Here is a 56537-nt window from a genome sequence, read left to right as displayed (position 1 = left end):
GGTTGGTCACGTAGGCCGGGGTGAGGGCCTGGATGCCGTACTCACCGAACGACACCTTGGTGCCACCGGTGGCCTGGCCGGAACGGCCCGGGTGGTGCTGCTTGCGGTGCTTGACTCGACGCGGAATCAACATGGTTATGCCTCAACTCCTGCTGCGACGGGCGCCTCGCTCTGCTGGCGGGGGGCGCGACGCGGACGGTCGCTGCGCTCGGGGCGCGACGACTTGCTGTTCGCCTGCTCCCGAGCGAGCTCCTTGTTGGTGATGTCGCCCTTGTAGATCCAGACCTTCACGCCGATGCGGCCGAAGGTGGTCTTCGCCTCGTAGAAGCCGTAGTCGATGTTCGCGCGGAGGGTGTGCAGCGGCACGCGTCCCTCGCGGTAGAACTCCGAGCGGCTCATCTCGGCGCCGCCGAGGCGGCCGGAGACCTGGATGCGGACGCCCTTGGCACCGGCGCGCTGCGCGCCCTGCAGACCCTTGCGCATCGCGCGGCGGAAGGCCACGCGGGCGGAGAGCTGCTCGGCGATGCCCTGCGCGACCAGCTGAGCCTCGGCCTCGGGGTTCTTCACCTCGAGGATGTTCAGCTGGATCTGCTTGGCGGTGAGCTTCTCGAGGTCGGCGCGGATGCGCTCGGCCTCGGCGCCGCGGCGACCGATCACGATGCCCGGGCGGGCGGTGTGGATGTCGACGCGGACGCGGTCGCGGGTGCGCTCGATCTCGATGCGGGCGACGCCCGCGCGGTCGAGCTGCGTGGCGAGGAGCCGGCGGATCTTGACGTCCTCAGCGAGGAAGTCGCTGTACCGCTGGCCCTTCTTGGTGCTGTCGGAGAACCAGCGCGACACGTGGTCGGTGGTGATTCCCAGACGGAAACCGTAGGGGTTTACTTTCTGACCCATTACTTGGTCCCCTCCTCAGGAGTGGCCAGCACGACGGTGATGTGGCTGGTGCGCTTGTTGATGCGGAAGGCACGACCCTGAGCACGGGGCTGGAATCGCTTGAGGGTGGTTCCCTCATCGACGAAGGCGCGGGACACGAACAGGTCCTGGTCGTCGAGGTACTCGTTCGAGGCATCGGCCTTGACGCGAGCGTTGGCCATCGCCGAGGCGACGAGCTTGTAGACGGGCTCGGACGCACCCTGCGGGGCGAACTTGAGGATGGCCAGGGCCTCCTCCGCCTGCTTCCCGCGGATCAGGTTCACGACACGGCGAGCCTTCTGGGGGGTGACGCGGATGTGTCGCACGCGTGCGATCGACTCCACCATTTCTCTCCTCCTTCTCGTCGCCGCGTCAGCGGCGACGGCCCTTCTTGTCGTCCTTCTCGTGACCGCGGAAGGTCCGAGTGGGGGCGAACTCGCCGAGCTTGTGGCCGACCATGGTCTCGGTCACGAACACGGGGATGTGCTTGCGACCGTCGTGGACCGCGATGGTGTGACCCAGCATCGCCGGGATGATCATCGAGCGGCGCGACCAGGTCTTGATGACGTTCTTGTTGCCGGCTTCGTTGGCCGTGAACACCTTGCGGAGCAGGTGGTCGTCAACGAAGGGGCCCTTCTTGAGACTGCGAGGCATCTTCTACAACTCCTACTTGCGCTTCTTACCGGCGGTGCGGCGGCGAACGATGAGCTTGTCGCTCTCCTTGTTGGGGCGACGGGTGCGTCCCTCGGACTGGCCCCAGGGGCTGACCGGGTGGCGACCACCGGAGGTCTTGCCCTCTCCACCACCGTGGGGGTGGTCGACCGGGTTCATCGCGACACCGCGGACGGTCGGGCGGACGCCCTTCCAGCGCATGCGGCCGGCCTTGCCCCAGTTGATGTTCGACTGCTCGGCGTTGCCGACCTCGCCGATCGTGGCGCGGCAGCGCGCGTCGACGTTGCGGATCTCGCCCGACGGCAGGCGGAGCTGCGCGTAGGGGCCGTCCTTGGCGACGAGGCGGACCGAGGTGCCGGCCGAGCGGGCGAGCTTGGCGCCGCCGCCCGGCTTGATCTCGATGGCGTGGATGACCGTACCGGTCGGGATGTTGCGCAGCGGCAGGTTGTTGCCGGGCTTGATGTCGGCACCCGAGCCCGACTCCACGACGTCGCCCTGCGAGAGCTTGTTCGGAGCCAGGATGTAGCGCTTGGTGCCGTCCACGAAGTGGAGCAGCGCGATGCGCGCCGTGCGGTTGGGGTCGTACTCGATGTGAGCGACCTTGGCGTTGATGCCGTCCTTGTCGTTGCGACGGAAGTCGATCAGACGGTACTGGCGCTTGTGGCCACCACCGATGTGACGCGTCGTGATGCGACCGGAGTTGTTGCGGCCACCGGTCTTGGACAGCGGGCGAAGGAGCGACTTCTCGGGCGTCGATCGGGTGATCTCGGCGAAGTCGGCAACGCTGGAGCCGCGGCGACCGGGGGTCGTGGGCTTGTACTTACGAATAGCCATTGTCTGTTTCCTCTACGCTTCTTCGGCTCAGCCGACGCTCGTGAAGATGTCGATGGAGCCGGACTTCAGCGTGACGATCGCGCGCTTGGTGTCCTTGCGCTTGCCGGCCCCGAACTTCGTGCGGCGGGTCTTGCCCTGACGGTTCAGCGTGTTGATCGACGCGACCTGGACACCGAAGATCTTCTCGATGGCGAGCTTGATCTCGGTCTTGTTGGAGCGCGGGTCGACGACGAAGGTGTACTTGCCCTCGTCGATCAGGCCGTAGGACTTCTCCGAGACCACCGGCGAGATGATGACGTCGCGGGGGTCCTTGTTGAACGCGGCGGACTGGCTCATGCGTTCACCTCTTCCTTCTTGGCGCCGGACTTCGAGGCGACGAACGCGTCGAGTGCGGCCTTCGTGAAGACGATGTCGTCGGAGACGAGCACGTCGTACGCGTTGAGCTGGTCGGACGGCAGGATGTGCACGAACGGCACGTTGCGGAGCGAGAGCTCGGCGATGAAGTCGTCGCGCTCGAGGACCACGAGGACGTTGCGCGACACCGAGAGGGCGTCGAGCAGGACGAGGACGTCCTTCGTCTTCGGGGTCTCGCCGAGGGCGAGGGACTCGACCACGTGCACGCGCGAGCCGCGGGCGCGGTCCGAGAGAGCACCGAGCAGAGCCGCGGCGATCATCTTCTTGGGGGTGCGCTGCGCATAGCTGCGGGGGGTCGGTCCGTGGACCACGCCACCACCGGTCATGTGCGGGGCGCGGATCGAGCCCTGACGAGCGCGACCGGTTCCCTTCTGCTTGAACGGCTTGCGGCCGGCTCCCGAGACCTCGCCACGGTTCTTCGTGGAGTGGGTGCCCTGGCGCGCCGCGGCGAGCTGCGCCACGACGACCTGGTGGATCAGGGGGATGTTGGTCTGGACGTCGAAGAGCTCGGCGGGGAGCTCGAACGCGCCCGACTTGTTGCCCTGGACGTCGATGATGTCGACAGAGGTAGCCATGGAACTACGCTCCCTTCACGGCGTTGCGAACGAACACGAGGCGACCGCGCGCACCGGGGACGGCGCCCTTGACGAGCAGCAGACCCTTCTCGGCGTCGACGGAGTGCACCTTGAGGTTGAGCACGGTGACGCGCTCGCCACCCATGCGACCGGCCATGCGCATGCCCTTGAAGACACGGCTGGGGGTCGAGGAGGCGCCGATGGAGCCGGGCTTGCGGTGGTTGCGGTGCGAACCGTGCGAAGCCGAGACGCCCTTGAAGTTGTGACGCTTCATGACACCGGCGAAGCCCTTGCCCTTGGAGGTGCCGACGACGTCGACCTTGGTGCCGGCTTCGAAGACGGCGTCCACGGTCAGCTCCTGGCCGGCCGAGTAGTCGGCGGCGTCGGAGGTGCGGACCTCGGTGAGGTGGCGGCGGGGGGTGACACCCGCGGCGTCGAAGTGACCGGCGGCGGGCTTGTTCACCTTGCGCGGGTCGATCGCACCGGCGGCGAGCTGGACGGCGGTGTAGCCGTCCTTCTCCTCCGTGCGGACCTGGGTCACGACGTTGGGGCTGATCTCGATGACCGTGACGGGGACGAGCTTGTTGTTCTCGTCCCAGACCTGGGTCATGCCGAGCTTCGTGCCGAGGAGGCCCTTGCTGGTCTTCAGCGTGGGGGAAACAGTGACAGACATGGTGGCACTCCTCCTTAGAGCTTGATCTCGATGTTGACGTCGGCCGGGAGGTCGAGGCGCATCAGCGAGTCGACGGCCTTGGGCGTCGGGTCGATGATGTCGATGAGGCGCTTGTGGGTGCGCATCTCGAAGTGCTCGCGGCTGTCCTTGTACTTGTGGGGAGAACGGATCACGCAGACCACGTTCTTCTCGGTCGGAAGCGGCACGGGGCCGACGACCGTTGCGCCGGCACGGGTCACCGTGTCGACGATCTTGCGCGCCGACGTGTCGATGACCTCGTGGTCGTAGGACTTCAGTCGGATGCGGATCTTCTGTCCCGCCATGTGTGATCTCTCACTCTCTTGTTATTGCGTCGTACGCCACTCCCCCGGCCGGAGCCGGGCTCGTGTCGCATAGGACGCGCTCGCGAAGGAACATCCGGAGAACCGGAGGAAGTGCACCAGTGTTCTTCTGTCAAAAGCACCGCGCTCGAGGCGCTCTGAGAGCCGTGCAGAACGCACGACGCACGGAGAGCCCGTTGAGTTGTCGGTTGTTGTCGTTCTGCTACCCGCCGCCTCGACGTCGCACTCGCGGGGCCGCCCTCTCGGGTCGAGCCGCTGGGGCGCCGTCTCGGCACTGCCTGGCAGTGTTCCACCCCCTCGCAGCACGCTGCGCGGGCGGAAATTTTGAACTAGAAGAGTCTCTCACGGATCCAGCACCCGTGCAACCCGGGCGTGTCGCGGCGCGGAGGTCCGTGGCCGCAGGCGTCCGCCCGCGGAATCCCGGGCCTCAGAGGGCCCGGGCCGCGCGGGCCGGTCACTCGAAGAGCAGAGCGCGCAGCGTCGTCTCGGCCGACCCGGGGCGGGACGGATCGATCGTCTCGCCCGCCCGGAAGTGATCGAGCACCCGGGGGTCGACGTAGCTCGCGCGAGCCACGGTCGGCGTGTTCCCGAGCACCTCCGACGCGTCCTTCATCGCCTGCGAGATCGCCCTCGTGCGCAGCCGCTGGGTGGGCTGCGGTCCCGCCTTCGCGAGGCTCAGCGCCGCGGCGACCGTGCCGTGCAGGGTGCGGAAGTCCTTCGCCGTGAAGTCGTCGCCGGCGCGCTCGCGCACGTAGTCGTTGATGTCGGCCGCGGAGACCGGGCGCCAGACGCGGCCGTCCTTCCAGGCCAGGAGCCGCGCGTTCGGGCCGCGGCGCTTCAGCGCCCGGACCACGCGGGCCAGGTCGTGGTCGAGGATCTCGCTCGTCCAGGCCTGGTGGCTCTTGCCGGGGAAGGCGAGTGCGACCCGGTCGCCGTGCGTCGTCGCGTGCGAGCAGAGCAGCGTCGTGAGGCCGATGCTGCCGTGCTCCTTCGCGTACTGCTCGCTGCCGACCCGCAGCGAGCCGGTGTCGAGCATCCGGAAGCCGGTCGCCAGCGCGCGCTCGCGGGTGGGCCCGTCGTCGCGCAGTGCGATCGTCACGCGGCGGCGGGCACCGGGAAGGGCCTCCGCGAGCCGGAGCGCCCGGTCGAACTTGATCCGGTCCTTCTGCTCGCGCCAGGTCGGGTGGTAGATGTACTGCCGACGGCCGGCGCCGTCGACGCCCGTGGCCTGGATGTGCCCGTTGGGGTACGGCGCGATCCAGACCTCCTGCCAGGCCGGCGGGATGCCGAGGTGGTCGAAGCGGGCCCGCAGCTCGGGGTCCGTGACCGTGGCGCCCTTGGGGTCGCGGTAGCTGAAGCCGGTACCGGAGCGGACCCGGCTGTAGCCGCGACCGCTCGAGTCGGTCCGGCGGAGTCGTTGAGTGAGCGGATCGGCCATCGACCCGACGATAGGGCGGGGGCTCCGGCACCGTCAGCGGGTTGACGGGCGCCCCCGGCCCTGCGCTACTCGTTGCCGAGGCGCTTGTCGGCCTGGCGCTTGAGGTCCTCGATGCGGTCGTCGTACTTGCCCTTGGTGAGGCGGCTCGCGATGTCGCCGGTTTTCTCGAGCACCTGGTCCGAGACGCCTTCCGCCTTCTCGCTGCGGAGCGTCTCCTGGACCTTCTTGCTGTTGAGCAGCTCGCCGGCCTGTCGTCCGAGCTTGCCGAAGTCCACCATGGTTCCTCCTTGATCCGTGCGGGCAGGGGGCCGCGCGAGCCTCAGTGTGGCGACACCGCCTGGACGAACGGTGCGGGACGCGCCGGGGGGATCAGAGAGCGAGGACGCGGGCCGCGGCATCGGCGAGGGCCCGGCCGTAGGAGGGTCCGTGGCCGGCCGCGTGCACCGCGAGCGGATGGAGCTGGTGCAGCGGCACGCGGTCCTCGGACCCCGGGCGCAGCGGGTGGACCTCCTCGTAGCCGGCGAGGACGTCGTCGAGCCGGGGCAGCCCGAAGAGCGCCAGCATCGCGAGGTCGGTCTCGCGGTGGCCGCCGTGCGCGGCCGGGTCGATCAGCACCGCGCCCTCGTCCGACCACAGCACGTTGCCGTTCCAGAGGTCGCCGTGCAGGCGCGCGGGGACGTCGTCGTCGTCGAAGGCTCCGGCCCGGACGAGGTCGAGAGCGCTCTCGACGGTGCGGGCATCCGCGGAGGACAGGTTCCCCGCCTCGAGGGCCGGGCGGAGGAAGGGCCGGACCCGCTGCTCCGCGTAGAAGCGGCCCCAGGAGTCCTCCGGAGTGCAGGGCATCGCGCGGCGCCCGATGAAGGCGGGGCCGGACCAGCCGGCCGGCGGCGCACCGAAGGCGGCGGCTCCCGCGTCGTGCGTGCGCGCGAGGGCGCCGCCGAAGCGCCGGGCGGCCTCCCGCGTCGGGCGGGCGGAGCGGACCTCTTCGAGCTCGATGCGGCCGGGCTCGACCAGCAGCACCTCGGCGCAGCGGGCTCCCCCGGCCTCCTCGGCCTCGGCCAGCCAGCGCAGTCCCGCCGCCTCCCACTCGAAGAACTGCGCAGGAGCGGACGGGTTCGTCTTCACGAAGGGCATGCCTCCCACGCTAGTCAGCCTCCGCCGAGCGGATCGAGACCGGGGCCGACCTGCATCGGGAACGACGAGAGGGGCCGCCCGCCGAAGCGGACGACCCCTCTCGAGAGATCAGCAGGAGAACCTACTTGACGATCTTGGTGACCGTTCCGGCACCCACGGTGCGGCCACCCTCACGGATGGCGAAGCCGAGGCCCTCCTCCATGGCGATCGGCTGGATCAGCGCGACCGTCATGTCGGTGGTGTCGCCGGGCATGACCATCTCGGTGCCCTCGGGCAGCGTGATGACGCCGGTGACGTCGGTGGTGCGGAAGTAGAACTGGGGGCGGTAGTTCCCGTAGAACGGGTTGTGACGCCCACCCTCGTCCTTGGACAGGATGTACGCGGTGCCCTCGAAGTCCGTGTGCGGCGTGACCGAACCCGGCTTGACGACGACCTGGCCGCGCTCGACGTCCTCGCGCTTGGTGCCGCGGAGGAGCAGACCGCAGTTCTCGCCGGCCCAGGCCTCGTCGAGCTGCTTGTGGAACATCTCGATGCCGGTGACCGTGGTCTTCTGCGTCGGGCGGATGCCGACGATCTCGACCTCGGAGTTCAGCGAGAGGGTGCCGCGCTCGGCGCGACCGGTGACGACGGTTCCACGACCGGTGATCGTGAAGACGTCCTCGATCGGCATGAGGAACGGCTTGTCCTTGTCGCGGATCGGGTCCGGGACGGAGGCGTCGACGGCGTCCATGAGGTCGAGGATGGACTGGGTCCACGCCTCGTCGCCCTCGAGGGCCTTGAGGCCGGAGACGCGGACCACGGGGGCGTCGTCGCCGGGGAAGCCCTGCGAGGACAGCAGCTCGCGGACCTCGAGCTCGACGAGCTCGAGGATCTCCTCGTCGTCCACCATGTCGGCCTTGTTCAGGGCGACGAGGAGGTACGGCACGCCGACCTGCTTGGCGAGGAGGACGTGCTCACGGGTCTGAGCCATCGGGCCGTCGGTGGCGGCGACCACGAGGATCGCGCCGTCCATCTGAGCCGCGCCGGTGATCATGTTCTTGATGTAGTCGGCGTGACCGGGGGCGTCGACGTGCGCGTAGTGGCGCTTCGGCGTCTCGTACTCGACGTGCGAGATGTTGATCGTGATGCCGCGCTGGCGCTCCTCGGGAGCGGAGTCGATCGACGCGAAGTCACGCTGGACGTTGGTCGCGGACGGGTACTTGTCCGCCAGAACCTTCGAGATCGCCGCGGTGAGGGTGGTCTTTCCGTGGTCGACGTGACCGATGGTTCCGATGTTGACGTGCGGCTTGGTCCGCTCGAACTTGGCCTTAGCCACTGTGGGTCCTCCTCAGGACTTAGGTGCAAGCATCCGCATCCGACGCCGCACGGGGCGGCACGAGGACTGGAGGACTTGCGGGGGTTTTGTGTAGGTATGTTACCGGCAGTGGTCGCGCGGGCCATCCGATGAGGATCCGAGGCGCGCAGAACGCGGCAGCAAACCCGCACGACACTACCAGGCCCGCCGCGGTTCCGCAGAACCGCGGCGGGGGGGGTGGGACGAGTGCTACTCGCCCTTGTTCTTCTGGACGATCTCCTCGGCCACGGCCTTGGGGACCTCGGCGTAGGTCTCGAACGTCATCGAGTAGACCGCGCGGCCCGAGGTCTTCGAGCGCAGGTCGCCGATGTAGCCGAACATCTCGGACAGCGGGACGTTGGCCTTGATGACCTTGACGCCCGCGGCGTCCTCCATCGACTGGATCATCCCGCGACGCGAGTTGAGGTCGCCGATGACGTCGCCCATGTACTCCTCGGGCGTGCGGACCTCGACGGCCATCAGCGGCTCGAGGAGGACCGGCTGCGCCTTGCGCGAGGCCTCCTTGAACGCGATGGAGCCGGCGATCTTGAACGCCATCTCCGAGGAGTCGACGTCGTGCGCCGCGCCGTCGGTCAGTGTCGCCTTGATGCCCACCATGGGGTAGCCGGCGAGGACGCCGACCAGCATGGCGTCGCGGATGCCCGCGTCGACCGAGGGGATGTACTCGCGGGGGACGCGACCACCGGTGACGCCGTTGACGAACTCGTAGGTCTTGTCGGCCTCGACCTCCATCGGCTCGATGGAGATCTGGACCTTCGCGAACTGGCCCGAGCCACCCGTCTGCTTCTTGTGGGTGTAGTCGTACTTCTCGACCGTGCGGCGGATCGTCTCGCGGTAGGCCACCTGCGGCTTGCCGACGTTGGCCTCGACGTTGAACTCGCGCTTCATGCGGTCCACCAGGATGTCGAGGTGCAGCTCGCCCATTCCCTTGATGACCGTCTGACCGGTCTCCTGGTTCTGCTCGGTGCGGAAGGTGGGGTCCTCCTCCGCGAGCTTCTGGATCGCGGTGCCGAGCTTCTCCTGGTCGGCCTTCGTCTTGGGCTCGATGGCGACCTCGATGACGGGCTCCGGGAAGGTCATCGACTCGAGCACGACCTGCGCGGTCGGGTCGCTCAGGGTGTCACCGGTGGTGGTGTCCTTGAGGCCGATGACGGCGTAGATGTGGCCGGCGGTGACCGAGTCGACCGGGTTCTCCTTGTTGGAGTGCATCTGGAAGATCTTGCCGATGCGCTCCTTCTTGCCCTTGGTCGAGTTGATGACCTGGGCGCCGGAGTCGAGCTTGCCCGAGTAGACGCGGACGTAGGTGAGGCGACCGAAGAACGGGTGCACCGCGACCTTGAACGCGAGCGCCGAGAAGGGCTCGGTCGAGTCCGCGTGGCGCATGATGACCTTCTCCTCGTCGCGGACGTCGTGCGCCTCGATGGCGGGGACGTCGAGCGGGGAGGGGAGGTAGTCGACGACCGCGTCGAGCATCGGCTGGACGCCGCGGTTCTTGAACGCGGAGCCGCAGAGCACGGGGTAGATGTCCGAGTTGACGGTCAGCTTGCGGATGGCGCCCTTGATCTCGGCGACCGTGAGCTCCTCACCGCCGAAGTACTTCTCGAGCAGCTCGTCGGAGGTCTCCGCGACGGTCTCGAGCAGCTTCTCGCGGTACTCGGCGGCCTTGTCGGCCAGGTCCGCGGGGATCTCCTCGATCTCGTACTTCGCGCCCAGCGCGACGTCACCCTTCGAGTCGCCGCGCCACGTGAGCGCGCGCATCTCGACGAGGTCGACGACGCCCTCGAAGCTGGACTCCGCGCCGATGGGCAGCTGGATGACCAGCGGCTTGGCGCCGAGGCGGTTGATGATCGTGTCGACGGTGAAGTAGAAGTCGGCGCCGAGCTTGTCCATCTTGTTGACGAAGCAGATGCGCGGGACGTCGTACTTGTCGGCCTGACGCCAGACGGTCTCGGACTGGGGCTCGACGCCCTCCTTGCCGTCGAAGACGGCGACGGCGCCGTCGAGGACGCGCAGCGAGCGCTCGACCTCGACCGTGAAGTCGACGTGACCGGGGGTGTCGATGATGTTGATCTGGTTCTTGTTCCAGAAGCACGTCGTCGCGGCGGACGTGATCGTGATGCCGCGCTCCTGCTCCTGCGCCATCCAGTCCATCGTGGCGGCGCCGTCGTGGACCTCACCGATCTTGTGCGTGATACCCGTGTAGAACAGGATGCGCTCGGTGGTGGTGGTCTTGCCGGCATCGATGTGGGCCATGATGCCGATGTTGCGGACCTTGTTCAGGTCGGTGAGCACATCTTGTGCCACGGAGTTCCTCCGATAGGTGATGGAGCCAGCGCAACGGGTTCATGGCCGATCGGCTGGGATCGTGATGGTGGCGGTCGCCCGTCCACGCCGGATCCGAGGATCCGCCGCCGGGTCCGGGACCGCGGCGCACGCACTCAGGCGCGCGCCGCGGGACCGGGGGTCGCGCTCGCCGGGGGCGGGCGCGGGGTGCGCTACCAGCGGTAGTGCGCGAAGGCCTTGTTCGACTCGGCCATCTTGTGGGTGTCCTCGCGACGCTTGACAGCGGCGCCCAGACCGTTCGACGCGTCGAGGATCTCGTTCATGAGACGCTCGGTCATCGTCTTCTCGCGACGGGCCTTCGCGTAGCTGGTGAGCCAGCGGAGGGCGAGGGTGTTGGCGCGGTGCGGCTTGACCTCGACGGGGACCTGGTAGGTCGAGCCGCCGACGCGGCGGCTGCGGACCTCGAGGGTCGGACGGACGTTGTCGAGCGCCTTCTTGAGCGTGACGACGGCGTCCTGGCCGTTCTTGGTCGAGACCCCCTCGAGCGCGCCGTAGACGATGCGCTCGGCGAGGCCCTTCTTGCCGTCCAGGAGGATCTTGTTCACGAGCTGGCTGACGACCGGGGCGCCGTAGACGGGGTCTGCGACGACGGGGCGCTTAGGAGCGGGTCCCTTACGAGGCATTACTTCTTCTCCATCTTCGCGCCGTACCGGCTGCGAGCCTGCTTGCGGTTCTTGACGGCCTGGGTGTCCAGGGCGCCGCGAACGATCTTGTAGCGGACACCGGGGAGGTCCTTCACACGACCGCCGCGGACGAGCACCATCGAGTGCTCCTGGAGGTTGTGGCCCTCACCGGGGATGTAGGCCGTGACCTCGGTGCCGTTGGAGAGCTTCACGCGGGCCACCTTGCGGAGGGCCGAGTTCGGCTTCTTGGGCGTGGTCGTGTAGACGCGCGTGCAGACGCCGCGCTGCTGGGGGTTGGCCTTCAGGGCGGGCGCCTTGGTCTTGGTGACCTTCGGCGTGCGTCCCTTTCGGACCAACTGCTGAATCGTTGGCACTGATTTGCTCCTTGAATGCTGCACGGTGACAGCGGATCGATGGTCGACATTCGGCCTGCCCGTCTCCGGGACGGCCGAGTTCATCTGGACCCGACTCCCTCTCGGCGCCGACGAGCGGAGACCTGGAGGAGGAGGGGTATGCCGTGGGGGCCGCCCGATCGGACGAACCCGCGGGTCCTCGCGGACCCGGTGGAGCGAAGCGCGGCACTGCGCCGGCCCGGAGGCACGACACGAGCGCACGACAAAGCGCACACCCAAAGAATATTACGGGGAGTGACGGGGGCGGTCAACCGGACGGCGTTCGCCCTGGGAGAGAACGCGGCCCGGGAGCCTCACTCGCGCTCGTCGCCCTCCCAGCCCCAGTGCGGGGTCCCGCCGCCGGCGTCGCGGCGGGCGAGCATCGCGAGGAAGAGGATCTGCACCGCTCCGGCCAGCACGCCCGCGGCGATCGCGAACGGCGTCGCGGCGTGGTCGACGACGAAGCGGAGGATGGCGCCCGGCTCCCCCAGACCCAGGCCGTAGATCGCGCCGCCGACCAGGAGGAAGAGCGCGTAGACGACGACCGCCGTCAGCAGCGAGGGGCCGACGAGGCGGCTGACGCCGGGCCGGGCGGCGAGTGTGATCATCGAGACGAGGACGGCGAGGACGCAGACCGCCACCACGACCGGGCCGAGGATCGGGCCGGCGTCGCGCTCGGGGACGACGTCCTGGTCCAGCAGCAGGCTGAGCACGCCGAACGCGCAGACCACCAGGGCGAGGTAGAGGAAGGACGCGAACGCCGCGAGGGCTATGCCGTAGCCCAGGCCCGCGCCGCGGCCCTGCTCCCCCGGGCCGGCGGCCGTCACGACTGCGCGGCGGCGTCGCGCTCGGCGTTGCGGCGCTTCACCCCGCGCGCCCGGCCGGCGATGAGGCTCCCGCCCCAGACGCTGACCTCCCGGGCGAGCACTGCGGCCGCGGCGACGGCGAGGAGGGTCGCGGGGTCGCGGAGGAAGTCGACGACGGCGGTGCGGTCCTGCGGCACGGCGAAGCCACCGACCGCGGACCAGGCGCCGACGAGGGCGGCGGCGCCGGCGAGCAGCGCGACGAAGAAGCCGCCGAGGACGTAGGCCCACCAGCCGGCGCGGTTGACCGCGAGCACGATCAGGGCGAGTCCGGCGAAGAAGGCGGCGACCGGGAGGAGGAAGACGGCCGTGGGGCCCTGCGCGAGCGCGATCGCCACGGGGTCGCCCTCGACGGCGTCGATCAGCACGCGGATCGCGGTGAGGGCGACGAGGTACAGGGCGGCGAACACCGCGGTGGTGAGCAGGGCGATCGCCAGGCCGGCGAGGCGGTTGCCCTTCCGGCGGGCGGGCTCCGGCTCCGGCTCGACGGAGCCGAGCGGGGACGGCGACGCGGGCTGCGCCTCCTGCACGGCGGTGGCGCCGGTCGCGGGACGTCGGCCGCCCGGCTCCGGCTCGGGCCAGACGTACTCCCGGGTCGGCTCGGTGCCGTCGCCCGTCGTCGGCATCCGCGTGGTCTCGGCTTCGCTGTTCCCCGTCACTCCGACAGCTTAGGCACGGGTCCGCGCGGGACGAGCGACCGCCGCGCCCACCCCGGGACGGGGGACGCCGCCGCGGGCCGGTGCGCTACTCGAGCGGGTGCAGCAGGCGGTGCAGGAACTGACGGGTGCGCGGCTCCTGCGGCTCGCGGAGGATCTGCGCGGGGGTGCCGCGCTCGACGACCACGCCGTCGGCCATGAAGACGACCTCGGAGGCGACCTGCCGGGCGAACTCCAGCTCGTGCGTGACGACGAGCATCGTCCAGCCCTCGCTCGCGAGCTCGCGCATCAGCGAGAGGACGTCGCCGACCAGCTCGGGATCGAGCGCGGACGTCGGCTCGTCGAAGAGCAGGAGATCGGGCCGGAGCGCGAGGGCGCGGACGATGCCCACGCGCTGCTGCTGGCCGCCGGAGAGCTCGAACGGGTAGGCGCCGCCGCGGCCACCGAGACCGACGCGCTCGAGCAGCGCCTCCGCCTCCGGGACCACCTCGGACGCCGGGCGACGCTGGACGCGAAGCGGACCCTCGGTGACGTTCTGCAGGACGGTGAGGTGCGGGAAGAGGTTGAAGTGCTGGAAGACCATCGCCGAGCGGTCGCGCAGCGCGGTGAGCGCGCGCTTGCCGACCGGCCCGCCGAAGTCGAGCACCGAGCCGTCAGCGAGCTCGAGGACGCCGCCGTCGGGGACCTCGAGGCTGTTCAGCGAGCGCAGCACCGTCGTCTTGCCCGAGCCGGACGGGCCGATCAGCGCGATCACTTGGCCGCGGCGGATCTCGAGGTCGATGCCGCGGAGGACCTCGACGCCGCTGAAGGACTTGCGCAGCCCCGTGGCGCGGAGGACGGGGCGGTCGCCGTCCGCGGGGCGGCCGGCGGTGCCGGAGGGGGCGTCAACGGGCGACATAGCGGTCCAATCGCTTCTCGAGGAGGCTCTGGCCGCTGGAGAGGACGAGGCAGATGAGCCAGTAGATGAGGGCGGCCTCGAGGTAGAGCAGCATGAACTCGCTCGAGGCGGTGGCGATCTTCTGCGCCTGGCGGAAGAGCTCGGTCACCAGGATCAGCGAGGCGAGCGAGGTGTCCTTGACCAGCGAGATGAACGTGTTGGAGAGCGGCGGCACCGAGACGCGCGCGGCCTGCGGCAGGATGATCCGCCTCAGGGCGAGACCGCGGCCCATGCCGATGGTGTGCGCCGCCTCCCACTGCCCCTTGGGCACGCTGAGGATCGCGGCGCGGATGACCTCGGCCGCGTAGCCGCCGACGTTGAGCGCGAAGGCGATGATCGCGCTCGGCCAGGGGTCGATCTTCACGCCCAGGCTGGGCAGGCCGTAGAAGATCACGAAGAGCTGCACCAGGAGCGGCGTGCCGCGGATCACGGAGATGTATGCGCGGGCGATCCAGGCCAGGACCTTCACCCGCGAGAGGCGCATCAGCGCGACGGCCAGCGCGAGGGCCAGGCCGAGCACGAAGCTCGACAGCGCCAGCGGGATCGTGCCGACGATGCCGCCCGACAGGATCGGCCAGAACGACCTGACGAAGAGTTCCATTGTCTTCTCCCGCCTGGGCGGGAGAAGACCGCGGTCGGCATGTCGAGGTGGATGCGTGGGTGGAGCGGGTCCGGTCCGCTTCCGGGAAATGCTGGCACGCATGCGGTGCTGCTGTGTCTTCTTCCTCTGAAGCGGAAGAAGACCGCGGTCGGCTTCTCGAGTTGGCGCGTGAGCAGAGCGGGTCGCGTCCGCTCCCGAGAAATGCTGGCACGCATTTCTCGGAACCGCTCGGCCTTGCGGCGAGCAGTCCACATGCTGGTCGAGTAGCCCCGGAGGGGCGTATCGAGACCCACCGTGTCCGGGACGGTGGTCTGCGGACTCGCGTCCCGGTGACGGTGGATCTCGATACGCCCGCTGCGCGGGCTACTCGAACAGCATGATGCTCCTACTGGGAGACGTCGGCGCCGAAGTAGCGCTCGGAGATGGAGGCGAGGGTGCCGTCGGCGCGCAGCTCGTCGAGGGCGCCGTCGACCGCGGCGACGAGGTCGTCCGAGCCCTTCGGGAAGGTGAAGGCGCTGGAGGAGCTGTCGTCGGTCGTCACGGCGACCTTGAGGCCCGCGGCCTGGTCGGGGTAGGTCGTCGACCAGTCCAGCCAGGTGAGGCGGTCGTTGAGGGTCGCGTCCACGCGCCCCTGCTCGACGAGGGCGACGGCCTGGGCCCAGCCCTCGACGCCCTCGACGGTCGCGCCGCTGTCCTGCGCGAGCGTGTACCAGTTGCTCGAGAGCGACTGCGCGGTGGTCTTGCCCGAGAGCGAGTCGAGCGAGGTGATCTCGGTGTCGTCGGCCGGCACGACGACCACGCCGGGGCTGACCGAGTACGGCTCGGAGAAGTCGTACTTCGCGCTGCGCTCGTCGTTGATCGAGACCTGGTTGGCGATCACGTCGAAGCGGCCGCCGTCCAGACCCGCGAACATCGCGTCCCACTGGGTCTCCTCGAACTCCGGCTCGACGCCGAGCTTCTCGGCGACCGCGGTGATCACTTCGACGTCGTAGCCGGTGAGGTCGCCCGTGCCGCCGTCGGCGTGGAAGGAGAACGGGGAGTAGGTGCCCTCGGTGCCGATGGTCAGCTTCCCGGACTCCTCGACCTCGGCGAGCGTCAGCCCGGAGGCGGTCGAGGCGGTGCTGTCGTCGCTGGAGCCGGAGACCACGTCGTCGGTGGAGGCGGGGGCGCAGCCGGCGAGGACGAGGGCGGCGGCGGCCGCGGTCGTGCCGAGCAGGACGCGCAGCGAGGTGCGGGCGGGGAGGAGCGTCACAGTGTCTTTCCTTCGGTGCATCGCGGTGTCTCACGACCGGATCGCGGCCGGAGCCGCGCACGGTTCGGTGGGGTGGGGAGGAGCGGACGGCGATCGATCGCACGCGTCCGCACCCTCCACCCAACCAGCGGGAGGGGGACCGCTATTCCCGGATGTCGCCGTGTGACGCCGGCCGGGCACCGAGATCCGCGAGGAACGACTCCGCGCCGGCGACCTCGTCCGCCGTCAGACCGGCGGCCGACTCGGGCACGATCAGGTGGAACGGCGTCTCCTGCTCGCGCGCCCAGTCGACGGCGTCGCCGCGGAGGTTGTCGTCGATCCAGACGACGGCGTCGATCGCGAACCTGTCCCGTGCCTGCTCGAGCCAGACGGCGACGGGCTGGAGCTTGCCGGTCTGCCCGGGGAAGCGCGGGTCGCGCGGGAGTCCGCCGCCGAAGACGATGGCCTCGGTGCCGGCCGGCAGTCCGAGATCGTCCGCGAGCACCGAGGTGAGCTTCGGCGGCCAGGTGGTCGCCCAGACGATCGTGCCGACGGCGGCGAGGCGGCGCACCAGCTCCTCGCGCTCGGGCTCGAGCATCAGCCGGTGGCCGCCCGCCGCGCGGTCGCTCGAGACGGACGGGTTCAGGACGCCGTCGACGTCGAGCAGGATGAGGGCGGCCATGGCTGCAACCGTAGCCGCGGCCGCGGTCCGGCGCGAGGCGGGAGCGCCCGCTAGCGTGGGCGAGTGCCTCCCTCCGCCCGTCTCCCCGGTGGGGCACTGGTCTCGCTCGAGCCCGACCCGATCCGCGAGGGCTCGCTGGTGCTGGAGATCGACGGCTCCGAGCAGTCCCTGATCGACCTCCGCGCGCCGGAGCAGCTCGGCCTCGAGTACCTGGCCCGGCTCGGCGCCGTGGTCGATGCGCTCGCGCCGCCGGGCGTCCCCGTGACGGTCCTCCACCTCGGCGCCGGGGCGCTGGCCCTGGCGCGCCACGTCGCTGCGACCCGGCCGGGCTCCGAGCAGACGGTCGTCGAGCGCGCCGCCGGGCTGGTCGAGTTCGTGCTGGCGCACGCACCGCTCCCCAGGCGGACGAGGCTGCGCAGCGTCACCGCGGACGCCGCCGCGCCCCTCGCCGTGCCGCCGGCCGACCTCGTCGTGCTGGACGTCTACGACGGCGACGAGATCCCGGAGCCCTTCTACCGCGCCGAGGTGCTCGGCCGTCTCGCCGGGCTGGTCGAGGGCGGCGGCCTGCTCGCAGTCAACGTCGCTGACGACGCCGATCACCGGCGGCTGCGGCGGCTCCGGCGGGAGGTGCAGCGCGTGCTCCCGGTGGTCGCCGCCGTCGGTCCGCTCAGCTACGCCGAGGGGCGCGGGAGCGGAAACGCGATCCTGCTCGCCTCACGAGGCGACCTCGCCTCGCGCGCCGCCGCCCGCCTCCTGCAGGCCGGGCCGCACCCGGTCGCGGCCGTTGCGGATCGCGACGTCGTGCCCGTCGAGGTGGCGATAGAAGTCGACCCGTGACTCCAGCGCGATGCCGGCGTCGAGGTACTTGGCCTTGATCCGCTTGATGTAGGTGCGCACGGTGTGCTCGGCGATCCGCATGTCGAGGGCGACGTCCTTGACCGCCGTGCCGGACCCGTAGGAGCGCATGACGCGGCTCTCCTGCCGGCTGAGCACGGGCCGGCGGTGCTCGCCGGCGGCGAGGAAGCGGTGCCGCGCCGCCTCCGAGATCCAGGAGCGGCCGGACGCGACCGACACCAGGGCCGCGACGAGCTCGCCCGGCTCGTCGCCCTTCCAGACGAAGGCGGTGCGCTCGAGGCGGAGCACCGCGCGGACGGCCTCGAGCGAGTCCGACGCGGACAGCACCACCAGGCCGCGATGCCGCGCGCTGACCGCCGCGAGCGTGCTGGTCAGCACCTCGGGCGCGACCCGGTCGAGGTCGAGGACCGCGATCGTGTCCGCCTCGGCGGCGTCCGGGTCCGCGGCACCGAGGTGCGGGAGGACGTCGGCCAGGAGGGCCGCGAGCGCTGCGCGCTCGATGGACAGACCGCTCACCACGGTCACAGCGAACTTCTCGAATTCCGCCACGGAAACCCCTTGCAAGGACGGTCGGGTCCGTCCTGGATCGAACCGTAGCGAAAGGAGGACCGGCCGAGCCACGCACGGGACATTCCGTCCCGACAGCGATCAGCGCATCCCCGCCGGGCCCGCTCCTTGCTCGCACTCCGCCCAGGAGGGCTAGTCTCCGTGACGATGAACGACTCCGACGAGACCGCCCTCCGCTCGACCCGGATCCCCGCCGACCAGGTGCGGACCCGGATGCTCCGCGCCGCCCGCGAGGTCATCTCGGCCCACGGGCTCACGGTCGGCTTCGCCCACCTGCCGATGGAGGAGTACATCCGCCTGGCCGCCGTGCCGCGCAGCTCGGTCTACCGGATCTGGAGCACGCGGGAGGAGTTCGTCGCCGACCTCATCGGCGAGATCTTCGTCGCTGACCGCTTCGCCGACGGCGCGGATCCCGACGCCCAGCGGGCGATGACCGAGGTCTACGAGCGCTCCTCCGCCCACCTCGGCACCGCGGCGGGCCGCCGTCAGGTGGCCTGGGAGATGATCCGCATCGGCGCGAACTCGAGCGTCGAGACCCTCCGCGCCTCAGTGGACTGGTCCTCCTACAACGCGCTGCTGGCCTGCACCTTCTCGATGGAGGAGGGCCCTGCGCGCGAGGCGGTGCGCGCGACCGCCCGCCGGCTCGAGACGATGCTCAGCCAGCGGCTGCGCGACTACTACCAGGACGTCCTGGACCAGTTCAGCGCCTCGCTCCGGCCCGGCTTCACCACGCTCCAGCTCGCGCACCTCACCGCGATCGTCACGGACGGGCTGGTGCACCGCGGGCGGCTCCTCGACGACGAGCTCGACGCGGTCGTCACGGCGCCCGGCCTGGACGGCGAGCCGGTCGAGTGGAGCCTCACCGCCTGGACGATCCGCTCGATCGTCGACGGGATGCTCGAGCCGGTCGCCGAGGACGAGCCTCCCGCCGACCGCTAGAGCGCGGCGTCCTCCGCCGGCGCGGACCCGGTGGGCGTCGGCTCCGGCGGCACGGGCTCGCAGAACCCGTCGATCAGCATCAGCGCGCCCGCCACCACGAGCGAGGGCGAGCCCGGCCGGCCCGGATCGATCGGTCCGGTCACCAGCTCGGGCGCGGCGATCCGGGCGACGCAGAGTCCCTCGATGAACGAGGAGATGGCGGAGGCGAGCACGGCGTACTCCTCCTCCCGCCCCGAGCGCAGGCGCAGGCCCGCCTCGGCGAGGGTGTGCCGGTAGTACTTCGCCATGTTCTCGATGAAGTGCACCTGGCGCGAGTGCAGGGCCTCGTGGATCGCGACGCGGGCCGACTCCGAGTGCGAGTCGACCGCACCGATCAGGGCGACGAAGTTGCGCCAGTGCTGCGAGGCGAACACGTTGTCGTAGTTGGCCTCGATCGCGACGGTGAGCGAGGCGACGAGGATCTCGCGCATCTGCTCGGGAGTCGGCTGCTCGGCGAGGCGGCGGTGCAGGTACGCGTCCCCCGCGGTGAGCGAGGTGGGGTCGAGCCGGGCCGTGAGGATCCGCTCGGGGATCGCCGCGACCAGCTCGTCGTAGAACGCCTGGCGGGTGGGCCAGATCCGGTAGACCGTGCTGCGCGGCACGCCGGCGGAGCGGATGACGTCCTCGAGCGGCAGGTGCGAGACGCCGACGCGCAGGCCCTCCGCGCGGACGACCGCGAGGGCGGCGTCGAGCAGCCGGGTCCGGACCTGCTCGCGGCTGAGTCGGGCCGGTCGCGGCGGGACCTCGGGCGGGGTGTCGGTGCCCATCGTGCCTCCGGAGGCGGGTGAGCGGGGCGGCTTCGGCGTCCCCGGTGCACCCGAGCGTAGACGATCGCCGACAGTCGTCGCGCACATCGGCTACTCGGGAGGTCACAGAGGCAGCCGGACGCGCGGGGACGGGCGCGGCTCGCGCTCGGCGTGCGAGCCGCGCGAGCCGCGCTGCCTGTCCCCCAGGCGGCCGCCCCTTCGGCCGATCTCGACCGTAGGCGCTCGATCAGGGTCACGTCAAAACTCCGGACATCATGTCCCGCCGATCAGGGGCGGAAGGGACGGCGGGGCTCGTCCGACGGCGGCAGGAGGTGCTGCCCCGCGCGCACGGCGCCGAGGCGCGGGATGCCGAGCTCGTCCGCCACCGCGCCGGCGACCTCCGCCTCGGCGTGGCCCGCGAGCTCGACGTTGCGCATCAGCTTGGCGTGGTGGCAGGGGCTGGCGTCGATGGCGACCACCATCGCCGAGAAGCGCAGCGCGTCGCCCAGCCGCGCCATCGGGTTCAGCTCCGCGAGCACCGACGGGACGTCCGGCATCGACAGGAGCGTGTAGTAGCAGGTCGACACGACGTAGTCGTCGACGCCCGCCTCGGCCGACGGCGGCGCGACGATGATGTCGCCGAGCGACACCGAGCCCGTCCGCGAGCCCAGGACCGAGGCGATGGTCACCCGGATGTCGCCGGCGAGCGAGACCACGCGGACGCTCTCCGGCCAGGGCGGCAGGGCCGCGAGCTGCGTGGAGCCGGTGCGCAGGGCGATCCCCGCCTGCGACGACAGCGCGTCGATCATGGGCATGCCCGTGCACTCCCCCGCGTTGCCCGCGTCCTCCGAGGCCGCCGCGCCGCACGAGGCGAGCAGCGCCGAGATGCCGAGGCGCGACTGCGGCTCGAGTCCGCCGACCACTGCGGGGCTGACCGTGCCGGTGGAGTCGATGATCTGCCCGAGGCGGAGGGCGAGGTCCGAGCCGGTGTTGGGCGTGCCGAAGGTGACGACCTCGCGCACCATCGACTCCACCGGCACACCGTCGACGCTCTGGCTGAGGGCCTGGCGCGCGGCGAGGCCGCCCATCGAGTGGGCGACGACGACGGCCCGGTGGCCGGTCGCCGCGGTGAGACAGGCGATCGAGGAGGCCAGGGCGTCGGCGATGCCGGGATCGGTCACCCAGCGGGCCGCGAGATCGCGGTAGTCGAAGGTGTAGACGACGGCGCCCTCGGTGTCCTGGAACGCGCCGATGAGCGAGCGCTGCGAGGTGGTGACCGGCTGGTCGACGCCGTTGGTGGCGATCAGGTCGACCAGGTGCGAGAACGCGCCCGTGCGCGACTCGTCGTGCGTCGCGGTGCCGAGCCAGCCGTGCAGCACCAGGATCGGCACCAGCGAGGCCGCCGCCGTGGACTCGACGTCGTCGCCCGGGAGGACCGGGGCGAGCTCGGCGATGCCGCAGCTCGCCGGCGGAGGGGCTGTGGCGGCGGCCGCGGCGACCGCGGTGCCCGACGGCACGACGACGGCACCGACCACCACGAGAAGGGCGGCCAGCACGGCGATCAGGACTCTCATCCGCACGTTTCCTCACCGCCGCGACCCCTGCTGAGCGGGTTCAGGGGATCGTCCGGACGAACGTCCCAGAAGTCAATCACCCGGACGCCCCCGTTCGGGCTCTCTGTCGGGAATCGACGGACCCCCAGTCAGGGTGCCCTCACCGCGTGCCGCGCAGGCCGCCGTCGCGCGTCGTCGTCCCTCACGGTGCCGTGGACGACGAAGGGCCCCGCCGGTCTCCCGGCGGGGCCCTTCGTCACTCAGACCGTGCTCAGCTGTAGTTGCCGGGCTCGTAGCCGTCGCTCGAGAACGAGTCGAAGTCGACGAACGAGAGGTCCGCGTCGCTGAACGCGGCGTCGTCGGCGAAGATGCGGTTGGGGTACCGCTCGGCCTTCGCCTCCTCCGTCGCCTCGACCGACACGTTCCGGTAGCGGGGCAGACCCGTTCCGGCCGGGATCAGCTTTCCGATGATCACGTTCTCCTTGAGGCCCATCAGCGGGTCGCGCTTGCCCTCCATGGCCGCCTGCGTCAGGACGCGGGTGGTCTCCTGGAAGGACGCGGCCGACAGCCACGACTCGGTCGCGAGCGAGGCCTTGGTGATTCCCATGACCTCCTGGCGGGCGGACGCGGTCCGCTTGCCCTCGGTCAGAGCCGCACGGTTGACCTCGCTGTAGCGCGAGCGGTCGACGAGCTCACCCGGCAGCAGGTCGGTGTCGCCGTGGTCGACGACGGTGACCTTGCGGAGCATCTGCCGGACGATGACCTCGATGTGCTTGTCGTGGATCGGAACGCCCTGCGAGCGGTAGACGCCCTGGACGCCGCCGACGAGGTGCTTCTGGACCTCGCGGACGCCCAGCACGCGCAGGACCTCCTTGGGGTCGACCGTTCCCACGTGCAGCTGCTGACCGAGCACGACCGACTGGCCGTCCTCGACGAGGAGCTGCGAGCGCTTGAGCACCGGGTAGATGACCGCCTCGTCGCCGTTGTCCGGCTGGAGGATGACCCGGCGGGCCCGGTCGGTGTCCTCGATCGTGATGCGACCGGCGGCCTCCGCGATCGGCGACGCACCCTTGGGGGTGCGGGCCTCGAAGAGCTCCTGCACGCGGGGCAGACCCTGCGTGATGTCGTCGGCCGAGGCCGATCCACCGGTGTGGAAGGTGCGCATCGTGAGCTGCGTGCCGGGCTCGCCGATCGACTGGGCCGCGATGATGCCGACGGCCTCTCCGATGTCGACGAGCTTGCCGGTGGCGAGCGAGCGGCCGTAGCAGGCCGCGCAGACGCCGACGGCCGACTCGCAGGTCAGGACCGAGCGCACCTTGATGTGACGCACCTCGGCACCGACGAGCTTCTCGATGAGGACGTCGCCGACGTCCTCGCCGGCCTCGGCCACGACCTCGCCGGCCTCGTTCGTCGCCGCGGTGGCGAGCGAGCGGGCGTAGACGGAGTTCTCGACGTTCGAGTCCTGGATCCAGGCGCCGGTGGCGTCCTGGAGCATGATCGGCAGGTCGAGGCCCTTGGTCGTGCCGCAGTCGTCCTCGCGGATGATGACGTCCTGCGAGACGTCGACGAGTCGACGCGTCAGGTAGCCCGAGTCCGCGGTGCGGAGCGCGGTGTCGGCCAGACCCTTGCGGGCACCGTGCGTGGCGATGAAGTACTCGGCGACCGACAGTCCCTCGCGGTACGAGGAGATGATCGGTCGGGCGATGATCTCGCCCTTCGGGTTGTTCACCAGACCGCGCATGCCGGCGATGTTGCGCACCTGCAGCCAGTTACCACGGGCACCGGAGGTGACCATGCGGTTGATCGTGTTGTCGATCGGGAAGTTCGCGCGCATCGCCTTGGCGACCTCGTCGGTCGCCTCGGTCCAGATCTTCACGAGCTCCTGGCGACGCTCCGCCTGGGTGGTCAGACCCTTGTCGTACTCGGACTCGACCTTGGCCGCCTTCTTCTCGTAGCCCGCGATGATGACGGGCTTCGAGGGCGGGGTGAGGATGTCCGAGAGGGCGACGGTCACACCGGACCGGGTGGCCCAGTAGAAGCCGGCGTCCTTGATGCGGTCGAGCGAGGCGGCGACCTCCACCTTCGGGTAGCGCTCCGCGAGGTCGTTGACGATCCCGGAGATGGTCGTCTTGTCGGCGACCTGCTCGAAGTAGGGGTAGTCGACCGGCAGCGCCTCGTTGAAGAGGGCGCGGCCGAGCGTCGTGTCGAGGAGGACGGGCGCGGTGACCTTGCCCTTGTCGTCGATCTCGACGCCCTCGGGGGTCTGACCCTGAGCGAAGTACACGTCCGACATGCGGATGCGGACCTTCGAGTTCAGGTGCAGCGAGCCCTGGTCCTTCGCGAGGATCGCCTCCGAGACGGAGGAGAACGCGCGTCCCTCACCGGCGCCACCCTCGCGGATGGTCGTCAGGTGGTGCAGGCCGATGATCATGTCCTGCGTGGGCAGGGTGACCGGACGGCCGTCGGAGGGCTTGAGGATGTTGTTCGAGGCGAGCATCAGGATGCGCGCCTCGGCCTGGGCCTCGACCGACAGGGGCAGGTGGACGGCCATCTGGTCGCCGTCGAAGTCCGCGTTGAACGCGGCGCAGACGAGCGGGTGCAGCTGGATCGCCTTGCCCTCGACCAGCTGGGGCTCGAAGGCCTGGATGCCGAGTCGGTGCAGGGTGGGCGCGCGGTTGAGCAGGACGGGGCGCTCGCGGATGATCTCCTCGAGCACGTCCCAGACCTGCGGACGCGAGCGCTCGACCATGCGCTTGGCGGCCTTGATGTTCTGCGCGTGCGACAGGTCGATCAGGCGCTTGATGACGAACGGCTTGAACAGCTCGAGCGCCATCTGCTTGGGCAGACCGCACTGGTGCAGCTTGAGCTGCGGTCCGACGATGATGACCGAGCGGCCCGAGTAGTCGACGCGCTTGCCCAGCAGGTTCTGGCGGAAGCGACCCTGCTTTCCCTTGAGCATGTCGCTCAGGGACTTCAGGGCGCGGTTGCCGGTGCCCGTGACGGGACGGCCGCGGCGGCCGTTGTCGAAGAGGGCGTCGACCGCCTCCTGGAGCATGCGCTTCTCGTTGTTCACGATGATCTCGGGGGCACCGAGGTCGAGCAGGCGGCGGAGGCGGTTGTTGCGGTTGATGACGCGGCGGTACAGGTCGTTCAGGTCGGAGGTGGCGAAGCGGCCACCGTCGAGCTGGACCATCGGGCGCAGCTCCGGCGGGATGACCGGGACCACGTCGAGGACCATCGCGGCCGGCGAGTTGCCGGTGGCGAGGAACGAGTTGACGACGCGCAGGCGCTTGATGGCGCGGATCTTCTTCTGACCCTTGCCCTCGGCGATCTGCAGGTGCAGCGTCTCGGCCTCGGCCTGGAGGTCGAACTGCTCGAGGCGCTTCTTGATCGCCTCGGCGCCCATGTAGGCCTCGAAGTAGACGCCGTAGCGGTCGACGAGCTCGTTGAAGACGGCGTCCTCGGGCTTGAGGTCGCCGACCTTCAGGGTGCGGAACTGCTCCCACACGCTCTCCAGTCGCGCGATGTCCTCGTCGAAGGACTTGCGGATCTGGCCCATCTCCTTCTCGGCGCCGTCCTTGGTGCGGCGCTTCTGGTCGCTCTTCGCACCCTCCGCCTCCAGGGCGGCGAGGTCGGTCTCGAGGCGCGCCAGGCGGTCCGCGATGCGGGAGTCGCGCTGGTCCGAGAGGGTCTTGATCTCGAGCCGGAGCTCGTTCTCGAGGCCGGGCATGTCGGCGTGACGGCCGTCGTCGTCCACGTCGATGATCATGTACGCCGCGAAGTAGATGACCTTCTCGAGGTCCTTCGGCGCCATGTCCAGCAGGTATCCGAGGCGCGAGGGCACGCCCTTGAAGTACCAGATGTGGGTGACGGGGGCGGCGAGCTCGATGTGGCCCATCCGCTCGCGGCGGACCGAGGACTTGGTGACCTCGACGCCGCAGCGCTCGCAGACGATGCCCTTGAAGCGGACCCGCTTGTACTTGCCGCAGGAGCACTCCCAGTCGCGCGAGGGTCCGAAGATCTGCTCGCCGAACAGACCGTCCTTCTCGGGCTTGAGGGTGCGGTAGTTGATGGTCTCGGGCTTCTTCACTTCACCGTGCGACCAGCGACGGATGTCATCGGCCGTCGCGAGGCCGATGCGCAGCTCGTCAAAAGTTGTTACGTCGAGCAATGTTTTCTCCTTGTCGGAAAACAGGGTGTCTCGTCAGAGACGGGGAGTCGTCAGATGCTGGCGCGGGATCAGATGTCGTCGACGGAGGACGACTCGAACCGGGAGGAGATGTTGATGCCGAGCTCCTCCGCGGCGCGGTAGACCTCGTCATCCGTGTCGCGCAGGCTGACCGCGGTGCCGTCGGCCGAGAGGACCTCGACGTTCAGGCACAGGGACTGCATCTCCTTGATGAGGACCTTGAAGGACTCCGGGATGCCCGGCTCCTGGATGTTCTCACCCTTGACGATGGCCTCGTACACCTTCACGCGGCCGAGGATGTCGTCCGACTTGATGGTGAGGAGCTCCTGCAGCGCGTAGGCGGCACCGTAGGCCTCGAGGGCCCACACCTCCATCTCGCCGAAGCGCTGGCCGCCGAACTGCGCCTTACCACCGAGCGGCTGCTGGGTGATCATCGAGTACGGGCCCGTCGAGCGCGCGTGGATCTTGTCGTCGACGAGGTGGTGCAGCTTCAGGATGTACATGTAGCCGACCGAGACCGGGTCCGGGAAGGGCTCCCCCGAGCGGCCGTCGAACAGCTGCGTCTTGCCGGACGAGCCGATCAGGCGCTCGCCGTCGCGGGTCGGGGTGGTGGAGTCGAGGAGCCCTGCGAGCTCCTCCTCCGCCGCACCGTCGAACACCGGGGTGGCGACCTTGGTGCCGGGAGCGGCCTCGCGGGCGTGCTCGGGCAGGCGCTTGGCCCACTCGGGCTTGCCGTCGACCTTCCAGCCCTGCTTCGCGATCCAGCCGAGGTGGATCTCGAGGACCTGGCCGAAGTTCATCCGGCCGGGGACGCCGAGCGGGTTCAGCACGATGTCGACCGGGGTGCCGTCGGCGAGGAACGGCATGTCCTCGACCGGCAGGATCTTCGAGATGACGCCCTTGTTGCCGTGGCGGCCGGCGAGCTTGTCGCCCTCGGTGATCTTGCGCTTCTGGGCGATGTAGACGACCACGCGCTGGTTGACGCCCGAGCCGAGCTCGTCGTCGCCGTCCTGCGCGTCGAACACCTTGACGCCGATGATCGTGCCCTGCTCGCCGTGGGGCACCTTGAGCGACGTGTCGCGGACCTCGCGGCTCTTCTCGTTGAAGATCGCGCGGAGCAGGCGCTCCTCGGCCGAGAGCTCGGTCTCGCCCTTGGGCGTGACCTTGCCGACGAGGATGTCGCCGGGGCGGACCTCGGCGCCGATGCGGATGATGCCGCGCTCGTCCAGGTCGGCCAGGAGCTCCGGGCTGACGTTGGGGAGGTCGCGGGTGATCTCCTCCTTGCCGAGCTTGGTGTCGCGGGCGTCGACCTCGTACTCCTCGATGTGGATCGAGGAGAGGACGTCGTCCTTCACCAGGTTCTGGCTGAGGATGATCGCGTCCTCGAAGTTGTGACCCTCCCACGGCATGAACGCGACGAGCAGGTTCTTGCCGAGCGCGAGCTCGCCGTTCTCGGTCGCGGGACCGTCGGCGACGATCTCGCCGACCTCGATGCGCTCACCGGCGGAGACGACCACGCGGTTGTTGTACGAGGTGCCCTGGTTCGAGCGGTCGAACTTGCGCAGGAAGTAGGTCTGCGTGCCGCCCTCGTCCAGCTGGACGGTGACGGAGTCGGCGGAGACCTCCTGGACCACGCCGGCCTTGTCGGCCGTGATGACGTCGCCGGCGTCGATGGCCGCGAAGCCCTCCATGCCGGTTCCGACGACGGGCGACTCGCTGCGCAGCAGCGGGACGGCCTGACGCTGCATGTTCGCGCCCATGAGCGCGCGGTTCGCGTCGTCGTGCTCGAGGAACGGGATCAGCGAGGTCGCGACCGACACCATCTGGCGCGGGGAGACGTCCATGTAGTGCACGCGCTCGGCGTCGACGAGCTCGACCTCTCCGCCCTTGGGGCGGACCAGGACCTTGCCCTCGGCGAAGCGCATGTCGGAGGTGAGGGGGGCGTTCGCCTGGGCGACCAGGTACTCGTCCTCCTCGGACGCGGTGAGGTAGTCGATCTGCGCGGTGACGACGCCGTCGACGACCTTGCGGTACGGCGTCTCGATGAAGCCGAACGAGTTGATGCGCGCGAAGGACGCGAGCGAGCCGATCAGGCCGATGTTCGGGCCTTCCGGGGTCTCGATCGGGCACATGCGGCCGTAGTGCGACGGGTGGACGTCGCGGACCTCGACGCCGGCGCGCTCACGGGAGAGACCGCCGGGGCCGAGCGCCGACAGGCGGCGCTTGTGGGTCAGACCCGCGAGCGGGTTGTTCTGGTCCATGAACTGCGACAGCTGCGAGGTGCCGAAGAACTCCTTGATCGCGGCCACCACGGGGCGGACGTTGATCAGGGTCTGCGGGGTGATCGCCTCGATGTCCTGCGTGGTCATGCGCTCGCGGACGACGCGCTCCATGCGGGACAGGCCGGTGCGGACCTGGTTCTGGATGAGCTCGCCGACCGCGCGGATGCGGCGGTTGCCGAAGTGGTCGATGTCGTCCACGTCGAGGCGGAGGTCGACCGCGGCACCGTCGCGCACACCGGGCAGGTTGGTGCGGCCGTCGTGCAGCGCGACCAGGTACTTGATGGTCGCGATGATGTCCTCGACCGTGAGCACCGAGTCGGACAGCGCCTTGTCGATGCCGAGCTTGCGGTTGATCTTGTAGCGGCCGACCTTGGCGAGGTCGTAGCGCTTGCTGTTGAAGTAGAAGTTGTCCAGCAGCGCGCGGGCGGCCTCGGCGGCGACCTGCTCGCCCGGGCGGAGCTTGCGGTAGATGTCGCGGAGGGCGTCCTCCTTGGTGAGGATGTTGTCCTTCTCGAGGGTCAGCTCGATCGACTCGTAGCCGGCGAACTGCTCGAGGATCTCCTCGCTCGTCAGGCCCAGGGCCTTGAGGAAGACGGTGACCGACTGCTTGCGCTTGCGGTCGATGCGGACGCCGACCTGGTCGCGCTTGTCGATCTCGAACTCGAGCCAGGCACCGCGGCTGGGGATGACGCGGGCGGAGTAGATGTCCTTGTCGGACGTCTTCTCCTGCTGGCGCTCGAAGTACACGCCCGGGCTGCGGACGAGCTGGGACACGACGACACGCTCGGTGCCGTTGATGATGAACGTGCCCTTCTCGGTCATCAGGGGGAAGTCGCCCATGAAGACCGTCTGGGTCTTGATCTCACCCGTGAGGTGGTTCATGAACTCGGCCTCGACGTACAGCGGAGCGGCGTAGGTCTTGCCGCGCTCCTTGCACTCCTCGATCGTGTACTTCTCGGGCTCGAGGTACGGGTTCGTGAAGCTCAGCTGCATCGTCTCGCTGAGGTCCTCGATCGGGGAGATCTCCTCGAAGATATCGTCGAGTCCGGAGTTGGCGGGGAGATCCTCCCGGCCGACGGCCTTCGCCTCAGCGACGCGGGTCTTCCACGCCTCCGAGCCGACGAGCCAGTCGAAGCTCTCGGTCTGCAGCGCGAGCAGATCCGGAACCGTCAGGGTGTCGCTGATCTTGGCGAACGAGAGACGCGAAGCTCCGCGTCCGTTCTTGGGTGAGGTGGTGGTTGCGTTGGGCGCAGCAGCCAAGGAAGGAACCTCCGTAGACCCTCGCGGGTCTCAATCTGTGGGATGTGTGGAGTGGGCTCCCGCCGGGCGGGCCGACACGTCCTGCTCCCCGTTCCGTGACCGCGGTGACGCGGCCGCAGCGACGAAGCGACCGGTTTGACGCGGCCTTCGGGGCGGGGGCTAGAGTGTGGCATCGGCATCCACCATCTGATGCCGGGTTCCGATGGCTGGTCGACCGCAATATGACGACTCGGCACTCGGGAGCGCAAAGTACAACTATAGATGCACTGCGCCACGCCGCGCAAGTGCAGGTGCTTGCGTCCGGCACGGGCCTCGGGTATACGGCCGGGTCGAGGGTCCCGCCCTCCCCGCCTCTCCCGCTCCGCCTCTCCCCTCCGCCTCCTCTCCTGCGCGGCACGGCAGACTGGTCGGATGGCCGAACGCACCGGTCGCCGACGCGGCGACGACTCCGAGCACCCCCGCGCCGTGCTCGCCAGCGGGTTCCTCGCGCAGATCGAGCCCGACCGGCACTCCGCCGACGCGGCGACCCTCGTCGTCGACGGGACCCCGCAGTCGCACGTCGACCTCGCCGACCCGACGCACCTCTCCTTCGAGTACGTGCGGCGGATCGGCCACGCGATCGACCTGCTCGCGCCCGAGGGCGAAGCGGTGACGGCGCTGCACCTGGGCGCCGGCGCGCTGACCCTCCCGCGCTACGTGGCGGCGACCCGGCCCGGCTCGCGCCAGCAGGTCGTCGAGATCGAGGCGGCGCTGGTCGACCTCGTGCGTGAGGCGCTCCCGCTGCCCCGCGGCGCGCAGATCCGGATCCGCCAGGGCGACGCCCGCGAGGTGCTCGGCAAGCTGCCGCCGGGGCTGCTCGGCACCGTCGACGTCGTCGTGGTCGACATCTTCTCCGGGGCCCGGACGCCCGCGCACGTCACGAGCGCCGAGTTCTACCGCGAGATCGCTCCGCTGCTCGCGCCCACCGGGGTCGTGGCGGTGAACGTGGCCGACGGCGGGGCGCTCGCCTTCGCCCGGGCGCAGGCCGCCACGCTCGCGGCGGTCTTCGCGCACACGGCGATCATGACCGACACCCAGATGCTGAAGGCCAAGCGCTTCGGCAACGTGGTGATGCTCGCCTCGCCCTCCCCGCTTCCGGTGGACGGGCTGCCACGGCGGCTCGCCTCCGATCCGGCGCCGGCGAAGCTGGTGCAGGGGCGCGAGCTGGAGAACTTCCTCGGCGGCGCCTCGGTCGTCACCGACGACACCGCCACGCCCTCGCCGCTGCCGGCCCGCAGCATCTTCCAGGTCCGCCGGGGCTGAGGAGCGTCGCCGGGGCTGAGGAGCGTCGCCGGGGCTGAGCGTGCCCGGGCCGGGCGCCCCGGCCCGGTTGCCCGTACAGTGGACGGGGGCCAGAGCCCCCTCCGTCCTCTCGCCGCCGCGTGCGCCGATCCGGATCCGCATCCACGAGGAAGAACCGCCCTGAGCATCATCATCCGCCACGACCCCGCGACGCTCCGCGAGGAGATCGACGTCGACGCCGCCCAGGACCGCCTGGAGGAGATCGGCGCGCTGCGCTCCCTCGCCGCGCTCACCGAGAAGGCCGAGCTGCTGCGCCTGCTCGGCCGCCTCGACGAGGCCTGGGACATCGCCACCGAGGCCGTCCGCCGCACCCGGTTCTCCGGCGACCGCGCCGAGCTGCTCACCGCGCGCGTCCGCCGCGCGCGCCTGATGCAGCTGCGCGACCGCTCCGACGAGGCGCTCTCGGAGCTCACGCTCTGCGTCGAGGAGGCGCGCACGCACGAGTGGCACGTCGAGCACTCCTTCGCACTCAAGCACCGCGGGCTCGCGCTCTTCGAGAGCGGCGAGTACAGCCAGGCGGCGCGCGACTTCGACGCGGCGACCGCGCTCGGCGAGCGCGTCGGCGTGGAGGAGGAGGAGCTCGAGGTCGCGCGCCTCGGCTTCGCCGCCGCCTCCGAGTTCCAGGACGAGTCGACCCGCGGCCCCCGGGCGGACGGCGCCGTGCGCGGCCGCCGCCGCGCCGAGGGCGACGAGGCCTGAGCCCCGGAGCCGATCCGACCGATGGCTGAGCTCGACCAGGTCGCCCGCTGGGCGGACGCGCTGCTGCGCGAGCACCTGGACGCCTCGTGGAGCTTCGCCTTCGATCACGCCCGCACCCGCGGCGGCGCCTGCCACTGGAAGGACCGGCGCATCACCGTCTCGCGGCATCTCGCCGCCCGGTGGAGCGACGAGGAGGTGCACCAGACCCTGCTGCACGAGGTCGCGCACGCGCTCGCCGGCCCGAAGGCCGGCCACGGTCCGGCCTGGCGGCGGGCGGCGACGGCACTGGGCTACACTGGCGACCGCACGCACAGCAATCCGACCGCGGACGAGCTCGCGCCGTGGGTCGGCAGCTGCCCGAGCGGGCACCTCTTCTACCGGCACCGCCGGCCGAGCCGGCCGCTGGCCTGCGGGAGGTGTGCCCGGCGTTTCGAGGCCGCGAACGCGATCGAGTGGCGGCGCCGCGAGGTGCCGGCGCGACCGGTCGCGAGCGAGCGCTCGGCGTGAGCGAGGGCGCACCGCATCGCGTCGTCCGCGGCCGGGTGCCGAGCACCGGGCAGTGGCTGGTCGACGCGGGCGGGCTCCGCTGGTGGTTCGACTCCGGGAGCCTCGCGCTCGACTTCGCCTGCACCGGGCCGCTGCGCGGGATCCCCGGCGAGCGCCTCGACTCCGACGAGGCCCTGGCGGCCTGGCTCGCCGAGCGCTTCGACGCCGTCGACGCTTCCGCCCGCGACGCGCGGCTCGACGACGCGCTGATGCTCCGCGGCGCGGTCTCGCGGCTGGCCGTCGCCGCTGAACGCGGTGCCGCGGGCGACCCGGCGGACGTCGACGTCGTCAACCTCTTCGCCGCGATGCCGGACGTGCCGCCGTCGCTCTCCGGCGGCTCGCGCCAGGCGGGCCGCTCGCACGCGGCGGCGCGGCAGGCGCTCTCGACCCTCGCCCGCGAGGCGGTCGATCTGCTGGGCGGCGGCACTCCGGGGCGGCTGCGCCGCTGCGACGCGGAGGACTGCCGGATCCTCTACCTCGACACCTCCCGGGCCGGCTCGCGGCGCTGGTGCTCGATGCAGCGCTGCGGCAACCGGGCGAAGGTCCGCGCGCACCGGCGCCGGAGCGCCGAGCGCGCGGACCGCGCCGAGGGCTAGTCGACGACCTTCACGTCCTTCCAGAACGCGAGGTAGCCCGAGAAGTCCTTGCCGACGCGGTCGAACGCGGTCGGGTACGGCGTCGGGTAGGACCAGGCGCGGTCCTTGAGCATCCCGTCGTCGGACTTCACGTCGTAGTACTGGGCCTCGCCCTTCCACGGGCAGGTGTACTGGGTGCTGCTCGGCACCAGGTAGTCGTTGTTCACGCTCGTGGGCGGGAAGTACCAGTTGCCCTCGATGGAGATGAGATCGGAGTCGGGGGCGTCGGCGATGACGACGTCGTTGAGGACGGCTTTCATTCGGGCCAGCTTTCCTGTCGCGGAGACGGTCGGCGGAGGCGGTCCTCCGCTCCCGGGGAACGCTACGCCGCCCCGCCCCCGCCGGTCGAGCGCGGCCGGGGCCCTTGCGGAGACGCTCAGGTCCGGTCCGTCAGCGCGGGGAGCGCAGGACCGTCACCGTGTCGACCGTGTCCACGCGGGCGGCGGCGGCGATCTCGGCCCCGCGGCCGCGCGCGGTGAGCAGGCGGCCCGTGGCGGAGGCGGTCAGCAGGTGGACGCAGGCGCGGCGGAGACCCTCGTAGGACGCGGACGCGACGGCCGCATCGGGTGAGACGTGGTCGATGCCGAGCCCGATCAGGGCGTCGATCAGCGCGCCGGCGGCCAGCTGGTCCTCAACGGCGAAGCGCGGCTCGCCCGCCGCGTCGACCTCGCCGACGGCGACGACGTTGACGCTGGTCCGGCCGCCGTTCTCGTGCTGGCGCTCGAGGATCCAGCGGGCGACGGCGGTGCGGTCGGCCAGGCCGGCGCGGACGACGTGGCCGTCGATCGCGTCGGGGTCGACGGCGTCGTCCGCTCCTCCCGGGAGCGCGTCGACCAGCACGGTGATGTGCGCCGGGGCGAGGGCCCGGAGACCGCGGGCGCCCCAGTCGAAGCGGATCTGGTACGAGCCCTGGTCGAGGGCGGCGGCCGGGGCGGCGGCGGTGCGGTCGGAGTCGGGGAGCGCGGCGTTCACGCCTCCACGGTACCGACCGCTCCGCCGCCGCCTACACGCCCGCGGCCCGGCGCGCACCCGGTTCCCGCCCGGGAGAACCCGGAGGAGGATGGACCCCGTGAAGGTGATGCTCAAGCACGTGCTCGACACCGACCCCGACTCCGCCTGGCGCGCCCTGCAGAGTCCGGCCGTGTTCCGCGAGGTGATGTCCCCGTTCCTGACCGCCGCGTCCCTGGACGAGGGCGGCTTCCGCCCGACCTGGGGCCTCGGGCCGCACGACGTCGCGATGGACGCCCTCGGGATCGTGCCGATGGGCGCGCAGGAGATCGACCTCTCCTACCGCCGCGTCCCGTCGATGCCCGACGTCCGGATCCTCCGCGACAACGGCGCTCCGCTCTCCGGCGCGCTGCGGCTGATCACCGCGTGGGACCACCGGATGGCCGTCGCCCCGCTCCCCGACGGGCGGACGCTCTTCCGCGACCGGCTGGAGTTCAGCGCCGGGCTCGCCTCGCCGGCTCTCTGGCCGTCGATGTGGGCGTTCTGGCAGTGGCGCGGGATCCGCATCCGCGCCCTGGCTCCGACCTGGCGCCACGACGTCGGCGCCGATACCCGCCCCCGAGGGGAGGACGCACCGTGAGCCCCGACGGATCCGCCGAGGAGGCCGTCGAGCTGTCCCGCGCGGACCTGCTGCGCTTCCGCTGGCCCACCGGCGAGGACGACGGCAGCGAGGACGAGGACGCCGTGTCGCCGCGGCGCCGGCTCGCCTCCGCCATCGAGGTCGCCGACTGGCGCCGCCACGTCCAGGCGATGTACGCCGAGGTCCGCAGGCTGTCGAACGTCGACCTGCTCGCCGCGCACGCGTCGTGGATCCGGGCCCGCAACGCGCTGTTCGATCGCCACCCCGCCACTCCCCTGCTGCCCGCCGACCGGGCGCACTTCCGCTCGCTGCCGATCGCGCCGTACGACGCGGCCTGGCGGTTCGAGCTCGAGGTCGCGCCGGCCGAGGAGGCGCGGCGGATGGACGTGGAGACGGGGACGGACGGCGTCGTGCCGTTCGAGCTGGTCGGGACCGTCGAGGTCCCCTCCGCAGGGACCCTGGACGTCTGGAAGCTCGGCTCCTACGGCGGCGGGCTCTTCGTGCCCGTCAAGGACGCGCTGGCCGGGACGCCGGGCGGCACCTACGGCGGCGGGCGCTACCTGCTCGACACCGTGAAGGGCGCCGACCTCGGCACCGGAGCGACGCCGTCGACGCTCGTGCTCGACTTCAACTTCGCCTACAACCCCTCCTGCGCGTACGACCCGGCCTGGGCCTGCCCGCTCGCGCAGGCCGGCAGCACTCTGCCGGTCGAGGTCCCGGTGGGCGAGCGCTACAAGGGCTGACGGCGCGGCGACATGCTGATCGAGCAGCCCTCGCAGAGGGCGCATCGAGATCCCGCCCGCCGATGCTGACCGTTCTCGGAGGCTCCGCCGATAGCCTCCGGGCGGCGCGCCCCCGCGCCGGAAAGCAGGAATCAGCATGCCCCGACCCGTCCTCCTCGTCACCGGAACCTCGACCGGCATCGGCCGCGCGACAGCGATCGAGGCCGCCCGCTCGGGCTGGCAGGTGGTCGCGACGGTCCGCGACGTGGAGCACGCCGACGGACTCCGCGAGGCGATCGGCGGGGCCGGGGTGGAGCTCGACGTGCAGCGGCTCGACGTCACCGACGCGGACTCCGTCACCGCCTGCCTCGAGCGGATCCAGTCCGTGCACGGCGGACTCGACGTCCTGGTGAACAACGCCGGGGCGGGCCACGTCGGCATCACCGAGCTCGAGGACCCGGCCGAGCTGCGTCGCGTCATGGAGGTCAACTTCTTCGGCACGGTCGCCGTGACCCGCGCCGCGCTGCCCCTTCTGCGCTCCTCGCGCGGGCGGATCGTGACCGTGTCGAGCGTCGGCGGCGCCGTCGGCCAGCCCTTCAACGAGGACTACTGCGCCGCGAAGTTCGCGATCGAGGGCTTCTTCGAGGCCCTCGCGCCGGTCGCCGCGGCCGTCGGCGTGCACGTCTCGCTGATCGAGCCGGGCGCCGTCCGCAGCAGCTTCGTCGAGAACGTCGGCATCGACGCCTCCGCCCTGATGGCCGAGGCCGGCCCCTACGCCGGCGCGCTCGGCGCCTACCTCGACCGCACGGCGTCCGCCTTCTCCTCCACCCACGCCCAGGAGCCGGCCGATGTGGCCGCGGTGATCCTGCAGACCCTGCGCGACCCGGAGCCGCCCTTCCGGGTGCAGACCTCGGACTGGGCGCGGGACTTCGTCGGTCTGAAGCTGGCCGACCTCGACGGCTCCCGCGTGCAGTCGACCATGCGGGGATGGATCGGCACCCACTAGGGTGGAAGGGTGCGAGCGCGACGACTGCGCTCCCCCGCGTCGTAGAACGCCCATTTTCCGTTGCGGATCCCTCTGGATCCCGACCATCTGGCGCACGTGCATGAGGCCCCCGGCCGCGCGCACCGCTTCGTACGGCGAACGGATGTGACCACCGTCACCTTCGCCCGAACAGCCGATCACCCGCGCCCGGCCACCGCCTGCGCTGTCAGATCGGCATGATGCCCCGAAAGGCACCATCCATGTCGACCATCCCCACCTTCGCCGCTCTCGGCGTCCCCGCACCCCTCGTCACCGCCCTGACCGCGAACGGCATCACCGAGCCGTTCCCGATCCAGGTGGACACGCTCCCCGACACCCTGAACGGCCGCGACGTGCTCGGCCGCGGCAAGACCGGCTCCGGCAAGACCCTCGCCTTCGCCATCCCGATGGTCGCCCGCCTCGGCGGCGCCCTCGCCGGCGGCCGCCGCCGCCCGGGTCGCCCGCTCGGCCTGATCCTCGCGCCGACCCGCGAGCTCGCCACGCAGATCACCGCGGCCATGCAGCCCCTCGCCGACGCCTACGGCATCGTCACCACCACGATCTTCGGCGGCGTCTCGCAGCAGCGCCAGGTCGCCGCGCTCAAGCAGGGCGTCGACATCGTCGTGGCCTGCCCCGGCCGCCTCGAGGACCTGATGAAGCAGGGCTTCGTCAACCTCGACGCCGTCGAGATCACCGTGCTCGACGAGGCCGACCACATGGCCGACCTGGGCTTCCTGCCCGTCGTCACGCGCATTCTCGACAAGACCCCCCGCGGCGGACAGCGCCTGCTGTTCTCGGCCACGCTCGACAACGGCGTGGACAAGCTCGTCAAGAAGTACCTGCAGAACGAGGTGCTGCACTCGGTCGACGAGGCGAACTCGCCCGTCGCGCTGATGACCCACCACGTCTTCGAGGTCGACAGCCTCGACGCCAAGAACGCCCTCGTGAAGACCCTGGCGTCCGGCACCGGCCGCCGCATCCTCTTCATGCGCACCAAGCACCACGCGAAGAAGCTCGCCAAGCAGCTCACCGGCCAGGGCATCCCCGCCGTCGACCTGCACGGCAACCTCTCGCAGGTCGCCCGCGACCGCAACCTCGCCGCCTTCGGCGCCGGCACCGTCAAGGTGCTCGTCGCCACCGACGTCGCCGCCCGCGGCGTGCACGTCGACGACGTCGAGCTGGTCATCCACGTCGACCCGCCGATGGAGCACAAGGCGTACCTGCACCGCTCGGGCCGCACCGCCCGCGCCGGCAGCGAGGGCGACGTCGTCACCGTCGTGCTGCCCAGCCAGCGCGGCGACGTGAAGACGCTCCTGCGCAAGGCCGCCATCCAGGTCACCCCGCAGCTCGTCACCGCCGACTCGGCCGCCGTGTCGAAGCTCGTCGGCGACGTCGCGGCGTACGTCACCCCGACCGCCGTCGTCGAGCCCGTCCGCGGCCAGTCGCAGGGCGGCCGCTCGCAGGGTGCCAACGCGCAGCGCAAGCGCGCCGCACGCACCGATGGCGGCACCGCCCCCCGCGGCGGACGCGGTGAGCGCTCGGCGGCTCCCGCCGGCGCCGGCTCCGACCGTCCCCGCCGCGGCACCGGCGGAAGCTCCGACGGCGCCGCTCGCGGCGGACAGCGCGGCGGCCGCGGCCGCTCCGCCGCCGCAGCGACCACCTCGGGCGGCTCGCGCTCGTACTACAGCACCGGCTCGGGCTCCAGCAGCTCCGCCCCGGCCGGCGCTGAGCGCCGCCCTGCGCGACGCGCACAGGGCTAATTCGCGCGCCGCGCAGCGGCGCGCCGCAGTCGGCTGGGTGGACGGTCGCGTTCCGCAGAGCGGGTTGCGAACGGCTACGGCGATTCGCTTGGCACGCGAATCGCCGCTCCGCCTCGTGAGGGGCGGCTGGTCCGGGGCGCAGCGTCTGACGACGTGCGCGTGCCGCGACGACTGCACGAAGAGACATGAAGAAGGCCGGGAGTCCTCCCGCGACGCAGTCGCGGGTCGGGCTCCCGGCCTTCGTCGTCTTCGGGAGAGGCTGCTTCTTCTGCTGCGGTGGCGAAGGAGGAACGGCAGCCGGCGCTGCCACAGCAGTCGTCAGTCGGCCGACTCTTCTTCCCAGTCGAGCGCTTCAGCGAGTCGCTCGGCGTCGGGCAGAACGGCTCGTTCCTCCGCCGGCAGAGCGTCGTACGAGTAGGTCGACACCGCGATCGGAGAATCGGCGCGTCCCAGCGAGTATCGGACGGTGTGCTCGTTGCGGCTGCCGCAGATGAGGATCCCTACCGTCGGAGCGTGCTCCGGTCGTCTGAGGCGGTCGTCGACGAGAGCGATGTAGAAGCCGAGCTTGCCCGCGTACTCGGGCTGGAATCGGCCGGTCTTGAGCTCGATGACCACGTAACGGAGCTGATCCACGTGGAAGAACAGCAGGTCGAGGTAGAAGTCGTCGCCGTCGACGTCGAAATGCACCTGGCGGCCGATGAATGCGAAGCCGGCGCCGAGCTCGCGGAGGGTGTCGACGATGCGATCCGTGAGGGCCTGCTCGAGGTCTCGCTCTGCGGCGTCCTCGGAGAGGTCGAGGAAGTCGAACACGTAGGGGTCCTTCGCGAGTTCCCGCGCGAGATCCGAGTCGGACAGGGTGAGTCGGTCCGTGAAGTTGGTCGGTGCCGCGCCGATCCGATCGCGGGTGCGGTTCATGATCTGGTTGGCCAGCATGTTCCGTGACCAGGCCCGCTTCACCGCCGTCTCGGCGTACCAGTCGCGTGCATCCCGTTCGTCGAGCCGGTCGAGGAGCACCGTGATATGGCCCCAGGGCAATCGTGCAACAGCCTGTTGCACGATTGCCGGCTCGGGCCAGCTGGCAGCGAAAGCGCGCATGTAGAGCAGGTTGCGACGAGAGAATCCCTTCATCGCCGGGAACTCCGCTCGCAGATCGTTCGCGAGACGCTCGACGACCCCGCTCCCCCACTGTTGAGTCTCCTGCTGACGCAGGATGGTCTGCCCGATCCGCCAGTACAGCTCGACCAGTTGAGTATTGACGACGCGCTGCGCTTGACGTCGCGCCTCATGGACCTGCTTCTTCAGCCCCTCGAGCGTGCTGGCGTAGTCGTCGGGCAGTGACAGTCCGGAGCGCGCCATCCCACGATCCTCCCGTGGACTCGCCCCGCCTCTCGGACGTGGCGCCTTTTCGCCCGTCTCGCACTCGAGACGGGCGGAGGACATGATCGTGCAGCCTCTGTCGCCCACGCGGCAGATGCGCAACTCCCGGTCTATCGGCGTGCCCGCGCGAAAGCGCGGCCGGCCCAGAGCGGACGGCTCTCCCCGAGAATCGCCGCGACCACGGAACCCTGAGGCACGAAGCCCTCTGGCGCCCGAGTCCCGGTGCGAGAGCGCGCTTCAAGCCGTGAGCGGAATTCGCGTGCCAGCGAATTCCGCCAGGCGGACGTCGGACGCTCTACGGGGCCCGACCACCTGCGAGAGCCGACTGCGGCGCGCGAGAAGGCACGCTGCGCGCTACCGAAGCTTCCCCACCGATGCGAGTGCGGCGCGCAGCAAGGCGCCGCGCCCACCCTCCATCTCGGCGGAGACGGCGTCGGAGCAGGCCTCGTCGGGGGTCATCCAGGTCAGCTCGAGGGCGTCCTGGCGGGGATCGCAGGTGCCGGTGACGGGGACGACGTAGGCGAGCGAGACGGCGTGCTGCCGGTCGTCGGTGAAGGGGCCCATGCCGGGCATGGGGAAGTACTCGGCGACGTGGAAGGGCAGCGGGCTGGCCGGCAGCAGCGGGAACGCCATCGGGCCGAGGTCCTTCTCGAGGTGGCGGAAGAGCGCGTCGCGGAGGGTCTCGCCGTACATCACCCGGCCGGAGACGATGGTGCGCGTGATCTGCCCCGAGGCGGTCGCCCGGAGCAGCACCCCGACCTCGGTCACCTGGCCGAGTCCGTCGACGCGGACGGGCACCGCCTCGACGTACAGCAGCGGGAGCCGACGGCGGATCTCGGCGAGTTCATCGTCGGACAGCCACCCGGAGTTGGGATCAGGGGTACGCACGCTCATAGGGCCATTCTTACCCGACGTTCATGTCAGTCCGGTTTCGGCTCGCACTCTGCAGACTCGGCGATGATGGTCGGATGGGAATCGACGCGAACGCGGTGCTGTGGTCCTCCTCCGCGAAGGACCGGGCCGGGCGGCCCCTCCTGGTGCTCCTGCACGGCTACGGCTCGCACGAGGGCGACCTGTTCTCGCTCGGCGCCTACCTGCCGCTGGAGCCGGTGCTCGCGTCGCTCCGGGCGCCGCTGGCCCTGGACGGCGGCGCGAACGCCTGGTGGCCGCTGCGGGTCCCGCTGGATCCGGATCAGCCGCGGGCCGACCCGGTCGCGGTCGAGGCGGCGGCGCAGGGCGTCCTCGACTGGCTGGACGCGCTCGAGCACGACGGTCCCGTCGGCGTGCTCGGCTTCTCGCAGGGCGCGGCGCTGGCCGTGCAGCTGCTGCGGCGGGCCCCGGGCCGCTTCGCGTTCGCGGTGGCCCTCTCTGGCTTCGTGGTGCCGCTGGCGGAGGGCGACGCGGCCGACGAGGTCCTCGCCGAGGAGCGTCCGCCGGTGTTCTGGGGGCGCGGCACGCTGGACGCCGTGATCCCGCCGGAGCTGGTCGCGGAGGCGGCGGAGTGGTTCCCGGCGCACACCGCGCTCGACGCGAGGGTCTACGAGGGCGTGGCCCACGGCGTGAGCCAGGCGGAGCTCGCCGACATCGGCACCTTCGTGCGGCTCGGCTTCGCCTGACTCCGGTGCCCCCGGACGATCACCGGCCGCCGCGGCCGCTCGTCAAGGGCTCGCCCGCGGGGCGCGCGCACGGCAATGTCGGTGGTGGCAGGGAGGATTCACGCATGCCGCACGTCCTCGATCGCTTCAGCCCCGCCACCCGGGCCTGGTTCGAGGGCGCCTTCCCCGCGCCGACGGCCGCCCAGGAGGGCGCGTGGTCGGCGATCTCGAGCGGCGCGCACGCCCTCGTCGTCGCTCCGACCGGCTCGGGCAAGACGCTCTCGGCGTTCCTCTGGGCGATCGACCGGCTCGTGCAGGGCCCGCCGCCGGAGGACCCGCAGCACCGAACCCGCGTGCTCTACGTCTCGCCGCTGAAGGCGCTCGGCGTCGACGTCGAGCGCAACCTCCGCTCGCCGCTGGTCGGCGTGACGCAGACCGCGCTCCGGCTGAGCGCCGAGGGCATCGGCAGCGCGCCGTCGACGGTGACGGTGGGCGTCCGCTCCGGCGACACCCCCGCGGCCGAGCGCCGGGTGCTCCAGAAGACGCCGCCGGACATCCTGATCACCACCCCCGAGTCGCTCTACCTGATGCTCACCTCGGCCGCGCGGGAGTCGCTGCGCGGGGTCGAGACGGTCATCGTCGACGAGGTGCACGCGGTCGCCTCCACCAAGCGCGGCGCGCACCTCGCGGTCTCGCTCGAGCGGCTGGACGCGCTGCTGCCCAAGCCCGTGCAGCGCATCGGGCTCTCGGCCACGGTCCGTCCGCGCGAGGAGGTCGCGCGCTTCCTGGCCGGCCGCTCGCCCGTCACGATCGTCGCCCCGGTCTCCGAGAAGCAGTGGGACCTCAGCGTCGTCGTCCCCGTCGAGGACATGTCCGAGCTCGGCTCCACCGCCTCGCAGGACGGCTCGACGATGGGCGCCACCGGCCCGCAGAGCGGCTCGATCTGGCCGCACGTGGAGGAGTCGATCGTCGACCGCGTGCTCGCGCACACCTCCTCGATCGTCTTCGCGAACTCGCGGCGGCTGGCCGAGCGACTGACGGCCCGGCTCAACGAGATCTACGCGGAGCGGCGCGAGGCCGAGGCCGAGCGCGCCCGCGAGGCCGGCGAGCCGGTCGCGGTCGGCGCGCTCCTCGGTGAGGCGGTCGGCGCCTCCGCCCGCCGCACTCCGGCCGCCACCATGGGCGCCGCCGGAGCGACCAGCGGAACCGGTCAGGCCGCTCCCGAGGACGAGCCGCTGCTCGCCCGCGCGCACCACGGCTCGGTCAGCAAGGAGCAGCGCGCGATCATCGAGGACGACCTCAAGTCGGGCCGGCTGCGCTGCGTGGTCGCCACCTCGAGCCTCGAGCTCGGGATCGACATGGGCGCCGTCGACCTCGTCGTGCAGGTCGAGACGCCGCCCTCGGTCGCCAGCGCGCTTCAGCGCGTCGGCCGGGCCGGCCACCAGGTGGGCGAGGTCTCCCGCGGCTCGTTCTATCCCAAGCACCGGGCCGACCTGCTGCACTCCGCCGTCACCACCGAGCGGATGCGCGCCGGCCTGATCGAGGCGATCATGGTGCCGGCCAACCCTCTCGACATCCTCGCGCAGCAGACGGTCGCCGCCACGGCACTGGAGTCGCTCGACGTCGACGAGTGGTTCGACACCGTCCGCCGCAGCGCCCCCTTCGTCGCCCTGCCGCGCTCGGCCTACGAGGCGACGCTCGACCTGCTCTCCGGCCGCTACCCCTCCGACCAGTTCGCGGAGCTGCGGCCCCGCGTCGTCTGGGACCGCGACGAGAACACCCTCACGGGCCGGCCCGGAGCGCAGCGCCTCGCGGTGACCAGCGGCGGGACGATCCCCGACCGCGGGCTGTTCGGCGTCTTCATGGTCGGCGAGCCCGGCTCGACCGGCAACCGGGTCGGCGAGCTCGACGAGGAGATGGTCTACGAGTCGCGCGTCGGCGACGTCTTCGCGCTCGGCGCGACCAGCTGGCGGATCCAGGAGATCACCTACGACCGCGTCATCGTCACGCCCGCCTTCGGCGAGCCGGGACGCCTGCCGTTCTGGAAGGGCGACTCGCAGGGCCGGCCGGCCGAGCTCGGCGAGGCGATCGGCGCCTTCACCCGCGAGATCGGCGGCGCCGCGGTCGAGACCGCCCGCGAGCGCTGCACCGCCGCGGGCCTGGACGAGTACGCGACCAACAACCTGCTCTCCTTCCTCGACGAGCAGCGCCTGGCCACCGGCCGCATCCCGGACGACCGCACGCTCGTGCTCGAGCGCTTCCGCGACGAGCTGGGCGACTGGCGGCTGGTGCTGCACTCGCCCTACGGGATGCAGGTGCACTCCCCCTGGGCCCTCGCCATCGGCGCGCGGGTCCGCGAGCGGCACGGGGTCGACGGCGCCGCGATGGCGGGCGACGACGGCATCGTCGTCCGGATCCCCGACACCGAGTCGGAGCCGCCCGGTGCCGAGCTCTTCCTCTTCGACCGCGACGAGCTCGAGCAGCTGGTGACCAGCGAGGTCGGCGGCTCGGCGCTCTTCGCCGCCCGGTTCCGCGAGTGCGCGGCGCGGGCGCTGCTGCTGCCCCGCTACAACCCGGGCAAGCGCTCGCCGCTCTGGCAGCAGCGCCAGCGCGCCGCCCAGCTGCTCGACGTGGCCCGCACCTACCCGACCTTCCCGATCATCCTCGAGACGGTGCGCGAGTGCCTCCAGGACGTCTACGACCTGCCCGCGCTGCTGCGCCTCGCCGCGCGGCTCGACGGCCGGGAGCTGCAGATCCTCGAGGTCGAGACGCCGACGGCCAGCCCGTTCGCCCGCTCGATGCTGTTCGGCTACGTCGCCGCCTTCATGTACGAGGGCGACAGCCCGCTCGCGGAGCGCCGCGCCGCCGCTCTCTCGGTCGACGCGACGCTCCTCGGCGAGCTGCTGGGCCGCGCCGAGCTGCGCGAGCTGCTCGACCCGCTCGTCCTCGCGCAGATCGAGCGCGAGCTGCAGCGCGTCGAGCCGGAGCGGCGCCTGCGCGGCCTCGAGGGCGCCGCGGACCTGCTCCGCCTGCTCGGCCCGCTGACGACCGACGAGCTCGGTGAGCGGCTCGTCGACGAGTCGGTGACGTCGGCCGACGTCGCTAAGGCCGCGCCGATCGCGCGCGAGACGCTCGACGCGATCGTCGCCGAGCTGGTCCGCGCCAAGCGCGTCCTGCCGGTCGGCCTCGCGGGCGAGCAGCGCTACGCCGCGATGGAGGACGCCTCGCGCCTGCGCGACGCCCTCGGCGTGCCGCTGCCCATCGGCGTCCCCGTCGCCTTCATCGACCCGGTGCGCGACCCGCTCGGCGACCTCGTCGCCCGCTACGCCCGCACCCACGGCCCGTTCACCGCCGTCGCGGTCGCCGAGCGGCTCGGGCTCGGTGTCGCGGTCGTCAACGACACCCTCCGCCGGCTCTCCGGCGAGCGACGCGTCTCCGAGGGCGAGTTCCGCCCGAACGGCACCGGCTCGGAGTGGTGCGACAGCGAGGTGCTGCGGCGCCTGCGCAGCCGCTCGCTCGCCGCGCTCCGCAAGGAGGTCGAGCCGGTCGACGCCGCCGCCTACGGCCGATTCCTGCCGGCCTGGCAGCACCTCGGCGGCTCGCTGCGCGGCATCGACGGCGTCGCCTCCGTCATCGACCAGCTCGCGGGTGCGCCCATCCCCGCCTCGGCCTGGGAGTCGCTGATCCTCCCCGCCCGGGTGCGCGACTACTCGCCCGCCATGCTCGACGAGCTGACCGCGACCGGCGAGGTCCTCTGGGCCGGCGCCGGCACCCTCCCCGGCAACGACGGCTGGGTGAGCCTGCACCTCGCCGACACCGCCGGTCTCACGCTGCCCGTCCCCGCGGCGGAGGCGGTGCCGCTCGGCGAGCTGCAGCAGGAGATCGTCGGCGTGCTCGGCTCCGGCGGCGGCTACTTCTTCCGGCAGCTCTCCGACGCGGTCGGCTCCACCGACGACAAGACCCTGGTCGAGGCGCTGTGGGAGCTGGTCTGGGCGGGCCTGCTCACGAACGACACGCTCGCTCCGCTGCGCACCCTCGTCGGCTCGACCGGCGGCGCGCACCGGCAGCCGCGCGCCCCCGCCCGCGCCAGGGCGCCCCGCGGCCGCATGACCGCCCGGCCCACGATGGCGACCCGCGTCGGTCCGCCCACGGCGGGCGGCCGCTGGTCGATCGTGCCGCTGGCCGAGTCGGACGCGACGATCCGCGGTCACGCCCTCGGCGAGACGCTGCTCGAGCGCTACGGCATCGTCACCCGCGGCTCGGTCCAGGCCGAGGGGGTGCTCGGCGGCTTCGCGCTCGCCTACAAGGTGCTCAGCGGCTTCGAGCAGCAGGGCCGCGCCCGCCGCGGCTACTTCATCGAGAAGCTCGGCGCCGCGCAGTTCGGCACGGCGGGCAGCGTCGACCGTCTCCGTACCTTCGCGCCGCAGGACGAGGCCCAGCAGCGCGCCCGGCCCGTCTTCGCGCTGGCCGCGACCGACCCGGCGAACCCCTTCGGCGCGGCACTGCCGTGGCCGCAGGGCGAGGGCCACCGGCCCGGTCGCAAGGCGGGCGCTCTGGTCGCCGTCGTCGACGGCGAGCTCGCCGTCTACCTCGAGCGCGGCGGCAAGACGGCGCTCACCTTCTCCTCCGACGAGACCGTCCTCGCGGACGCGGCCGGCGCGCTCGCGCAGCTGGTCCGCTCCCGCGGGGTCGAGAAGCTCACCGTCGAGAAGATCGACGGCGTCTTCGCCCTGGGCACGCCCTTCGGCGACGCCCTGACCGCCGCCGGGTTCGTCGCGAACCCACGCGGCCTGAGGCTGCGCGCGTGAGCGCCGGCCGCCACGAGAGGAGCGCCCGTGCCCGAGGGTGACACCGTCTACCGCTCCGCCCACAACCTCGCCGACGCCCTCGACGGCCAGGTGCTGACCCGCTGCGACGTCCGCGTCCCGAAGTTCGCGACGGTCGACCTCACCGGCGAGACCATCGACTCCGTCGTCCCGCGCGGCAAGCACCTGCTGATGCGCATCGGCGACGCGCTGATCCACTCCCACCTCAAGATGGAGGGCAGCTGGCACCTCTACTCGCTGAAGGGCGACCGTCCGAAGTGGCACCGGCCCGCCTTCCAGGCGCGCATCGTGCTCGAGACGGACGAGTGGCAGGCCGTCGGCTTCGAGCTCGGCCTGCTCGAGATCGTGCCGCGGTCCGCCGAGGAGGACGTGGTCGGCTACCTCGGCCCCGACCTGCTCGGTGCGGACTGGGACGCCGACGAGGCGCTGCGCCGCATAACCGCCGACCCGAAGCGGCCGATCGGCCTGGCGCTGCTCGACCAGCGGATCCTGGCCGGCCTCGGCAACGTCTACCGGGCCGAGCTCTGCTTCCTCCGCGGCGTGCTGCCCACGCGTCCCGTCGGCGAGAGCGGCGACCTCGTCCGCACCATCGCCCTCGCGAAGAAGCTGATCACCGTCAACCGCGAGCGCATCGAGCGCACGACGACCGGCAACCTCCGGCCCGGCCAGCAGCTCTGGGTCTACGGCCGCGACCGCAAGCCGTGCCGGCGCTGCGGCACCGCGATCCGCCGCGGCGAGCTCGGTGACGACGAGCTGCAGCTGCGGGTCACCTACTGGTGTCCGCGCTGCCAGACCTGATGCCCGGCGCTCCGGCGTCGAGCGGGCGCTACTCCTCGACGGCAGCCGAGCGGTGCCCGGGGACGTGCTTGACGTGCAGGGCGACGTCGCTGAGCCGCTCGATCCGGTCGACGTGGCGGGCGGCGCTCGCGTCCTCGGCGACGATCCAGCTGCCGACGAGCAGGTAGGGGTCGCGGCCGCCGGCGGTGAGCGGCCCGGTCACCGTGAAGGAGCCGATCGTCGGCGTCGAGAAGGTCACCCGCACCGGGTCTCCGTGCGCGAGCCCGTCGACGGAGCGGTCGCCGTCGGCGCCCGCCTCCGGCTCGGGCGCGAGCGCGATGCTCTGGATCTCGGTCCCCGTGTTGAGGAAGACGTCGGCGACGACGAGCTCCCCGCCGACCGCCTGCCGGACGACGCCCTCGATGCCGTAGAGCCCGTAGCGCGGCGAGCGGACGAGCACCCGCACCGAGTCGCCGATCGAGACCTCCGCGAGGGCCCCGCGGATCGACGCGACGTCCCGCCGGGCGGGAGCTGCGGACAGGGCCTCGAGGATCGCACTGGACATCCCGCCAGGCTAGCCGGTCGAAGCCGCTCGGAGCGGCTCGGGCCGCGCACGGCGAACGGGGGAAGAGGACGCCGTGTCGAGCTCTCGCTCGAACCCGCGGTGATCGGCGCAGTCACGGCGTGGAACGACACTGGTCGATCGAACGCGACACGATCGCGATGAAGAACGTCGGGGAGCCAGTGGGCTTGAAGAACACAGTGGGCTCTAAGAACACTGCGGAGACGGTGGGATTTGAACCCACGGAACCCAATAAAGGGTTCTCCACCTTAGCAGGGTGGTGCACTCGACCGGACTATGCGACGTCTCCTGAGCGCCCGCCAGGCGAACGCACGACGACCACTATAACCGCACCCGGGAGCCGGGCGTGACACCCGGCGCTGCGGCGCTACTGCTCGTCGAGGGTGCGGCCGACGGTGCAGGTCTGCTGGTCGGCGGTCTGGCCGGTGACGTCGCTCGGGAGGGCGACGGCGGTCTCGCCCGGAGCCGGTGTCGCCGGGTCCGCGGTCGCAGCGGGGTCCGACGTGGCCGGATCCGAGGGAGCCGCCGAGTCGGTCGCGGCGGGCGTCGAGCCGTCGGCCGACTCCGAGCCGCCGCCGGTGGTGCCGGTGAGGGCGATCGGCTGGTCGGCCAGGAGGGCGGCGTTCAGCGTCGCCGACGCCTCCTCGCTCGGGTAGACGCCGTCGCCGTCGATGTAGGTCGGGTACTGGACGAAGACGACGCTGGCGAGGTCCACGTCCTTCACCGCGAGGCCGATCGAGACCAGCGTGTTGACGTTCTCGAGCGACGTCGAGAGCTGCATGTTGGAGACGGCCGCCTTGCCGAGGCCGTAGAGGGCGACGGGGTTCGAGAGCGTCGAGGCGTCCTTCACCTTGCGCACCAGCGACGACAGGTACACCTGCTGGCTGGAGATGCGGGTGAGGTCGCTGCCGTCGCCGACGCCGTGCCGGGTGCGCAGGAAGGCGAGCGCCTCGGCGCCGACCAGCGTGTGCGTGCCGGCGGTGAGGTTCAGACCGGTGTACTCGTCCTCGATCGGGGTGGCGACGCAGACGTCGACCCCGCCCACCGCGTTCGACATCTCGATCACGCCGTCGAACTGGATCAGCGCGGCGTAGGGGATGTCGAGGCCGGTGAGCTGCTCGACGGTCTGCACGGTGCAGGCGAGCCCGCCGTAGCTCAGCGAGGTGTTGATCTTGGCGGAGCGCAGCGCGTCCGAGACCGCGCCGGTCGCCGGGTCGGTGCAGGACGGGATCGGCACGTACATGTCGCGGGGGAAGCTGATCACCTCGACCGTGGAGTGGTCCTCCGAGATGTGCATCAGCATCGTGACGTCGTTGAGGTTCTCGGAGCGGTCGCCGTACGCGCCCGCCGCGGAGCCCTCGGCGCTGTCGCTGCCGGCGAGCAGGATGTTGACGCCGCCCTCGATCGCGCCGATCTCCGGGATCGCAGAGCCGGCGTCGGTCGAGCCGATGCCGAGGTCGACGGAGGGCCGCGCGCTGCCCGCGATCATCGAGAGGGCGATCACCACGATCGAGATCGTGCTGAGCACGCCGACGCCGACGCAGGCCGCGAGGATCCGCCCGGCGAACCGGAGACCGCTGCGCGGTCGCAGCCGCCCGTGACGGGCCGCTGTCCGGCGCGAGACGACGGGGTCGGTCATCGGATCCGCCTCCGGCGTCAGCCGAAGAACCCGACCGAGCAGGTCTGCTGATCGGCGGGCTGGCCGGTGATGGCCTCGGGGAGCTCGACCGGTGCGCCGGCCGCGGGCGTGCCGGGAGCGGCGGTGGCGCCGGGAGTCGCCTCAGCGGTCGCGAGCGGGTCGGTCGTGGCGGGGCCGGCGGCGGGGGCCTCGGTCGCCGCGGGGGTCGCGGGTTCGCCGGTGGTCGTCGCGCCGGCACCGGTGCCGCCGGTGAGGGCGATCGGCTGGTCGGTCTGCAGGGCGGTGGCGAGCACGTCGCCGGCCGTGCGGTCGGGGACGACGCCGCCGGAGGTCGCGCCGGTCGGATACTGCGCGAACACGACGTTCGCGATGTCGACGTCCTTGAGCGCGAGGCCCATCTGCACGAGGGTGTTCACGTTGTTGAGCTCGGTCGAGAGCGTCATGTTGCCCAGGGCGGCCTTGGCGAGTCCGTAGAGCGCGACCGGGTTGAGCAGCGTGTCGGCGCTCTTGACCTGGCGGACCAGCGAGGACAGGAAGACCTGCTGGTTGCTGATCCGGGTCAGGTCGCTGCCGTCGCCGATGCCGTGCCGGCTGCGCAGGAACTGCAGCGCGGCCATGCCCTCGAGCGAGTGCACGCCCGGCTCGAGATAGGTGTTGGTGTACGGGTCGGCGATCTCGGTCGCGACGCAGACGTCGACTCCGCCGATCGCGTTCGACATCTCGATGACGCCGTTGAACTGCACCACCGCGCCGTAGTCGACCCGGACGCCGAGCAGCTCCTCGGCGACGCCGGCGACGCAGCCGAGGCTGACGTCCTTGCCCATCGCCTCGTTGATCTTGGTGTCGTAGCGGGCGGGGATGGTCTCCCCCGTCACCGCGTTCACGCAGGACGGGATGTCGACGTACATGTCGCGGGGGAAGCTGACGACGGTCGCGTTGCTGTGGTCGGCCGACACGTGCATCAGCATGTTCACGTCGTTGAGGACGCTGGTCTCCTCGTCCGGATCGCCGTAGGCGTCGCCCTGACCCTGGCGCGAATCGCTGCCCACGACGAGGACGTTGAAGCCGCCCTCGAGAGCGCCGATCTCGGGGACCGAGCCGGCCGCGACCTCGGAGCCGGCGGCGACCGGGTGCAGGCTGACCGACGGCTGGGCGGACTGCACGAGCAGGGTCGCGGCGATCGCGACGATCGAGATCGAGGCGACGAGGCCCACACCCGAGACGGTCGCAGCGGCCTTGACGAGGGTCCGCGGCAGGCTGTGGCGCTTCTGCCGTCCGTGCCGGACGTGGGGTCGCGGCGTGCGCGCCGACTCGTCCGCGGCGGAGTGGTCCGTCGAAGGGCGCGTCGTGCGCATCCGTCTCCCGTTCGTCTGTGGGCTGGGGCTGGTGTGGCTGGGGTGTGGAGCTGAGGGGCGGGTCAGGGACCCGCGGGCGCGGAGGAGGGGACTCCCACCGCGTCGGGACATAGTACCCAGAGCGCTCCGGAAAGCCATCCGTTGCCCGGAATCCGCGCCGGAGGGCAGGGGCGGCCGCGCCACACGGCCACCCGCCCCGCGCTCAGCCCAGCTGCTCGACGACGCTGATCGCCCAGACCACCCCGAAGCGGTCGGTGAGCATGCCGAAGCCGGCCGACCAGGCCGACGCCGCGAGCGGCTCGACGACGCTCGCTCCCTCGGCGAGCGCGTCCCAGTGGCCGGTCGCCTCCTCGAGGGTCTCGGCCTGCAGCGCCAGGAAGAAGGGACGGTCGGTGATCGTCGTGCCGTTCTCGCGGCGCGTGGCTCCGGCCTGCAGGTCCGCCTCGCTCGAGGGGACGTCGTACGCCATCACGGTGAAGCCGCCCGCGCCGACGACCTGGCCGTGGACGACGCGACCGGTGTCGGGCAGGCCCGCCGGCATCCCGAAGTCGCCGTAGGTCCGGACGACGGCCTGGCCGCCGAAGACGGCGGCGTAGTACTCGAGGGCGGCGCGGGCCTCTCCGCTGAAGTTGAGATGGGCGACGATTGCTGCGGTCATGGTGTGCTCCTTCGCTGCGCGGTGGTTGGGCCGCGGTTCTCCCCGTTCCTCCGGGGCTGAGAAACACGATCTCGTCGGTACCGGCCAGGGAACGTCCGCTTCGCGCGCGAGGATCGTTCCGTGCCCTCCTCCTCGTCGCCCTCCACCTCCAAGCGGCTGCTCGCCCTCCTGTCGCTGCTGCAGTCGAGCCGCGACTGGTCCGCTCCGGTGCTGGCGGAGCGGCTGGAGGTGAGCGAGCGCACCGTCCGGCGCGACGTCGAGCGGCTGCGCGAGCTCGACTACGTGATCGAGACCACGCGCGGCCCCGACGGCGGCTACCGCCTGGCCGCCGGCACGGAGCTGCCGCCGCTGCTCTTCGACGACGAGCAGGCCGTCGTGATCGCCCTGGCGCTGCGGACCGCCGGCACCCTCAGCACGGACCTCGACGCGGCGGCCGAGCGGGCGCTGCGGACGATCCGCCGACTGCTGCCGAGCCGCCTCGCGCACCGGATCGACGGGGTCGCGGCGAGCGCCGGCGCCGCGACCCGCCCGGCCGAGGCGCGCGCCGACGCCGGCGTGCTGCTGCGGATCGGCGACGCGATCCGCGACGCGCTGACCCTCCGCTTCGACTACGACTCCCCCGCAGGACCGACCGACGCCGCGCCCGCCGTGCGCGCCACCGAGCCGCACCACCTCGTCCTCGCCGGCGGCCGCTGGTACCTGATCGGCTGGACTCCCGAGCGCGACGACTGGCGCACCTACCGGGTCGACCGGATCCGGCTCCGCAGTCACACCGGCGCCGCCTTCACCCCGCGGACGGTGCCCGGCGGCGACCCCGCGGCGTTCCTCTCCGCCCGCTTCAAGGGCTCGACCGGAGCGGACACCTGGCCGTGCCGGGGCTCGGCGATCCTCGACGCCGACGCCGCGCGGATCGCCCCCTACCTCGGCGACGGGACGCTGACCGTCGAGCCGGACGGCCGCTGCCGGATCCGCATCGGGTCCTGGTCCTGGCCCGGCCTCGCCGCGTCGATCGCCCGCTTCGACGTGCCGATCAGCGGCGTCGAGCCCCGCGAGCTGCGGGAGGCGTTCGCGGACCTGGCCGCGCGAGCCGCGGCCGCTGCGCGAACGGCGGACGGGTGATCGTGGGCCTCCACGGGCGAGGCACGGCGGGCGAGAACGATGACCGGGCGCGGATCCCGGTCACCCGTTCATCGGAGGGGTGGGCTCGACGCTGACCGGCGCAGAGTCGGGGAGACGCCTCGGGGATCGACCCGGGCGCGACGCGCACAGAGTGAAGGAGAAGAGACCATGAACGAGAAGCACCTGACGGACGTCCGGGACCTGCCGATGACCGTGTTCGAGGTGGCGGACCAGGGCGGGGTGGTCGAGTCCCTCACCGCCGGTCACGGCATGAAGGAGCTCGCCGACTCCAACTGCGTCTGCTACATCTGCTGCGGCGGCCCCGCCGCCTGAGCGCCGAGTGCGCGCCGGTCGCCCCCTCGACGCGGCTCGTGAGCACGCGTCCCTCCGCGTGCCGCACCGGGCTCCCGTCCCGCTTCACGCAGGACGGGAGCCTTCTGCTGTCCGCGGCGTCGCCGGAGGAGCGGTCCACCGGCCCTCCGGCGAGACCGTCTCGGCGACCGCCGCCGCGTACTCGGCGTGCCGGTCGTGGGTCGGCTGCCCGAAGGACCGCTGCAGGACCGTGCCGAGGAGCCGGGCGCAGTCGCCGTTGCGATCCGCGTCGCCGGCGCCCTCGGGCCGCAGGACGAAGCCGCCGACGACCGCTCCGACGGCCAGCCGCCCGGACTCCGAGCGCGCGTCGCCGAGCACGAGGTGGTGCCGGCTGAGGGCGCCGAGGTAGCCCGGATCGGAGAGCCGGGAGACGAGCGAGAGCCCGAGCCGGTCGGGCGCTCCGGGCCGGGCGCCGCGCGAGCCGAGGACCGCGCTGTCCCCGCGATTGTAGGCGCCGAGCAGCGGCACCGCCATGGTCCCGTGGTAGAGCATCGCCGCGGTGAGGCCGAACGCGACCAGCTCCGGTCGGCGCAGGAGGGCCGCCCCGAGCTCGGCGTCGATCCGGCCCGCCTCGCGGACGAGGACGGCGTCGAGGAGCTCGTCCTTGCTGCTCCAGTGCAGGTAGAGCGTGCCCTTGCCGACGTGCGCGGCGTCGGCCACGTCCTGCATGCAGACCTTGCGGTAGCCCCAGCGGAGGACGAGATCGCGCATCGCGTCGAGGATGCGCTCGCGCCGCCGCGGGTCGGCGGTCTCGGGTCGGCGCGGGTGGGCGACCTCCGAGCCCCGGCGGAGACCCGGGTCGGTCGACGCGTCTGCTCCGCTCCCCAATGACGGCGTCACGGGAACGGGTGCGGGTCGGGGTTCAGCTCGTCCGGGCGCAGGTCGCGGTCGAGCCGGCCGAGCCGCCGTGGCAGCTCGAGGAGCCGGGGAAGCCCGTCGATCCTGCGGTTGCGGTGGCCGAACGTCATCGGCACGGCGCCCGGCACGAGCACCTTCACGCAGGCGAATCCGCCCGCACGGTGCTCCGGCGTGGTCTGGTCGACGACGAGCACCTCGCCGATCCGGTCCACCGCGGCGCGGAGGTCGACCGCCAGGTCCGCGGCGTCCGAGCGCACGCGGTCCGCTCCGCCGATGTCGTCGGCGCGGATCGTCGGACCGCCGCGGAGGAAGTCGAGGCGGTGGCGGGCGTCCGGATGCGCATACAGGGCCGAGTGATCGAGCATCGCGCGCACGGCGGAGGGGTCGCGCACCATCTCCGCGGCGTGCGCCTCCTCGCCCGGGTAGCGCCGGAGGAGGTCCGCCAGGATCGGGCCGAGCTCGTTCATCGCGCCGAGCAGGGCGCGCTCGGGGTCCAGGCCCGCCCCGGCGGTGCAGAGCGCGGCCGGTCCGGAGCCGCCCTGCCGCGTCGCCAGCAGCCACACCGCCGGGATGCCCCAGTCCGTCGTGACGTCGAAGGCGGCGACGTCGTAGCCGGTCGCCGCGGTGATCGCCGCCGCCTGCTCCGCGACGAGCGGGTCGCGGCAGCTGGTCAGGTCGATGCCGGCGGGCGTGCTGCGGGTGTACCAGGTGCAGAGGAACGCGTCGCGCTCGACCGTCTCCAGCAGGCCGTGCAGGGCGGCCTCCTCCCAGGAGGAGCCGAGCGCGCAGCCGTTCGAGACCTCGTAGTAGGACACCGGGTCGTCCCCGCGCAGTCGCTGCGAGAAGTAGTAGGCGAGGGCCTCGGGGACCAGGCGCGCGCGGCCCTCGGCGAAGGAGTGCGCCCAGACCCACTGGATCGGCACGTCCTCGCCGAAGCGCCGGTAGCGGAAGGCCGGATCGTCGTAGGACTCGTCCGGGTGGCGGCCGAAGACGTCGGGGTGCACGGCCTCGGCGGCGAGCTCACGGTAGCTCCCCCGCACCGTCGAGCGGCGCCCGCCCGGCGCGACTCCCCCGTAGCGCTCGAGCGCCTCCAGCACCGCGGTGACCTCGGCGGACCGGTAGTCGCGGCCGCGCCCGTAGCCCGGCTCGACGAGACCGTCGAGGCGCATCGGCATCGGCGCGGCCGCCATGACCAGCCCGCCCTCGTCCCCGCGCCGCGTGGCGGCGATCGTGCCGCAGAACGGGTCGATGTAGAGGGAGCGGAGGGCGTCTGCCTCGCCGACGACGTCGCGGATCCGCGCGCCGAACGGAGCGGTCTTGGGCTGCGGCGCGAGGACGTGCTGGGCAGCCGCGGCGGTGTCCTCCGGGAGGTCGCCGCAGAGCTCGCAGAGGGGCTCGGGGAGGAAGGCGTGGTGCTCCACCTCCAGGGTGTCGAGGCGGACCACCGCGACGCGGCGCTGGGCGCTCGCAGCCTCGTGCTCCTGCGCCAGGAGGCGCTCGAGCGCGATCGCCGCGACCTCGGCGGCCAGCTCGTCGAGCGCCTCGGGGCGGCGGCCCTCGAGCTGCTCCGCGTACTCCGCCCTCAGCCGCACCCGCCACGGCTCCGCGCCGCCGAGGCGTTCCCGCCGGAGCGCCAGGCACCGCGGGCAGCCCGGGAGTCCGGGGCGGACGAGGGGCCCGATCACGATGCGGTTCACCTCGACGTGGACGGGCAGCCAGGGGACGTCGGCCGCGGGACGGCTCGGGATCCGCCAGGTGTCGGACGCTCGGACGACGACCCCGCTCGCCGTGCCGATACCGGTCAGCGCGCGCTGGAGCAGTCCGTGCGCGGCGTCCGCAGCGTCGATCTCACCCGTGCTCACGGCAGGATCGCCACCTTCCGGACGACGAGCCCGAGTCGCGCGACGACGGGATCGTGGTCGAGGTCGACCACGACGGCCCGCGGATCGGAGACGGGAGCCGCTTCGACGGCGAGCCTCAGCGCCTCCTCCTTCGTGGCGGCGATCCCGAGGTCGCCGGTCGCCGGCTCGGCGTCCGAGCAGCGGAAGGCGAGGGAGACCGGCACCCGGACGGTCGCACTGTCGGCCAGGCGCCGGCCCGGCACGGTGCACTCCGCGGGTGCGGCGACGATGACGCGGACCGCCGCGCGCAGCTGCTCGAACGTCGCGGTCGGCGCGGCGACGGCACGTCCTGCGGCGTCGAGCACCCGGCGCGGATCGAGGACCGACTCCGCGCGGATCGCGAGTGCCCGGCGCACGGCGTCCGCCCGTGCCTCCGCGAAGTCGGCGCCCTCGCCGACGACCTCGACGTCCCGCCGCGCGACGACGGCGTCGCAGGCGACCAGGGCTCGGGAGTGGTGCCGCGGCACCTGCGGCAGGTCCGCCTCCTCGATCAGCCGGACGACCCCGAAGTCGGGATCGACGAGCGTCATCGCGCGCTCCTCGAACGGGCCGGTGGCCTCCGGCTGCCCGGCCTGCCACGGGTGCGGGCTGATCCGGGTGAGCACGGTTCCGTCCGCAGTGACCGTCCTGGCTCGCCACGGATCCGTGCGATCGGACGCGGCGCGGCGGACCAGCTGGGCGACGGCCAGCCGGAGCACGTCCTCGTCGGGCCTGCCCGCCGCGACCCCGCGCTCCGCCAAGGCCACGAGCACCGGGAGCAGCTCCGCCCCGGGCACCGGGCCGACGACGAGCGCCGCGCCGTCACGCAGGAGCACCGCCCCGCACGTCCGTTCCGGGTGCTCGCGGACCTCGTCGATCAGCCACCGCCCCTCGACCGGGCCGACGGCGAGCCAGGACTCGGGGAGCGCGCGGCCGCTCCGCGCCACCGCGCACTGCAGGAGTCCTGTCTCGCCGAGGAATCGGACGCGACCGGCGATGGGAGCCTCGCGGAGGAGGCCGAGGCTGAGCATCGCGCTCCGCACGCGCCGGACCTGATCCGCCCGGGCGAGATCGAGCGACCGAGCGCGCTCCTCGATGTCTTCCCCCGCGAGGATCCACGCCGCGATCACGTGCATCCAGCCCGCGACCTCGCCGGTGAGCTCGATGTCGCCGGCGGCGGTCATGCCGTAGGTGCGCCCCTCGTGGTCGATCACGCAGGCGCTGGTGTCCACGGTGAGGGTCATCGCGCCACCGCCGGCACCGGACGCGGGATCGAGCCGACGATGAACTGGCCCACGCTGCACTCGAGGAGCGGGTCGCGACCGGTCGCCTCGGCGAAGGCGACCGGGTCGTCGGTGCCGAGCGGGCAGCCCGCCAGTCCCATCGCGCTGCACGCCCCGGCGAGGGCCTGGTAGAGGACCCCGGTGTCCTTCAGGACGAGCTCGAGCGCCATCCTCTGGTACTTCCACATCACGCGGCCGACGCGAGCGGAGACGACGATCAGCACCTGCGGGGCGACCCCGGTCGCCGCGACCCCGCTCGCGACCTGGACCAGCCGGCGCACGGAGGGAGCGCCGATGCCGCACACCTCCTCCAGCTCGTGGCGGTGCGCGTCGTAGTGGTAGAAGGCCGGCTCGAGCCCGGCGCAGCGCGAGACGGCCAGGTACAGCTCGAGCTCCGCGAGCGAGCCGCCGGACGGACGCGGCGAGCTGACCACCTCCGTCCCGTGGTCGACGCGCAGCCCGCGGACCCGATCCGTCCGGAAGAGGAGCTCCCCGAGCTCGGCGACGTCGATCGGCGCGGCGTCGTCGTGGTCGCGCAGGGACGCCCGGCGCTCGACGACCTCGGCGTAGGGCGGGTCGCTCGCGCGCAGGGCGGCGAGATCGACCGCGGGGAGGGCGACCCGGCGGCCGCCGAACGGAACCGGGGCGGCGCCTTCCGGAGCGAAACTTGCCTTCCCACCCCACCAGGTGCCGCCGAAGTCGGCGGCCGGGCCGCGGTGGCCCTGCCGGCTGCGGTCGTGGAAGAGCAGCTCGTGGGGTGCCCACTGCCGGTAGCGGAACTCGGTGTCCTCCGGT

Annotated in this window: 53 protein-coding genes and 1 tRNA gene (2 of these 54 only partly in view); 14 read left to right on the top strand and 40 right to left on the bottom strand. The window is 71.8% G+C overall.

The window, feature by feature from the left end; translation table 11 throughout:
• The 23 genes from rplP to C1I64_RS00690 all read right to left on the bottom strand — a co-directional run.
• On the bottom strand, positions 1-133 hold the beginning of the coding sequence (gene rplP, locus C1I64_RS00800) for a 50S ribosomal protein L16 (RefSeq protein ID WP_123445045.1). Its footprint begins 287 nt before the window's first position; only the first 133 of its 420 coding nucleotides appear in the window; the start codon lies at positions 131-133; the stop codon falls past the left edge of the window.
• Between the two features lie 2 nt (positions 134-135).
• Positions 136-894 (bottom strand): 30S ribosomal protein S3, encoded by a 759-nt coding sequence (rpsC, locus tag C1I64_RS00795; protein WP_056037327.1) that lies wholly within the window; start codon positions 892-894, stop codon positions 136-138.
• Complete coding sequence (rplV, locus tag C1I64_RS00790; protein ID WP_123445044.1) at positions 894-1259, bottom strand: 50S ribosomal protein L22; 366 nt, start codon at positions 1257-1259, stop codon at positions 894-896. Before rplV ends, rpsC begins: the two co-directional genes overlap by 1 nt.
• 25 nt (positions 1260-1284) lie before the next feature.
• Positions 1285-1566 (bottom strand): 30S ribosomal protein S19, encoded by a 282-nt coding sequence (rpsS, locus tag C1I64_RS00785; protein WP_055787078.1) that lies wholly within the window; start codon positions 1564-1566, stop codon positions 1285-1287.
• A gap of 12 nt (positions 1567-1578) precedes the next feature.
• Positions 1579-2418, bottom strand: a complete 840-nt coding sequence (gene rplB, locus C1I64_RS00780; protein ID WP_123445043.1) for a 50S ribosomal protein L2 — start codon at positions 2416-2418, stop codon at positions 1579-1581.
• Between the two features lie 27 nt (positions 2419-2445).
• Positions 2446-2754, bottom strand: a complete 309-nt coding sequence (rplW, locus tag C1I64_RS00775; RefSeq protein WP_123445042.1) for a 50S ribosomal protein L23 — start codon at positions 2752-2754, stop codon at positions 2446-2448.
• On the bottom strand, positions 2751-3407 hold the full coding sequence (gene rplD / locus C1I64_RS00770; RefSeq protein ID WP_123445041.1) for a 50S ribosomal protein L4: 657 nt from the start codon (positions 3405-3407) through the stop codon (positions 2751-2753). Before rplD ends, rplW begins: the two co-directional genes overlap by 4 nt.
• Before the next feature lie 4 nt (positions 3408-3411).
• Positions 3412-4080 carry a 50S ribosomal protein L3 gene (rplC, locus tag C1I64_RS00765; RefSeq protein WP_104224566.1) on the bottom strand — a complete coding sequence of 223 codons (669 nt, stop codon included), beginning with the start codon at positions 4078-4080 and terminating at the stop codon, positions 3412-3414.
• A gap of 14 nt (positions 4081-4094) precedes the next feature.
• Positions 4095-4403: a 30S ribosomal protein S10 gene (rpsJ, locus tag C1I64_RS00760; protein WP_005050520.1), complete on the bottom strand. Its 309-nt coding sequence runs from the start codon at positions 4401-4403 to the stop codon at positions 4095-4097.
• Positions 4404-4875: 472 nt separating this feature from the next.
• Positions 4876-5859, bottom strand: a complete 984-nt coding sequence (locus tag C1I64_RS00755; protein ID WP_123445040.1) for a DNA topoisomerase IB — start codon at positions 5857-5859, stop codon at positions 4876-4878.
• A 65-nt stretch (positions 5860-5924) separates the two neighbouring features.
• A complete protein-coding gene (locus C1I64_RS19920) occupies positions 5925-6137 on the bottom strand; it encodes an antitoxin (RefSeq protein WP_123735027.1) in 213 nt (70 codons plus the stop codon).
• A gap of 91 nt (positions 6138-6228) precedes the next feature.
• The gene (locus C1I64_RS00745) at positions 6229-7011 is read right to left on the bottom strand and encodes a fructosamine kinase family protein (RefSeq protein WP_279630193.1); all 783 of its coding nucleotides are present in this window, start codon (positions 7009-7011) and stop codon (positions 6229-6231) included.
• A 103-nt stretch (positions 7012-7114) separates the two neighbouring features.
• On the bottom strand, positions 7115-8308 hold the full coding sequence (gene tuf / locus C1I64_RS00740) for an elongation factor Tu (RefSeq protein ID WP_123445037.1): 1194 nt from the start codon (positions 8306-8308) through the stop codon (positions 7115-7117).
• A 228-nt stretch (positions 8309-8536) separates the two neighbouring features.
• Positions 8537-10651, bottom strand: a complete 2115-nt coding sequence (gene fusA / locus C1I64_RS00735; protein ID WP_123445036.1) for an elongation factor G — start codon at positions 10649-10651, stop codon at positions 8537-8539.
• 191 nt (positions 10652-10842) lie between these two features.
• Positions 10843-11313, bottom strand: coding sequence for a 30S ribosomal protein S7 (gene rpsG, locus C1I64_RS00730; RefSeq protein WP_056037355.1), 471 nt, complete (start codon positions 11311-11313; stop codon positions 10843-10845).
• A complete protein-coding gene (gene rpsL / locus C1I64_RS00725; RefSeq protein ID WP_011186743.1) occupies positions 11313-11687 on the bottom strand; it encodes a 30S ribosomal protein S12 in 375 nt (124 codons plus the stop codon). Before rpsL ends, rpsG begins: the two co-directional genes overlap by 1 nt.
• A gap of 332 nt (positions 11688-12019) precedes the next feature.
• Positions 12020-12532 (bottom strand): DUF6121 family protein, encoded by a 513-nt coding sequence (locus C1I64_RS00720; RefSeq protein ID WP_123445035.1) that lies wholly within the window; start codon positions 12530-12532, stop codon positions 12020-12022.
• Positions 12529-13227, bottom strand: a complete 699-nt coding sequence (locus C1I64_RS00715) for a hypothetical protein (protein ID WP_127885910.1) — start codon at positions 13225-13227, stop codon at positions 12529-12531. The genes C1I64_RS00720 and C1I64_RS00715 overlap by 4 nt, the downstream gene beginning before the upstream one ends.
• 85 nt (positions 13228-13312) lie before the next feature.
• The gene (locus C1I64_RS00710; RefSeq protein WP_127885909.1) at positions 13313-14122 is read right to left on the bottom strand and encodes an amino acid ABC transporter ATP-binding protein; all 810 of its coding nucleotides are present in this window, start codon (positions 14120-14122) and stop codon (positions 13313-13315) included.
• Complete coding sequence (locus C1I64_RS00705) at positions 14109-14762, bottom strand: amino acid ABC transporter permease (RefSeq protein WP_123702092.1); 654 nt, start codon at positions 14760-14762, stop codon at positions 14109-14111. The genes C1I64_RS00710 and C1I64_RS00705 overlap by 14 nt, the downstream gene beginning before the upstream one ends.
• Before the next feature lie 385 nt (positions 14763-15147).
• Positions 15148-16014 (bottom strand): amino acid ABC transporter substrate-binding protein, encoded by an 867-nt coding sequence (locus tag C1I64_RS00700; protein ID WP_372487839.1) that lies wholly within the window; start codon positions 16012-16014, stop codon positions 15148-15150.
• Positions 16015-16156: 142 nt separating this feature from the next.
• Positions 16157-16675 carry an HAD domain-containing protein gene (locus C1I64_RS00695; RefSeq protein WP_127885908.1) on the bottom strand — a complete coding sequence of 173 codons (519 nt, stop codon included), beginning with the start codon at positions 16673-16675 and terminating at the stop codon, positions 16157-16159.
• 714 nt (positions 16676-17389) lie between these two features.
• The gene (locus C1I64_RS00690; RefSeq protein ID WP_127885907.1) at positions 17390-18079 is read right to left on the bottom strand and encodes a LuxR C-terminal-related transcriptional regulator; all 690 of its coding nucleotides are present in this window, start codon (positions 18077-18079) and stop codon (positions 17390-17392) included.
• 165 nt (positions 18080-18244) lie between these two features.
• Between C1I64_RS00690 and C1I64_RS00685 the strand changes: the two genes are divergently transcribed.
• Positions 18245-19036, top strand: coding sequence for a hypothetical protein (locus C1I64_RS00685; RefSeq protein ID WP_127885906.1), 792 nt, complete (start codon positions 18245-18247; stop codon positions 19034-19036).
• Here C1I64_RS00685 and C1I64_RS00680 read toward each other — a convergent pair.
• The 4 genes from C1I64_RS00680 to rpoB all read right to left on the bottom strand — a co-directional run bounded on the left by C1I64_RS00680 (position 19033) and on the right by rpoB (position 29105).
• Complete coding sequence (locus tag C1I64_RS00680; protein ID WP_127885905.1) at positions 19033-19842, bottom strand: TetR/AcrR family transcriptional regulator; 810 nt, start codon at positions 19840-19842, stop codon at positions 19033-19035. The two genes, C1I64_RS00685 and C1I64_RS00680, sit on opposite strands and share 4 nt — an antisense overlap.
• Positions 19843-20108: 266 nt before the next feature.
• Positions 20109-21395: an esterase/lipase family protein gene (locus C1I64_RS00675; protein ID WP_127885904.1), complete on the bottom strand. Its 1287-nt coding sequence runs from the start codon at positions 21393-21395 to the stop codon at positions 20109-20111.
• Positions 21396-21645: 250 nt separating this feature from the next.
• Complete coding sequence (locus C1I64_RS00670) at positions 21646-25545, bottom strand: DNA-directed RNA polymerase subunit beta' (protein ID WP_123445025.1); 3900 nt, start codon at positions 25543-25545, stop codon at positions 21646-21648.
• A 68-nt stretch (positions 25546-25613) separates the two neighbouring features.
• Positions 25614-29105 carry a DNA-directed RNA polymerase subunit beta gene (gene rpoB, locus C1I64_RS00665; protein WP_127885903.1) on the bottom strand — a complete coding sequence of 1164 codons (3492 nt, stop codon included), beginning with the start codon at positions 29103-29105 and terminating at the stop codon, positions 25614-25616.
• A gap of 411 nt (positions 29106-29516) precedes the next feature.
• On the opposite strand from rpoB, the gene C1I64_RS00660 reads away from it, so the two are divergent.
• The 4 genes from C1I64_RS00660 (at position 29517) to C1I64_RS00645 (ending at position 32287) form a co-directional block, all read left to right on the top strand.
• Positions 29517-30407, top strand: a complete 891-nt coding sequence (locus tag C1I64_RS00660) for a spermidine synthase (RefSeq protein WP_123445023.1) — start codon at positions 29517-29519, stop codon at positions 30405-30407.
• Between the two features lie 78 nt (positions 30408-30485).
• Complete coding sequence (locus C1I64_RS00655; RefSeq protein WP_185019941.1) at positions 30486-31145, top strand: hypothetical protein; 660 nt, start codon at positions 30486-30488, stop codon at positions 31143-31145.
• 21 nt (positions 31146-31166) lie between these two features.
• Positions 31167-31652 (top strand): SprT-like domain-containing protein, encoded by a 486-nt coding sequence (locus C1I64_RS00650; protein ID WP_127885902.1) that lies wholly within the window; start codon positions 31167-31169, stop codon positions 31650-31652.
• Entirely contained in the window at positions 31649-32287 is a 639-nt protein-coding gene (locus C1I64_RS00645) for a CGNR zinc finger domain-containing protein (RefSeq protein WP_244209374.1), read from the top strand. Before C1I64_RS00650 ends, C1I64_RS00645 begins: the two co-directional genes overlap by 4 nt.
• Here C1I64_RS00645 and C1I64_RS00640 read toward each other — a convergent pair.
• A complete protein-coding gene (locus tag C1I64_RS00640) occupies positions 32284-32586 on the bottom strand; it encodes a DUF427 domain-containing protein (RefSeq protein WP_123445021.1) in 303 nt (100 codons plus the stop codon). The two genes, C1I64_RS00645 and C1I64_RS00640, sit on opposite strands and share 4 nt — an antisense overlap.
• Positions 32587-32716: 130 nt before the next feature.
• Complete coding sequence (locus C1I64_RS00635) at positions 32717-33298, bottom strand: 2-phosphosulfolactate phosphatase (protein ID WP_127885901.1); 582 nt, start codon at positions 33296-33298, stop codon at positions 32717-32719.
• Between the two features lie 88 nt (positions 33299-33386).
• Here C1I64_RS00635 and C1I64_RS00630 point away from each other — a divergent pair, with 88 nt between their 5' ends.
• From C1I64_RS00630 to C1I64_RS00615, 4 genes are all read left to right on the top strand, one after another.
• On the top strand, positions 33387-33914 hold the full coding sequence (locus tag C1I64_RS00630) for a hypothetical protein (protein WP_243586244.1): 528 nt from the start codon (positions 33387-33389) through the stop codon (positions 33912-33914).
• Between the two features lie 170 nt (positions 33915-34084).
• Positions 34085-34657: a DUF1684 domain-containing protein gene (locus C1I64_RS00625; RefSeq protein ID WP_123704621.1), complete on the top strand. Its 573-nt coding sequence runs from the start codon at positions 34085-34087 to the stop codon at positions 34655-34657.
• 136 nt (positions 34658-34793) lie between these two features.
• A complete protein-coding gene (locus C1I64_RS00620; protein ID WP_127885900.1) occupies positions 34794-35642 on the top strand; it encodes an SDR family oxidoreductase in 849 nt (282 codons plus the stop codon).
• A 239-nt stretch (positions 35643-35881) separates the two neighbouring features.
• Positions 35882-37420, top strand: coding sequence for a DEAD/DEAH box helicase (locus C1I64_RS00615; RefSeq protein ID WP_127885899.1), 1539 nt, complete (start codon positions 35882-35884; stop codon positions 37418-37420).
• A 318-nt stretch (positions 37421-37738) separates the two neighbouring features.
• Here the strand turns inward: C1I64_RS00615 and C1I64_RS00610 are convergent, their stop codons facing one another.
• Positions 37739-38776 (bottom strand): PDDEXK nuclease domain-containing protein, encoded by a 1038-nt coding sequence (locus C1I64_RS00610; protein ID WP_127885898.1) that lies wholly within the window; start codon positions 38774-38776, stop codon positions 37739-37741.
• A 375-nt stretch (positions 38777-39151) separates the two neighbouring features.
• Positions 39152-39691: an NUDIX hydrolase family protein gene (locus C1I64_RS00605; RefSeq protein ID WP_123445016.1), complete on the bottom strand. Its 540-nt coding sequence runs from the start codon at positions 39689-39691 to the stop codon at positions 39152-39154.
• A gap of 74 nt (positions 39692-39765) precedes the next feature.
• On the opposite strand from C1I64_RS00605, the gene C1I64_RS00600 reads away from it, so the two are divergent.
• From C1I64_RS00600 to C1I64_RS00590, 3 genes are all read left to right on the top strand, one after another.
• Positions 39766-40413: an alpha/beta hydrolase gene (locus C1I64_RS00600; protein ID WP_127885897.1), complete on the top strand. Its 648-nt coding sequence runs from the start codon at positions 39766-39768 to the stop codon at positions 40411-40413.
• A 104-nt stretch (positions 40414-40517) separates the two neighbouring features.
• The gene (locus tag C1I64_RS00595) at positions 40518-45200 is read left to right on the top strand and encodes an ATP-dependent helicase (RefSeq protein WP_127885896.1); all 4683 of its coding nucleotides are present in this window, start codon (positions 40518-40520) and stop codon (positions 45198-45200) included.
• A 27-nt stretch (positions 45201-45227) separates the two neighbouring features.
• Positions 45228-46016 carry a DNA-formamidopyrimidine glycosylase family protein gene (locus C1I64_RS00590; protein WP_127885895.1) on the top strand — a complete coding sequence of 263 codons (789 nt, stop codon included), beginning with the start codon at positions 45228-45230 and terminating at the stop codon, positions 46014-46016.
• Positions 46017-46044: 28 nt separating this feature from the next.
• Here the strand turns inward: C1I64_RS00590 and C1I64_RS00585 are convergent, their stop codons facing one another.
• From C1I64_RS00585 to C1I64_RS00565, 5 genes are all read right to left on the bottom strand, one after another.
• Positions 46045-46560 (bottom strand): hypothetical protein, encoded by a 516-nt coding sequence (locus C1I64_RS00585; protein ID WP_123702058.1) that lies wholly within the window; start codon positions 46558-46560, stop codon positions 46045-46047.
• A 216-nt stretch (positions 46561-46776) separates the two neighbouring features.
• A tRNA-Ser gene (locus C1I64_RS00580) sits at positions 46777-46867 on the bottom strand.
• Positions 46868-46945: 78 nt separating this feature from the next.
• On the bottom strand, positions 46946-48217 hold the full coding sequence (locus C1I64_RS00575) for an LCP family protein (protein ID WP_127885894.1): 1272 nt from the start codon (positions 48215-48217) through the stop codon (positions 46946-46948).
• Between the two features lie 17 nt (positions 48218-48234).
• The gene (locus C1I64_RS00570; RefSeq protein ID WP_127885893.1) at positions 48235-49572 is read right to left on the bottom strand and encodes an LCP family protein; all 1338 of its coding nucleotides are present in this window, start codon (positions 49570-49572) and stop codon (positions 48235-48237) included.
• 202 nt (positions 49573-49774) lie between these two features.
• Positions 49775-50230 (bottom strand): VOC family protein, encoded by a 456-nt coding sequence (locus tag C1I64_RS00565; RefSeq protein ID WP_127885892.1) that lies wholly within the window; start codon positions 50228-50230, stop codon positions 49775-49777.
• 120 nt (positions 50231-50350) lie between these two features.
• On the opposite strand from C1I64_RS00565, the gene C1I64_RS00560 reads away from it, so the two are divergent.
• The gene (locus C1I64_RS00560; RefSeq protein ID WP_127885891.1) at positions 50351-51349 is read left to right on the top strand and encodes a helix-turn-helix transcriptional regulator; all 999 of its coding nucleotides are present in this window, start codon (positions 50351-50353) and stop codon (positions 51347-51349) included.
• 168 nt (positions 51350-51517) lie between these two features.
• Positions 51518-51682: a thiomuracin/GE37468 family thiazolyl RiPP peptide gene (locus C1I64_RS00555; RefSeq protein ID WP_123445007.1), complete on the top strand. Its 165-nt coding sequence runs from the start codon at positions 51518-51520 to the stop codon at positions 51680-51682.
• A gap of 84 nt (positions 51683-51766) precedes the next feature.
• Here the strand turns inward: C1I64_RS00555 and C1I64_RS20300 are convergent, their stop codons facing one another.
• The 4 genes from C1I64_RS20300 to C1I64_RS00540 all read right to left on the bottom strand — a co-directional run.
• The gene (locus C1I64_RS20300; protein WP_208645072.1) at positions 51767-52432 is read right to left on the bottom strand and encodes a TetR/AcrR family transcriptional regulator; all 666 of its coding nucleotides are present in this window, start codon (positions 52430-52432) and stop codon (positions 51767-51769) included.
• A 125-nt stretch (positions 52433-52557) separates the two neighbouring features.
• A complete protein-coding gene (locus C1I64_RS00545) occupies positions 52558-54441 on the bottom strand; it encodes a TOMM precursor leader peptide-binding protein (RefSeq protein ID WP_164874409.1) in 1884 nt (627 codons plus the stop codon).
• Complete coding sequence (locus C1I64_RS19915) at positions 54438-55703, bottom strand: hypothetical protein (RefSeq protein ID WP_164874408.1); 1266 nt, start codon at positions 55701-55703, stop codon at positions 54438-54440. Before C1I64_RS19915 ends, C1I64_RS00545 begins: the two co-directional genes overlap by 4 nt.
• A protein-coding gene (locus C1I64_RS00540) for a SagB family peptide dehydrogenase (protein WP_127885889.1) crosses the window boundary here: on the bottom strand, positions 55700-56537 show its 3' portion. It continues 500 nt past the right edge of the window; only the last 838 of its 1338 coding nucleotides appear in the window; its start codon lies beyond the right edge, outside the window; its stop codon occupies positions 55700-55702. Before C1I64_RS00540 ends, C1I64_RS19915 begins: the two co-directional genes overlap by 4 nt.

This window comes from Rathayibacter festucae DSM 15932 (assembly GCF_004011135.1).
Classification (GTDB): domain Bacteria; phylum Actinomycetota; class Actinomycetes; order Actinomycetales; family Microbacteriaceae; genus Rathayibacter; species Rathayibacter festucae.
The sequence above is the reverse complement of the archived record's forward strand: the minus strand, read 5'-3'. Positions and strand labels throughout refer to the sequence as shown.

Coding starts and splice junctions, on each gene's coding strand:
- C1I64_RS00680 (WP_127885905.1), bottom strand. CDS start 19,842: ATGGGCACCGACACCCCGCCCGAGGTCCCGCCGCGACCGGCCCGACTC.
- rplB (WP_123445043.1), bottom strand. CDS start 2,418: ATGGCTATTCGTAAGTACAAGCCCACGACCCCCGGTCGCCGCGGCTCC.
- rpsS (WP_055787078.1), bottom strand. CDS start 1,566: ATGCCTCGCAGTCTCAAGAAGGGCCCCTTCGTTGACGACCACCTGCTC.
- C1I64_RS19920 (WP_123735027.1), bottom strand. CDS start 6,137: ATGGTGGACTTCGGCAAGCTCGGACGACAGGCCGGCGAGCTGCTCAAC.
- C1I64_RS00565 (WP_127885892.1), bottom strand. CDS start 50,230: ATGACCGCAGCAATCGTCGCCCATCTCAACTTCAGCGGAGAGGCCCGC.
- C1I64_RS00610 (WP_127885898.1), bottom strand. CDS start 38,776: ATGGCGCGCTCCGGACTGTCACTGCCCGACGACTACGCCAGCACGCTC.
- C1I64_RS00675 (WP_127885904.1), bottom strand. CDS start 21,395: ATGAGAGTCCTGATCGCCGTGCTGGCCGCCCTTCTCGTGGTGGTCGGT.
- C1I64_RS19915 (WP_164874408.1), bottom strand. CDS start 55,703: ATGACCCTCACCGTGGACACCAGCGCCTGCGTGATCGACCACGAGGGG.
- C1I64_RS00605 (WP_123445016.1), bottom strand. CDS start 39,691: ATGAGCGTGCGTACCCCTGATCCCAACTCCGGGTGGCTGTCCGACGAT.
- C1I64_RS00575 (WP_127885894.1), bottom strand. CDS start 48,217: ATGACCGACCCCGTCGTCTCGCGCCGGACAGCGGCCCGTCACGGGCGG.
- C1I64_RS00570 (WP_127885893.1), bottom strand. CDS start 49,572: ATGCGCACGACGCGCCCTTCGACGGACCACTCCGCCGCGGACGAGTCG.
- C1I64_RS00630 (WP_243586244.1), top strand. CDS start 33,387: ATGGACCCCGTGAAGGTGATGCTCAAGCACGTGCTCGACACCGACCCC.
- C1I64_RS00660 (WP_123445023.1), top strand. CDS start 29,517: ATGGCCGAACGCACCGGTCGCCGACGCGGCGACGACTCCGAGCACCCC.
- rplW (WP_123445042.1), bottom strand. CDS start 2,754: ATGAGCCAGTCCGCCGCGTTCAACAAGGACCCCCGCGACGTCATCATC.
- C1I64_RS00695 (WP_127885908.1), bottom strand. CDS start 16,675: ATGGCCGCCCTCATCCTGCTCGACGTCGACGGCGTCCTGAACCCGTCC.
- rplD (WP_123445041.1), bottom strand. CDS start 3,407: ATGGCTACCTCTGTCGACATCATCGACGTCCAGGGCAACAAGTCGGGC.
- C1I64_RS00620 (WP_127885900.1), top strand. CDS start 34,794: ATGCCCCGACCCGTCCTCCTCGTCACCGGAACCTCGACCGGCATCGGC.
- rplC (WP_104224566.1), bottom strand. CDS start 4,080: ATGTCTGTCACTGTTTCCCCCACGCTGAAGACCAGCAAGGGCCTCCTC.
- C1I64_RS00685 (WP_127885906.1), top strand. CDS start 18,245: ATGAACGACTCCGACGAGACCGCCCTCCGCTCGACCCGGATCCCCGCC.
- C1I64_RS00650 (WP_127885902.1), top strand. CDS start 31,167: ATGGCTGAGCTCGACCAGGTCGCCCGCTGGGCGGACGCGCTGCTGCGC.
- C1I64_RS00640 (WP_123445021.1), bottom strand. CDS start 32,586: ATGAAAGCCGTCCTCAACGACGTCGTCATCGCCGACGCCCCCGACTCC.
- C1I64_RS00585 (WP_123702058.1), bottom strand. CDS start 46,560: ATGTCCAGTGCGATCCTCGAGGCCCTGTCCGCAGCTCCCGCCCGGCGG.
- C1I64_RS00755 (WP_123445040.1), bottom strand. CDS start 5,859: ATGGCCGATCCGCTCACTCAACGACTCCGCCGGACCGACTCGAGCGGT.
- C1I64_RS00705 (WP_123702092.1), bottom strand. CDS start 14,762: ATGGAACTCTTCGTCAGGTCGTTCTGGCCGATCCTGTCGGGCGGCATC.
- C1I64_RS20300 (WP_208645072.1), bottom strand. CDS start 52,432: ATGCGCGATCTCGTCCTCCGCTGGGGCTACCGCAAGGTCTGCATGCAG.
- C1I64_RS00595 (WP_127885896.1), top strand. CDS start 40,518: ATGCCGCACGTCCTCGATCGCTTCAGCCCCGCCACCCGGGCCTGGTTC.
- rpsC (WP_056037327.1), bottom strand. CDS start 894: ATGGGTCAGAAAGTAAACCCCTACGGTTTCCGTCTGGGAATCACCACC.
- C1I64_RS00555 (WP_123445007.1), top strand. CDS start 51,518: ATGAACGAGAAGCACCTGACGGACGTCCGGGACCTGCCGATGACCGTG.
- rplV (WP_123445044.1), bottom strand. CDS start 1,259: ATGGTGGAGTCGATCGCACGCGTGCGACACATCCGCGTCACCCCCCAG.
- C1I64_RS00710 (WP_127885909.1), bottom strand. CDS start 14,122: ATGTCGCCCGTTGACGCCCCCTCCGGCACCGCCGGCCGCCCCGCGGAC.
- C1I64_RS00625 (WP_123704621.1), top strand. CDS start 34,085: ATGTACGCCGAGGTCCGCAGGCTGTCGAACGTCGACCTGCTCGCCGCG.
- rpsG (WP_056037355.1), bottom strand. CDS start 11,313: ATGCCTCGTAAGGGACCCGCTCCTAAGCGCCCCGTCGTCGCAGACCCC.
- C1I64_RS00600 (WP_127885897.1), top strand. CDS start 39,766: ATGGGAATCGACGCGAACGCGGTGCTGTGGTCCTCCTCCGCGAAGGAC.
- C1I64_RS00615 (WP_127885899.1), top strand. CDS start 35,882: ATGTCGACCATCCCCACCTTCGCCGCTCTCGGCGTCCCCGCACCCCTC.
- rpsJ (WP_005050520.1), bottom strand. CDS start 4,403: ATGGCGGGACAGAAGATCCGCATCCGACTGAAGTCCTACGACCACGAG.